54 protein-coding genes, 3 tRNA genes and 1 pseudogene (1 of these 58 running past the window's edge) are annotated in these 56204 nt (G+C 62.7%); 40 read left to right on the forward strand and 18 right to left on the reverse strand.

The features are described 5' to 3' along the window. Positions 1-623 precede the first annotated feature (623 nt). Complete coding sequence (locus QRN22_RS07905) at positions 624-899, reverse strand: hypothetical protein (protein WP_052493768.1); 276 nt, start codon at positions 897-899, stop codon at positions 624-626. 570 nt (positions 900-1469) lie between these two features. On the opposite strand from QRN22_RS07905, the gene ruvC reads away from it, so the two are divergent. The 13 genes and pseudogenes from ruvC to QRN22_RS07970 all read left to right on the forward strand — a co-directional run bounded on the left by ruvC (position 1470) and on the right by QRN22_RS07970 (position 10786). Then, positions 1470-1994, forward strand: a complete 525-nt coding sequence (gene ruvC / locus QRN22_RS07910) for a crossover junction endodeoxyribonuclease RuvC (protein ID WP_042553179.1) — start codon at positions 1470-1472, stop codon at positions 1992-1994. 106 nt (positions 1995-2100) lie between these two features. Further along, the gene (gene ruvA / locus QRN22_RS07915) at positions 2101-2706 is read left to right on the forward strand and encodes a Holliday junction branch migration protein RuvA (protein ID WP_042553170.1); all 606 of its coding nucleotides are present in this window, start codon (positions 2101-2103) and stop codon (positions 2704-2706) included. After that, on the forward strand, positions 2707-3762 hold the full coding sequence (ruvB, locus tag QRN22_RS07920; RefSeq protein WP_042553169.1) for a Holliday junction branch migration DNA helicase RuvB: 1056 nt from the start codon (positions 2707-2709) through the stop codon (positions 3760-3762). It abuts the gene before it with no gap. A gap of 50 nt (positions 3763-3812) precedes the next feature. Next, positions 3813-4287 (forward strand): annotated as a pseudogene (gene ybgC, locus QRN22_RS07925) (tol-pal system-associated acyl-CoA thioesterase). Beyond that, positions 4268-4963 (forward strand): protein TolQ, encoded by a 696-nt coding sequence (tolQ, locus tag QRN22_RS07930; RefSeq protein WP_042553167.1) that lies wholly within the window; start codon positions 4268-4270, stop codon positions 4961-4963. Before ybgC ends, tolQ begins: the two are co-directional and overlap by 20 nt. Before the next feature lie 34 nt (positions 4964-4997). Beyond that, on the forward strand, positions 4998-5450 hold the full coding sequence (gene tolR, locus QRN22_RS07935) for a protein TolR (protein WP_042553166.1): 453 nt from the start codon (positions 4998-5000) through the stop codon (positions 5448-5450). Further along, positions 5447-6463 (forward strand): cell envelope integrity protein TolA, encoded by a 1017-nt coding sequence (gene tolA / locus QRN22_RS07940; RefSeq protein ID WP_156152679.1) that lies wholly within the window; start codon positions 5447-5449, stop codon positions 6461-6463. Before tolR ends, tolA begins: the two co-directional genes overlap by 4 nt. After that, complete coding sequence (tolB, locus tag QRN22_RS07945) at positions 6460-7758, forward strand: Tol-Pal system beta propeller repeat protein TolB (protein ID WP_042553164.1); 1299 nt, start codon at positions 6460-6462, stop codon at positions 7756-7758. The genes tolA and tolB overlap by 4 nt, the downstream gene beginning before the upstream one ends. A 58-nt stretch (positions 7759-7816) precedes the next feature. Next, on the forward strand, positions 7817-8314 hold the full coding sequence (gene pal, locus QRN22_RS07950; protein ID WP_042553163.1) for a peptidoglycan-associated lipoprotein Pal: 498 nt from the start codon (positions 7817-7819) through the stop codon (positions 8312-8314). Positions 8315-8320: 6 nt separating this feature from the next. Further along, positions 8321-9139 (forward strand): tol-pal system protein YbgF, encoded by an 819-nt coding sequence (gene ybgF, locus QRN22_RS07955; protein WP_042553162.1) that lies wholly within the window; start codon positions 8321-8323, stop codon positions 9137-9139. A gap of 187 nt (positions 9140-9326) precedes the next feature. Next, positions 9327-9974 (forward strand): 7-carboxy-7-deazaguanine synthase QueE, encoded by a 648-nt coding sequence (queE, locus tag QRN22_RS07960; RefSeq protein ID WP_042553178.1) that lies wholly within the window; start codon positions 9327-9329, stop codon positions 9972-9974. 1 nt (position 9975) lies between these two features. After that, complete coding sequence (queC, locus tag QRN22_RS07965; protein ID WP_042553161.1) at positions 9976-10650, forward strand: 7-cyano-7-deazaguanine synthase QueC; 675 nt, start codon at positions 9976-9978, stop codon at positions 10648-10650. A gap of 60 nt (positions 10651-10710) precedes the next feature. Beyond that, a tRNA-Lys gene (locus tag QRN22_RS07970) sits at positions 10711-10786 on the forward strand. A 122-nt stretch (positions 10787-10908) separates the two neighbouring features. Here QRN22_RS07970 and QRN22_RS07975 read toward each other — a convergent pair. Further along, a complete protein-coding gene (locus QRN22_RS07975; RefSeq protein WP_042553160.1) occupies positions 10909-11928 on the reverse strand; it encodes a branched-chain amino acid aminotransferase in 1020 nt (339 codons plus the stop codon). Positions 11929-12331: 403 nt separating this feature from the next. Here QRN22_RS07975 and nadA point away from each other — a divergent pair, with 403 nt between their 5' ends. Beyond that, complete coding sequence (nadA, locus tag QRN22_RS07980) at positions 12332-13390, forward strand: quinolinate synthase NadA (RefSeq protein ID WP_042553159.1); 1059 nt, start codon at positions 12332-12334, stop codon at positions 13388-13390. Between the two features lie 83 nt (positions 13391-13473). Here nadA and QRN22_RS07985 read toward each other — a convergent pair whose 3' ends face one another. Further along, positions 13474-14907: a M48 family metalloprotease gene (locus QRN22_RS07985; RefSeq protein ID WP_042553158.1), complete on the reverse strand. Its 1434-nt coding sequence runs from the start codon at positions 14905-14907 to the stop codon at positions 13474-13476. Positions 14908-15016: 109 nt separating this feature from the next. On the opposite strand from QRN22_RS07985, the gene QRN22_RS07990 reads away from it, so the two are divergent. Beyond that, positions 15017-15268 (forward strand): sulfurtransferase TusA family protein, encoded by a 252-nt coding sequence (locus QRN22_RS07990; RefSeq protein ID WP_042553157.1) that lies wholly within the window; start codon positions 15017-15019, stop codon positions 15266-15268. A gap of 60 nt (positions 15269-15328) precedes the next feature. Here QRN22_RS07990 and QRN22_RS07995 read toward each other — a convergent pair whose 3' ends face one another. Both QRN22_RS07995 and QRN22_RS08000 read right to left on the reverse strand, forming a co-directional pair. Continuing rightward, positions 15329-15799 (reverse strand): peroxiredoxin, encoded by a 471-nt coding sequence (locus QRN22_RS07995; RefSeq protein WP_042553156.1) that lies wholly within the window; start codon positions 15797-15799, stop codon positions 15329-15331. Positions 15800-15809: 10 nt separating this feature from the next. Then, positions 15810-16367, reverse strand: coding sequence for a glycine cleavage system transcriptional repressor (locus tag QRN22_RS08000; RefSeq protein WP_042553155.1), 558 nt, complete (start codon positions 16365-16367; stop codon positions 15810-15812). Between the two features lie 226 nt (positions 16368-16593). On the opposite strand from QRN22_RS08000, the gene dapA reads away from it, so the two are divergent. The 4 genes from dapA to QRN22_RS08020 all read left to right on the forward strand — a co-directional run bounded on the left by dapA (position 16594) and on the right by QRN22_RS08020 (position 20787). Continuing rightward, the gene (gene dapA, locus QRN22_RS08005; protein ID WP_042553154.1) at positions 16594-17472 is read left to right on the forward strand and encodes a 4-hydroxy-tetrahydrodipicolinate synthase; all 879 of its coding nucleotides are present in this window, start codon (positions 16594-16596) and stop codon (positions 17470-17472) included. Positions 17473-17489: 17 nt separating this feature from the next. Further along, positions 17490-18608, forward strand: coding sequence for an NlpB/DapX family lipoprotein (gene bamC, locus QRN22_RS08010; protein WP_042553153.1), 1119 nt, complete (start codon positions 17490-17492; stop codon positions 18606-18608). A 301-nt stretch (positions 18609-18909) separates the two neighbouring features. Then, positions 18910-19776, forward strand: a complete 867-nt coding sequence (locus QRN22_RS08015) for a phosphoribosylaminoimidazolesuccinocarboxamide synthase (RefSeq protein WP_042553152.1) — start codon at positions 18910-18912, stop codon at positions 19774-19776. Positions 19777-20169: 393 nt separating this feature from the next. Further along, positions 20170-20787: a recombinase family protein gene (locus tag QRN22_RS08020; protein ID WP_042553151.1), complete on the forward strand. Its 618-nt coding sequence runs from the start codon at positions 20170-20172 to the stop codon at positions 20785-20787. A 43-nt stretch (positions 20788-20830) separates the two neighbouring features. Here the strand turns inward: QRN22_RS08020 and QRN22_RS08025 are convergent, their stop codons facing one another. Continuing rightward, a complete protein-coding gene (locus QRN22_RS08025) occupies positions 20831-21556 on the reverse strand; it encodes a leucine-rich repeat domain-containing protein (RefSeq protein WP_042553150.1) in 726 nt (241 codons plus the stop codon). Between the two features lie 418 nt (positions 21557-21974). Between QRN22_RS08025 and putA the strand changes: the two genes are divergently transcribed. From putA to QRN22_RS08050, 5 genes are all read left to right on the forward strand, one after another. After that, positions 21975-25151 (forward strand): bifunctional proline dehydrogenase/L-glutamate gamma-semialdehyde dehydrogenase PutA, encoded by a 3177-nt coding sequence (gene putA, locus QRN22_RS08030; RefSeq protein ID WP_042553177.1) that lies wholly within the window; start codon positions 21975-21977, stop codon positions 25149-25151. A gap of 191 nt (positions 25152-25342) precedes the next feature. Continuing rightward, positions 25343-26833, forward strand: a complete 1491-nt coding sequence (gene putP / locus QRN22_RS08035) for a sodium/proline symporter PutP (RefSeq protein ID WP_042553149.1) — start codon at positions 25343-25345, stop codon at positions 26831-26833. Positions 26834-26934: 101 nt separating this feature from the next. Further along, positions 26935-27147: a VF530 family protein gene (locus QRN22_RS08040; RefSeq protein WP_042553148.1), complete on the forward strand. Its 213-nt coding sequence runs from the start codon at positions 26935-26937 to the stop codon at positions 27145-27147. 337 nt (positions 27148-27484) lie between these two features. Further along, positions 27485-28375 (forward strand): LysR family transcriptional regulator, encoded by an 891-nt coding sequence (locus QRN22_RS08045; RefSeq protein WP_042553147.1) that lies wholly within the window; start codon positions 27485-27487, stop codon positions 28373-28375. Between the two features lie 112 nt (positions 28376-28487). After that, a complete protein-coding gene (locus QRN22_RS08050; protein ID WP_042553146.1) occupies positions 28488-30362 on the forward strand; it encodes an MFS transporter in 1875 nt (624 codons plus the stop codon). A 56-nt stretch (positions 30363-30418) separates the two neighbouring features. On the opposite strand, the gene sugE is transcribed toward QRN22_RS08050, so the two are convergent. The 3 genes from sugE to rdgC form a co-directional block, all read right to left on the reverse strand. Beyond that, a complete protein-coding gene (gene sugE, locus QRN22_RS08055; protein ID WP_042553145.1) occupies positions 30419-30736 on the reverse strand; it encodes a quaternary ammonium compound efflux SMR transporter SugE in 318 nt (105 codons plus the stop codon). A 223-nt stretch (positions 30737-30959) separates the two neighbouring features. Then, entirely contained in the window at positions 30960-31898 is a 939-nt protein-coding gene (locus QRN22_RS08060; RefSeq protein WP_042553144.1) for a bile acid:sodium symporter family protein, read from the reverse strand. Positions 31899-32090: 192 nt separating this feature from the next. Then, the gene (gene rdgC, locus QRN22_RS08065; protein WP_042553143.1) at positions 32091-33011 is read right to left on the reverse strand and encodes a recombination-associated protein RdgC; all 921 of its coding nucleotides are present in this window, start codon (positions 33009-33011) and stop codon (positions 32091-32093) included. A 320-nt stretch (positions 33012-33331) separates the two neighbouring features. Between rdgC and QRN22_RS08070 the strand changes: the two genes are divergently transcribed. After that, positions 33332-33407 (forward strand) — tRNA-Val (locus tag QRN22_RS08070). 12 nt (positions 33408-33419) lie between these two features. Beyond that, positions 33420-33496: transfer RNA gene (locus tag QRN22_RS08075), tRNA-Asp, on the forward strand. Between the two features lie 144 nt (positions 33497-33640). Here the strand turns inward: QRN22_RS08075 and QRN22_RS08080 are convergent. The 5 genes from QRN22_RS08080 to QRN22_RS08100 are packed head-to-tail and all read right to left on the reverse strand — an operon-like array spanning position 33641 to position 35753. Beyond that, on the reverse strand, positions 33641-34291 hold the full coding sequence (locus QRN22_RS08080) for a DUF3618 domain-containing protein (protein ID WP_052493767.1): 651 nt from the start codon (positions 34289-34291) through the stop codon (positions 33641-33643). Then, positions 34288-34692: a phage holin family protein gene (locus tag QRN22_RS08085; protein ID WP_042553142.1), complete on the reverse strand. Its 405-nt coding sequence runs from the start codon at positions 34690-34692 to the stop codon at positions 34288-34290. The genes QRN22_RS08080 and QRN22_RS08085 overlap by 4 nt, the downstream gene beginning before the upstream one ends. After that, complete coding sequence (locus QRN22_RS08090) at positions 34689-35102, reverse strand: transcriptional regulator (RefSeq protein ID WP_042553141.1); 414 nt, start codon at positions 35100-35102, stop codon at positions 34689-34691. Before QRN22_RS08090 ends, QRN22_RS08085 begins: the two co-directional genes overlap by 4 nt. A 42-nt stretch (positions 35103-35144) precedes the next feature. After that, the gene (locus QRN22_RS08095; protein ID WP_052493766.1) at positions 35145-35570 is read right to left on the reverse strand and encodes a YgaP-like transmembrane domain; all 426 of its coding nucleotides are present in this window, start codon (positions 35568-35570) and stop codon (positions 35145-35147) included. Between the two features lie 45 nt (positions 35571-35615). After that, the gene (locus QRN22_RS08100) at positions 35616-35753 is read right to left on the reverse strand and encodes a hypothetical protein (protein ID WP_156152678.1); all 138 of its coding nucleotides are present in this window, start codon (positions 35751-35753) and stop codon (positions 35616-35618) included. A gap of 285 nt (positions 35754-36038) precedes the next feature. On the opposite strand from QRN22_RS08100, the gene QRN22_RS08105 reads away from it, so the two are divergent. The 3 genes from QRN22_RS08105 to QRN22_RS08115 all read left to right on the forward strand — a co-directional run bounded on the left by QRN22_RS08105 (position 36039) and on the right by QRN22_RS08115 (position 40694). Next, positions 36039-37832, forward strand: a complete 1794-nt coding sequence (locus tag QRN22_RS08105; RefSeq protein ID WP_042553140.1) for a thiamine pyrophosphate-requiring protein — start codon at positions 36039-36041, stop codon at positions 37830-37832. 257 nt (positions 37833-38089) lie between these two features. Beyond that, complete coding sequence (locus tag QRN22_RS08110; protein WP_042553139.1) at positions 38090-38890, forward strand: glucose 1-dehydrogenase; 801 nt, start codon at positions 38090-38092, stop codon at positions 38888-38890. Continuing rightward, positions 38883-40694 (forward strand): glycoside hydrolase family 15 protein, encoded by a 1812-nt coding sequence (locus tag QRN22_RS08115; protein WP_042553138.1) that lies wholly within the window; start codon positions 38883-38885, stop codon positions 40692-40694. The genes QRN22_RS08110 and QRN22_RS08115 overlap by 8 nt, the downstream gene beginning before the upstream one ends. A gap of 15 nt (positions 40695-40709) precedes the next feature. Here QRN22_RS08115 and QRN22_RS08120 read toward each other — a convergent pair whose 3' ends face one another. Further along, the gene (locus tag QRN22_RS08120; protein ID WP_156152677.1) at positions 40710-40949 is read right to left on the reverse strand and encodes a hypothetical protein; all 240 of its coding nucleotides are present in this window, start codon (positions 40947-40949) and stop codon (positions 40710-40712) included. Positions 40950-41300: 351 nt separating this feature from the next. Continuing rightward, positions 41301-42155, reverse strand: a complete 855-nt coding sequence (locus QRN22_RS08125) for a DMT family transporter (RefSeq protein ID WP_042553136.1) — start codon at positions 42153-42155, stop codon at positions 41301-41303. A gap of 110 nt (positions 42156-42265) precedes the next feature. On the opposite strand from QRN22_RS08125, the gene QRN22_RS08130 reads away from it, so the two are divergent. Continuing rightward, positions 42266-43132 carry a LysR family transcriptional regulator gene (locus QRN22_RS08130; RefSeq protein ID WP_042553135.1) on the forward strand — a complete coding sequence of 289 codons (867 nt, stop codon included), beginning with the start codon at positions 42266-42268 and terminating at the stop codon, positions 43130-43132. Between the two features lie 50 nt (positions 43133-43182). Beyond that, positions 43183-44238, forward strand: coding sequence for an NAD(P)H-dependent flavin oxidoreductase (locus QRN22_RS08135; protein WP_042553134.1), 1056 nt, complete (start codon positions 43183-43185; stop codon positions 44236-44238). A 6-nt stretch (positions 44239-44244) separates the two neighbouring features. Here the strand turns inward: QRN22_RS08135 and QRN22_RS08140 are convergent, their stop codons facing one another. Beyond that, positions 44245-44607 carry a VOC family protein gene (locus QRN22_RS08140; protein WP_042553133.1) on the reverse strand — a complete coding sequence of 121 codons (363 nt, stop codon included), beginning with the start codon at positions 44605-44607 and terminating at the stop codon, positions 44245-44247. A gap of 135 nt (positions 44608-44742) precedes the next feature. Then, positions 44743-45012, reverse strand: coding sequence for a PlzR type 4 pili assembly inhibitor (plzR, locus tag QRN22_RS08145; RefSeq protein ID WP_042553132.1), 270 nt, complete (start codon positions 45010-45012; stop codon positions 44743-44745). 479 nt (positions 45013-45491) lie between these two features. Between plzR and QRN22_RS08150 the strand changes: the two genes are divergently transcribed. The 9 genes from QRN22_RS08150 to alaS all read left to right on the forward strand — a co-directional run. Continuing rightward, positions 45492-46715: an aspartate aminotransferase family protein gene (locus tag QRN22_RS08150; RefSeq protein WP_042553131.1), complete on the forward strand. Its 1224-nt coding sequence runs from the start codon at positions 45492-45494 to the stop codon at positions 46713-46715. 126 nt (positions 46716-46841) lie between these two features. Continuing rightward, entirely contained in the window at positions 46842-47858 is a 1017-nt protein-coding gene (gene aruF, locus QRN22_RS08155; protein WP_042553130.1) for an arginine/ornithine succinyltransferase subunit alpha, read from the forward strand. A gap of 52 nt (positions 47859-47910) precedes the next feature. Further along, positions 47911-48927: an arginine N-succinyltransferase gene (gene astA, locus QRN22_RS08160; RefSeq protein WP_042553129.1), complete on the forward strand. Its 1017-nt coding sequence runs from the start codon at positions 47911-47913 to the stop codon at positions 48925-48927. A 139-nt stretch (positions 48928-49066) separates the two neighbouring features. Further along, positions 49067-50521, forward strand: a complete 1455-nt coding sequence (astD, locus tag QRN22_RS08165) for a succinylglutamate-semialdehyde dehydrogenase (protein WP_042553128.1) — start codon at positions 49067-49069, stop codon at positions 50519-50521. Continuing rightward, the gene (gene astB / locus QRN22_RS08170; protein ID WP_042553127.1) at positions 50518-51879 is read left to right on the forward strand and encodes an N-succinylarginine dihydrolase; all 1362 of its coding nucleotides are present in this window, start codon (positions 50518-50520) and stop codon (positions 51877-51879) included. Before astD ends, astB begins: the two co-directional genes overlap by 4 nt. A gap of 41 nt (positions 51880-51920) precedes the next feature. After that, positions 51921-52205, forward strand: a complete 285-nt coding sequence (locus QRN22_RS08175) for a hypothetical protein (protein ID WP_042553126.1) — start codon at positions 51921-51923, stop codon at positions 52203-52205. A gap of 9 nt (positions 52206-52214) precedes the next feature. Next, positions 52215-53225 (forward strand): succinylglutamate desuccinylase, encoded by a 1011-nt coding sequence (gene astE / locus QRN22_RS08180; RefSeq protein ID WP_042553125.1) that lies wholly within the window; start codon positions 52215-52217, stop codon positions 53223-53225. Between the two features lie 43 nt (positions 53226-53268). Next, positions 53269-54270, forward strand: coding sequence for a low-specificity L-threonine aldolase (ltaE, locus tag QRN22_RS08185; RefSeq protein WP_042553124.1), 1002 nt, complete (start codon positions 53269-53271; stop codon positions 54268-54270). Between the two features lie 222 nt (positions 54271-54492). Beyond that, positions 54493-56204 carry the 5' portion of an alanine--tRNA ligase gene (gene alaS, locus QRN22_RS08190; protein ID WP_042553123.1) on the forward strand. Its footprint extends 913 nt past the window's final position, so only the first 1712 of its 2625 coding nucleotides appear in the window; its start codon is at positions 54493-54495; its stop codon lies off the right edge, out of view.

Below are 56204 nucleotides of genomic sequence, written 5' to 3' on the forward strand. Positions count from 1 at the left end.
GCTTGCCAGCGAATTGATCTCGGCCGCTACATACCTGCGTGAATGTCGTAACCGCGATCGCCCGCAAGCGGGCTCCTACGACAGGTGTCTACCCAATCCATCTGCCGCGCAAAGCCAAAAATTGTAGGCGCTGGCTTGCCAGCGAATTGATCTCGGCCGCTACATACCTGCGTGAATGTCGTAACCGCAATCGCCCGCAAGCGGGCTCCTACGACAGGAATCTACCCAATCCATCTGCCGCGCAAAGCCAAAAATTGTAGGCGCTGGCTTGCCAGCGAATTGATCTCGGCCGCTACATACCTGCGTGAATGTCGTAACCGCAATCGCCCGCAAGCGGGCTCCTACGACAGGAATCTACCCAATCCATCTGCCACGCAAAGGCTCAGAATTGTAGGAGCTGGCTTGCCAGCGAATCGATCTCGGCCGCGATACATCTGTGTGCATTTCGTAACGGCAATCGCCCGCAAGCGGGCTCCTACGACAGGTGTCTACCCAATCTATCTGCCACGCAAAGGCTCAGAATTGTAGGAGCTGGCTTGCCAGCGAATCGATCTCGGCCGCGACGCGAAGGTTCCAGGTGAAAGGCGCAGCCCGAGGTGGGCAGGGTCGATGGTGCCTGATGCCTAGCGCTGACTCGCTTCGCGCAGCGCGGCATGGTGAGCGGCTTTGGCCAGGTCGTAGGCATCCTCGGTAAGCAGGTACGCGGCTTCGCTCAGATAGCGCAGGTCATTGGCGTCTGCCAGTGTGATGTTCATCAGCGCCAGGCTCTGCAACAGGCCGCGCACCGCGCTGAGGCGTTGCTCCGCGCTTTCCTGCAGGTCGATATAGGAGCGGCTGGTATCGATCAGCAGCACGGGTGCGCTGCCTGGATTGCTGGACAGTGGCATGAGGTCAGTCATGGTGCCGGCCTCCTTTCTCATCACTGGAAAGATTCAAGGCGTGCGAATGCTTCATTGGGCAAGGCTCCATTCGGTATATAGGAGCTGCCACGAACCGTCGCCAAACGATATGGGTGGCAGCCGTGCGCAGGTTGGCGAACCGGCCCGAATGGACGCCGGCAGACCCGAAGGTCTCCCACGCACGGCCACCATAGAGCGACAAAGCGGGCATAAAAAATGCGCCAGCAATGGTCATGGGGCGCACATGCGCCATTCGGTAGATCGGGTCGCCAAACCCGTTCGCTGATTTTGCAGCGACGTGGGAAGGGTAGCGTGGCGAATGGTCAACGGCAAGCCGGCTGCGAGTGGCACGCGCGGGGTGCTGAGGCCTCGGGTTCGCGGTGCGGGCGCGATCACCGGCATACGAATCGGTGATCGCTCCCCGCGAGCGAGCTGGCAAAACGGTGCTTTCAGGCATTTATGTCCGACGGGCTGTGGATCCTGTGGATGACGGCAAGCTATCGACGACCCTATACTCGCGCCTGGATAAATAGACAGTGTGGCAGCCGATGCCACTGGTGGATGAAAGGCATGACGCTGATTCTGGGAATCGACCCCGGTTCCCGCATTACCGGTTACGGCGTGATACGCGATACGGGGCGCACTTGCGAATACGTAGCGTCAGGCTGCATTCGAACGGGCAACGGACCGCTGCCCGAGCGCCTGCAGATCGTCTTTCGCGGCGTCAGCGAGGTGATTCGCACCTTCGGGCCGGTGACCATGGGGATCGAGCAGGTATTCATGGCGCGCAATGCGGATTCTGCACTGAAGCTTGGCCAGGCCCGTGGCGCCGCCATCGTCGCCGCCATGGAAGCCGGCTTGGAAATCAGCGAGTACACCGCGACCCAGGTCAAGCAGGCAGTGGTAGGAACGGGCGCCGCCGACAAGCAACAGGTGCAGATGATGGTCATGCACCTGCTCAAACTGGTGCAGAAGCCGCAGATCGATGCCTCGGACGCCTTGGGCATCGCCCTGTGTCATGCTCATCATCGGCAGAGTCTCATTCCCCATGGGTTGGCCAGCGCCAAGCGGCGCGGCGGTCGTCTTCGTTTATAGGTGCCTGGTCAATATGTGCCGTGTGTCGGTGCTGCTGCATCAAAAGCAAGCTGGTGCACGGGACATCAACAGGGCCCACGTTTTCTAAATTGAAAGGAATGCGCCGGTGATCGGACGTTTACGCGGCACTCTGGCGGAAAAGCAGCCGCCACATTTGATTCTGGATGTGAATGGTCTGGGCTATGAGCTGGAAGTCCCCATGACCACGTTGTACCGTTTGCCCTCGGTGGGTGAGCCGCTGACGCTGCACACCCACCTGGTGGTGCGCGAAGATGCGCACCTGCTGTACGGCTTTTTCGAGAAGCGTGAGCGCGAGCTGTTTCGTGAGCTGATCCGCCTCAATGGTGTCGGCCCGAAGCTGGCCCTGGCCTTGATGTCCGGCCTCGAAGTGGATGAGTTGGTGCGCTGCGTGCAGGCTCAGGATACGGCCGCGCTGGTGAAGATTCCCGGCGTCGGCAAGAAAACCGCCGAGCGCCTGCTGGTCGAGCTCAAGGATCGCTTCAAGGCCTGGGAGACCGTGCCCGGCATGGCCAACCTAGTGGTTGAACCTCGTGCGGGTAGCGCAGTCACAAGCGCGGAGAATGATGCGGTCAGTGCGCTTATTTCCCTGGGCTACAAACCGCAGGAAGCCAGTCGCGCCGTTTCGGCGGTCAAAGAAGATGGGTTGAGTAGTGAAGACATGATTCGTCGTGCGCTGAAGGGAATGCTGTAGATGCTCGAAGCAGACAGGCTGGTCACGGCAGGTGGTCGCGACCGCGAAGAGCAGGTCGATCGTGCCATTCGTCCGCTCAAGTTGGCCGAATACATCGGTCAGCCTGTGGTGCGCGAGCAGATGGAGCTGTTCATCCAGGCGGCCCGCGGCCGCAAGGAGTCCCTCGATCACACGCTGATCTTCGGTCCGCCGGGGCTGGGCAAGACCACCCTGGCGAATATCATCGCTCAGGAAATGAACGTCTCCATCAAGAGCACCTCGGGCCCCGTGCTCGAACGCCCGGGCGACCTGGCTGCGCTGCTGACCAACCTCGAACCCGGCGATGTGCTGTTCATCGACGAGATTCACCGTCTTTCGCCCATCGTCGAAGAAGTGCTGTACCCGGCGATGGAGGATTTCCAGCTCGACATCATGATCGGCGAAGGGCCTGCCGCTCGTTCGATCAAGCTCGATTTGCCGCCTTTCACACTGGTCGGCGCGACCACTCGGGCGGGCATGTTGACCAACCCGCTACGTGACCGCTTCGGTATCGTGCAGCGTCTCGAGTTCTATAACACCGAGGACCTGGCGACCATCATCATGCGCGCGGCGGGCATTCTCGAATTGCCGATCGAGCCCGAGGGGGCCTTCGAGATCGCCCGCCGGGCTCGTGGCACGCCGCGTATCGCCAACCGTCTGTTGCGCCGCGTGCGGGATTTCGCGGAAGTGCGCGGGCAGGGCGAGATCACCCGGCAGATCGCCGATCTGGCCTTGAACCTGTTGGATGTGGACGAGCGCGGCTTCGATCATCAGGACCGTCGCCTGCTGCTGACCATGATCGAGAAGTTCGACGGTGGGCCGGTCGGGGTCGACAGTCTGGCAGCGGCGATCAGTGAAGAGCGCCACACCATCGAGGATGTGCTGGAGCCGTATCTGATCCAGCAGGGTTACATCATGCGTACGCCGAGAGGGCGAGTGGTCACGCGACATGCTTATTTGCACTTTGGCCTGAATACGCCGAAACGCATGGATGAGCGACCGACACCTGACCTGTTCAGCGATGGAGATGGGCAATGAAAAAAATACTTGTCGGGCCGATTGGCAAGACTCGAGGCTGGCACTAGAGTATGCGCGCGCAATACGCTGGTCAGCCGTTCGCCCATCGCTGTCGTGTTTACTACGAAGACACCGATGCCGGTGGTGTCGTCTATTACGTCAACTACCTCAAATTCATGGAGCGGGCTCGAACCGAGCGGCTGCGCGAACTGGGTTTTGCCCAGTCGACGCTGGCGGGAGAGGGCCTGTTGTTCGTCGTGCACTCCAGCGAGGCGCGCTATCACGCGCCGGCGCGGCTGGACGACGAAGTGCTGGTGAGTGCCGAAGTAACCGAATTGAACCGTGCCAGCCTGCGCTTTCGTCAGCAGGTGAGGCGAGTGACGGATAACGCGCTGCTCTGCGAAGGGCAGTTTTTGGTGGCCTGTGTGGGCGCCGACAATTTCAAACCCCGGGCCATGCCTCCGTCTCTGCGAACAGCCTTCGCCGAGCAGGTCGGTACCGGTACATCTACTGCAGGAGAGTAAGCGTGGAAGCCAACGCCGTTGACCACATGTCTATGTGGAGTCTGATCAGCAACGCCAGCCTGGTGGTGCAGTTGGTGATGTTGATCCTGGTGGCCGCCTCGGTCACTTCGTGGGTCATGATTTTCCAGCGCAGCAACTTGCTGCGTGGCGCCAAGCGTGCACTGGACAATTTCGAGGAGCGCTTCTGGTCCGGTATCGACCTGTCCAAGCTGTATCGTCAGGCAGGCAGCAACCCGGATCCGGATTCGGGCCTGGAGCAGATCTTCCGTGCCGGTTTCAAGGAATTCTCCCGCCTGCGTCAGCAGCCCGGCATGGACCCGGATGCAGTCATGGATGGCGTTGCCCGCTCCATGCGCGTTGCCATCTCCCGCGAGGAAGAGAAGCTCGAGCAGAGCCTGCCGTTCCTCGCCACCGTCGGCTCCACCAGCCCGTACATCGGTCTGTTCGGTACCGTCTGGGGGATCATGAACTCCTTCCGTGGCCTGGCTCAGGTGCAGCAGGCCACCCTGGCGACCGTAGCGCCCGGCATCGCCGAGGCGCTGATCGCCACGGCGATCGGCCTGTTCGCTGCGATTCCCGCCGTTATTGCCTACAACCGCTTCGCTGCCCGCGGTGAAATGCTGATCTCGCGCTACTACACCTTCGCCGATGAGTTCCAGGCGATCCTGCACCGCAAAGTGCACAGTAGTGAAGACTAAGCCTCAGGCGATCAATAGATAGGTTTTCAGAGCCATGGCCAGAATTCGCAACAGACGCAAGCCCGTCGCCGAGATGAACGTAGTGCCCTACATCGATGTGATGTTGGTGCTGCTGGTCATCTTCATGGTGACGGCGCCGATGCTCAACCAGGGGGTCAAGGTCGACCTGCCGCAGGTCAGCAGTGAAGTGTTGCCTCAGGACAACGATTCACAGGTGCTGACCATCTCCATCAAGTCCGACAAGTCCTACTACTGGAACATGGGCACTGAGGTGGATACCGATACCGTGCAGGATCGCGCCCTGACCCTCGACGAGATGACCCGTGCCGTCACGGCGATCATCAATCAGACTCGTAGCCAGGGTAAGAAGGTGCAGGTGTTCGTGCGTGGCGACAAGTCGGTCGATTACGGCACCGTGATGTCCGCCATGGGTGGCTTGCAGCAGGCTGGCGTGGGTAACGTCGGTCTGATTACCGAGGCGCCCTGATGCAGCAGCGTGAACGCTCACCTTCGGAAAGCCTTTTCTGGCCGGTGATCCTGGCCGTAGGCCTGCATGTGCTGATGTTCGGCATGCTGTTCGTCAGTTTTGCCTTCGCGCCCGATCTGCCACCAGCGAAACCGATCGTGCAGGCTACCCTGTATCAATTGAAGTCGCAGAGCCAGGCCACTACCCAGACCAATCAGAAGATTGCGGGTGAGGCGAAGAAGACCGCCGCGCCGCAGTTCGAGACCGAACAGCTCGAGCAGAAGAAAGCCGAGCAGGAAAAGCAGGCGCAGGCCGAAGAGCAGAAACAGCAGGCAGCGAAAGCAGCGGAACAAAAGAAAGTCGAGGAAACTCGAAAGGCCGATGCGGCGAAAAAGGCTGAGGCCGATGCTTCCGCGGCGAAAGCCGCCGAGCAGAAGAAGCTGGCCGACGTCGCCAAGGCGAAAGCTGCGCTGGAGGCCGACAAGAAGAAGGCCGCTGAAGCGGAAGCCAAGAAGAAAGCCGCTGAGGATGCCAAGAAAAAGGCAGCCGAAGAGGCCAAGAAGAAAGCGGCAGCCGATGCCGCGAAGAAGAAAGCTGCCGAAGATGCCAAGAAAAAGGCCAATGCCCAGGCAGCCGAGCGCAAGGCCGTCGAGGACAAGAAAGCGGCGGCTCTGGCCGAGTTGCTGTCCGAAGACACCGAGCGGCAGCAAGCGCTGGCTGAGACACAGGGCGATCAGGTTGCGGGTAGCCTCGATGATCTGATCGTCAAGCTGGTGAGCGAGCAGTGGCGGCGTCCGCCGTCGGCGCGTAATGGCATGAGTGTTGAAGTGCTGATCGAGATGTTGCCCGATGGCACCATCACCAATGCCAGTGTCAGCCGTTCCAGCGGCGACTCGCCGTTCGACAGCTCAGCAGTACAGGCAGTGCGCAACGTAGGTCGCATTGTAGAGATGCAGCAACTGGATCGGGCTACGTTCGACCAGCGTTACCGGCAGCGACGTGCCGTCTTCAAACCGGAGGATTTAGGTCTGTGAATACCCTGATGCGAATCGTTGTACTGGGGCTGGCCATGCTGGTCGGTTCCGTGCAGGCGGCTGATCCACTGGTGATCAGCACCGGCACCGATCGGGCCACCCCGATCGCCGTGGTGCCTTTCGGCTGGCAAGGCGGCAACGTCCTGCCCGAAGACATCGCCACCATCGTCGGTAACGACCTGCGCAACTCCGGTGTGTTCGAGCCGATCCCGCGGCAGAACATGATCAGCCTGCCGACCCAGGGCAGCGAAGTCATCTACCGTGACTGGAAAGCGCTGGGCGCCCAATACGTGCTGGTTGGCAACATCGTGCCCAACGGTGCACGTCTGCAGATTCAATTCGCCCTGTTCAACGTGGCCACCGAGCAGCAGGTGCTGACCGGCAACGTGGGGGGGAGCACCGATCAACTGCGCGACATGGCTCACCATATCGCCGACCAGTCGTTCGAGAAGCTCACCGGCGTCAAGGGTGCATTCTCCACCCGCATGCTGTACGTCACTGCAGAGCGTTTCGGTGTCAACAACACCCGTTACACCCTGCAGCGTTCGGACTATGACGGTGCTCGTGCAGTGACCCTGCTGCAATCCCGTGAGCCGATCCTGTCACCGTCGTTCGCGTCGGATGGCAAGCGTATCGCTTACGTCTCCTTCGAGCAGAAGCGCCCGCGCATCTTCGTGCAGCACATCGATACCGGTCGTCGCGAGCAGGTCACCAACTTCGAAGGCCTCAACGGCGCCCCTGCCTGGTCGCCGGATGGCAGCAAGCTGGCGTTCACCCTGTCGAAAGACGGCAACCCTGAAATCTATGTCATGGACATTGGTTCGAAGAACCTGCGCCGTGTCACCAATCATTACGCCATCGATACCGAGCCCTTCTGGGGCAAGGACGGTCAGACCATCTATTTCACCTCCGACCGTTCCGGCAAACCACAGATTTACAAGACCAACATCAATACTGGTGCGGTCGACCGAGTGACCTTCGTCGGCAACTACAATGCCAACCCTAAATTGTCTGCCGACGAGAAAACCCTGGTAATGATTCATCGCCAGGATGGTTACACCGTGTTCAAGGTAGCGGCACAGGACCTCGAGCGTGGCAATCTGCGCATTCTTTCAGATACAAGTTTGGATGAGTCGCCTACTGTTGCGCCCAATGGCACCATGCTAATCTACGCTACCCGCCAGCAGGGGCGGGGAGTCCTGATGTTAGCGTCCGTTAACGGTCGCGTTAGGCTCCCTCTACCTACCGCTCAAGGCGAAGTTCGAGAGCCATCCTGGTCCCCCTTCCTGAACTGATGCGCGGTGCTTCACCTGTTTGTATGCTTAACACACTGGGGTTCATTAGGAGTTACACATGGAAATGCTGAAATTTGGCAAATTTGCTGCACTGAGCCTGGCTCTCGCCGTGGCTGTTGGCTGTTCCTCCAAAGGCGGTGACACCGCTGGCGAAGGCGCTGTAGACCCGAACGCTGGCTACGGTGCAAACACCGGCGCCGTCGACGGCAGCCTGAGTGAAGAAGCCGCTCTGCGCGCTATCACCACTTTCTACTTCGAATACGACAGCTCTGACCTGAAGCCGGAAGCCATGCGCGCTCTGGACGTTCATGCCAAAGACCTGAAAGGCAATGGCGCTCGCGTCGTCCTGGAAGGCCACGCTGACGAGCGCGGTACCCGCGAATACAACATGGCTCTGGGCGAGCGTCGTGCCAAGGCCGTTCAGCGTTACCTGGTACTGCAAGGCGTTTCCCCAGCTCAGCTGGAACTGGTTTCCTACGGTGAAGAGCGTCCTGTTGCCACCGGCAACGACGAGCAATCCTGGGCTCAGAACCGTCGCGTCGAACTGCGTAAGTAATTCGATATGCGAATGTGCCGACGTGTAGTAACCGTAATGGCGCTGAGCCTGCCGCTTGCGGCCTGGGCTCAGATTCCCGTACAGGATGGCAGTACCGGTAACGGTGGTGGTAATCCGAATGCCGGTTACGGCACGTCTGGCGCCTACGCCGGAGGTGGGGTGGAAACCCCGTCTTCGGCGCAGGGCATGCTGTTCAATCAGCTCCAGCAGATGCAGCAGGAAATCGCGCAACTGCGTGGCATGCTCGAAGAGCAGCAGAACGATATTCAGCGTATGAAGCAGGAAGGCCTGGAGCGATACCAGGATCTTGATAAGCGTCTGAGTAGTGGTGCCGCAGCCGGTGCTGCAGCCACACAGAATTCTCCAGCCACGGGTGCCAGCAATGGTGCCGGTGGTGCTTCCGCGGGTGATGCAGGGCAGGCACAAGCCTCCGGCGAGCCGGCAGACCCGGCCAAGGAAAAGCTGTTCTACGATGCAGCTTTCGACCTGATCAAGGCCAAGGATTTCGACAAGGCCAGCCAGGCCTTCGCAGCATTCCTGCGTCGTTATCCGAACAGTCAATACGCGGGCAATGCCCAGTACTGGCTTGGTGAGGTGAACCTCGCCAAGGGCGACCTGCAGGGTGCGGGTCAGGCCTTCGCCAAGGTCAGTCAGGCCTATCCGCAGCACTCCAAGGTGCCGGATTCGCTGTTCAAGCTGGCCGATGTGGAAATCCGCATGGGCAACAACGACAAGGCCAAGGGCATTCTGCAGCAGGTCATCGCGCAGTACCCGGGCACGTCGGCTGCCCAGCTGGCCCAGCGTGATCTGCAGCGCATTCAGTGAGCCTCGGCTTGTGAAAGAAACCCGTGCCTGTCGCGGGTTTTTTTTGCCTGCAAACCGGGCACTTGACCTGCAGGCCGTCGCCAGCAGACGTCAAAAATGGCTGCCAGCCATGCTTTTCGTTTAGAATCGCCGTCCTTTTTCGCAACGGAGGCGGATGGCCTGTTTCGCCGTCACGCCCGTGGCCCTTATGAAAGATACCCTGCGCATTACCGAGATCTTTTTCTCGTTGCAGGGGGAAACGCGTACTGCCGGCTTGCCGACGGTATTCGTGCGCCTGACCGGCTGCCCCCTGCGCTGTCAATACTGCGATACCGCCTACGCCTTCAGTGGCGGGGAAATCCTCTCGCTGGACGCCATCCTCGAGCAGGTGGCGAGTTACCGTCCGCGCTATGTGTGCGTTACCGGTGGCGAACCGCTCGCGCAGCCCAACTGCATTCCCTTGCTCCAGCGTTTGTGTGACGCCGGTTACGACGTGTCTCTGGAAACCAGTGGCGCGCTGGATGTTTCCGCTGTCGATATTCGGGTCAGCAAGGTCATCGACCTGAAAACGCCGGGTTCGGCCGAGGTGGCCCGCAACCGCTACGAGAACATCGAGTACCTGCAGCCGCGGGATCAGGTCAAGTTCGTGATCTGTTCGCGTGAGGACTACGACTGGTCGGTGAGCAAGATCATCCAGTACGGCCTGGCCGAGCGTGCCGGCGAGCTGCTGTTTTCGCCGAGCCACCAGCAGGTGAGTGGGCGTGAGCTGGCCGAATGGGTGATCGCCGACAATCTGCCAGTGCGCATGCAACTGCAGCTGCACAAGATTCTTTGGAACGATGAGCCGGGGCACTGACATGAGTGAAAAGAAAGCGGTCATCCTGCTATCCGGTGGCCTCGACTCCGCGACCGTGGTGGCGATGGCCAGGGAGCAGGGCTACAGCTGCTACAGCATGAGCTTCGACTACGGTCAGCGGCACCGTTCCGAGCTCCAGGCAGCCGAGCGGGTCGCCCGGCAGTTGGGTGTGGTCGAACACAAGGTGATCGGCATGAACCTCGGCGGTATTGGCGGCTCGGCGTTGACCGACTCGAGCATCGATGTACCGCAGAGCCCGACCACGGGGATTCCGGTCACCTATGTGCCTGCACGCAATACCGTTTTTCTGGCCCTGGCACTGGGCTGGGCCGAGGTGCTGGAAGCCCAGGACATCTTCATCGGCGTCAATGCGGTGGACTACTCCGGTTATCCCGATTGCCGGCCTGAGTTCGTCGAGGCCTTCGAGCGGGTGGCCAACCTGGCGACCCGGATGGGCGTGGAAGGGCAGAGCATTCGTATCCAGGCGCCGTTGCAGATGATGAGCAAGGCTGAAATCGTCCAGGAGGGTTCGCGTCTGGGGGTGGATTACGGTCTGACCGTTTCCTGCTATCTGGCCGACGATGACGGCCGTGCCTGTGGGAAATGCGACAGCTGCCGTTTGCGCTCGGCCGGCTTCGCCGCCGCCGCTGTGCCCGATCCCACCCGTTACCAGTAAATTATTTTTCGGTGGGTGTTGAATTCCTGAATTAAATCAGTATCATACCGCTCGCACCACGGGTCGTTAGCTCAGTTGGTAGAGCAGTTGGCTTTTAACCAATTGGTCGTAGGTTCGAATCCTACACGACCCACCATCTCAAGCCTTCCAAGTGAAGGCGCAGAAAAAAGCCCGGATCTCTTGAAAAGATCCGGGCTTTTTTCGTTTCCGGCAGTCAGTCTGTGCTGGCGAGCCGTCAAGGCCCGCCAGCGCGTCGCATCAGACTTTGACGATCCAGCCTTGCGGTGCTTCGACATCACCGGACTGCACGCCGGTCAGCTCGCTGTACAGGCGGCTGATGGTCGGGCCGACTTCGGTCTCGCTGTGGAACACGTGCAGCTTGCCCTGATACTCGATGCCGCCGATCGGGGTGATAACGGCAGCGGTGCCGCAAGCGCCCGCTTCCTTGAAGTCGCCCAGGCGGTCGATGAATACGTCGCCTTCGATGACCTTCAGGCCGAGGCGGCTCTGGGCCAGTTCGATCAGCGACAGGCGGGTGATGCCTGGCAGTACCGATGGCGATTTCGGGGTGACGAATTCATCGTTGTGAGTGATTGCGAAGAAGTTCGCCGAGCCCACTTCCTCGATCTTGGTGTGGGTCTGCGGATCGAGGTAGATGCAGTCGGCGAAGTTGTTCTTCTTGGCCTGCGAGCCTGGCATCAGGCTGGCGGCGTAGTTGCCGCCGACCTTGGCAGCGCCAGTGCCCTGGGGGGCGGCGCGGTCATAGCCGGAGATCACGAAGTTGTTCGGCTTCATGCCGCCCTTGAAGTAAGGGCCGACCGGGATGCAGAACACCGAGAAGATGAACTCCGGCGCGGTGCGTACGCCGATGTTGTCGCCAACGCCGATCACGAACGGGCGCAGATACAGCGCGCCACCGGAACCGTATGGCGGGATGAAGCGCTCGTTGGCGCGTACCACCTGCTTGCAGGCCTCGATGAATTGCTCGTTCGACGGTGCCGGCATCAGCAGGCGCGCGCAGCTGCGCTGCATGCGCAGGGCGTTCTGGTCAGGGCGGAACAGGTTGATCGAGCCATCCTTGCAGCGGTAGGCCTTGAGGCCTTCGAAGCACTGCTGACCATAATGCAGGGCCGTGGAGCCCTCGCTGATGTGCAGTACGTTGTCTTCGGTCAGGTTGCCCTGATCCCATTCACCGTCGCGCCAGTGCGACAGGTAGCGCTGGTCGGTCTTGATGTAGTCGAAACCCAGCTTGTCCCATTCGATGCTTTCGTAAGCCATGACATCCTCAATCGCTGAACGACCACTGCGGGGCGCGCGCGTGGTCGATGTTTTCCAAAATGGTGATAACGGTGCTTCTTGCAGAAGTCGCATTCGGCCTCTGCGCGACTGAACCTGGTTGGCCACCTGCGGCCCTGCTGCCTGGCGGCTGTCGCTCGGCCAAGTCGTTGTCCTGATGCTGATGATGCGGCGGATTATCCTGGCGATCAACCGGTGGATCGATGCGAGGTCGTCCGGGCGATTGAAAATCGTCCGACAAAGCCCTTAACATGCGCGCCCGCGCAAGGTTCGCAGCCCGCGGCTGTGCAATCTGCGACGCCCCTCTGCCTGTTCCGGCCAGCCCGGTGCGTCTGGCGGTATACTCAACGTTCCGTGCTCATAGACCTCGATAGGGCCTGACGACATGACGCAGATTGCCGAACGACTTCTTGTCCAAGCTCATCTCGATGCCAAACAGCCAGAGACGCTGACGGCGGAGCAGGAAGCGTTCTACCGTGATGAAATTGGCAAAGAACTGAAGCGCCAGAATGCCGTTCTGGTCGCCCACTACTACTGCGACCCGGTGCTGCAGGCGCTTGCCGAAGAAACCGGTGGCTGCGTGTCCGACTCGCTGGAGATGGCCCGCTTCGGCAATCAGCATTCGGCGCAGACCGTGCTGGTCGCCGGCGTCAAGTTCATGGGCGAGACGGCGAAAATCCTCAACCCTGAAAAGCGCGTGCTGATGCCGACGCTGGAAGCCACCTGTTCTCTGGATCTGGGTTGCCCGGTCGACGAATTCGCCGCGTTCTGCGATCAGCATCCGCAGCGCACCGTGGTGGTTTACGCCAATACCTCGGCAGCGGTGAAGGCGCGGGCCGACTGGGTGGTGACGTCCAGCTGCGCCGTGGAGATCGTCGAGCACCTGATGGACAACGGCGAGAGCATCATCTGGGCGCCGGATCAGCATCTGGGGCGTTTCATCCAGAACAAGACCGGTGCCGACATGCTGCTCTGGGACGGTGCCTGCATCGTCCACGAAGAGTTCAAGGCCCGCCAACTGGAGGAAATGAAGGCGCTGTATCCGCAGGCGGCCGTGCTGGTGCACCCCGAGTCGCCGACCGCGGTGATCGACCTGGCCGATGCGGTTGGCTCGACCAGCCAACTGATCGCTGCCGCGCAGCGGATGCCGAACAAGACCTTCATCGTCGCCACCGATCGCGGCATCTTCTACAAGATGCAGCAGCTGTGTCCCGACAAGGAGTTCGTCGCGGCGCCGACAGCTGGCAATGGCGCCGCCTGCCGCAGTTGTGCCAACTGCCCGTGGATGGCGATGAACACCCTGCAGCGCACCTTGCAGTGCCTGCGTGAGGGCAGTAACGAGGTGTTCGTCGACCCGGCGCTGATTCCCAGAGCGATCAAGCCGCTCAAGCGTATGCTCGACTTCACCCAGGCGGCACGCCTGAAGCTCGCTGGCAATGCCTGACAGCAGCGGCACTCTGCAAGGGCAAAGCGCCAAGCGAGAGACGGCTGCAGGAGGCTACCAGGCCCTGACTTGGCGCTCGTTCATCAGCGCAGCATCTCTTCGGTCATGCGCTTCTCTTCGATCAGCTCTTTCTGGCGGGCGTCGATGCGTGAAGCCAGCTGGAAGTTGTTGCTGGCGCGGCGCTTGGCGAAGTCGAGCTGCTCGATGGCCTGGTTGAAATCCCCCACCAGCGCGAAGAACTCTGCCCGGGCCTGATGCAGGCCGATGGTGTTGCCGCTGAGGCCGCGCACTTCCGCAACCTGATACCAGACGTCCGGATCCTTCACGCGGCGCTTGAGCAGATCGTTCAGGGCCTGCTCGGCCTCGGGAATTTTGCGTTGCTTGAGCAGCAGGTCGATGCGCGCCTGGTTCAGCGGGTAGTTGCCAGGGTACAGGTCGAGCAGACGCTTGATGCGCTGATCGGCGGCGGCGAGGCGGTTGGCTGCACTGTCCAGGCTGATCTGCGCCAGGTTGTAGGTGACGTCGTCCGGTGCCTTCTGCAGCAGGGGCGCCAGGGTGTCGCGTGCCTCGTCGAACTGGCTGCCCTTGATCAGGGCGATGGTCAGGCCATAGCGGGCGGCGTCCATGTTCGGGTTTTCATCGAGCTGGGCACGGAAGCGTTTGGCAGCGATGCCCGGGGTTTCTTCATAGGTCAGCTGCACCCGGGCACGCATCAGCTGGTAGCGCAGGCTGTCTTCGGTGCCGCCGGCCTGGTACTGCTCGGCGCGGTTGCGGGTATCGGCGATACGCGATTCGGAGACCGGGTGGGTCAGCAGGAATTCGGGTGGCATGCGGTCGTAGCGGTACTGACGCATCAAGCGTTCGAACATGCTCGGCATCGAGCGGGGGTCGTAGCCGGCCTTTTCCAGGTTGACCAGACCAATGCGGTCGGCCTCCTGTTCGTTCTGCCGGGAGAAGCGCCGCTGTTCCTGAATCGCTGCTGCCTGGGTCGAGGCGATGGCGGCGATGCCGGCATCGCCGGCACCCGCTGCCGCTGCGACGATACCAGCGAGCATCGCGGCCATGACCGGCAACTGCATGCGTTGCTGGGCCTCCAGGCCGCGGGCGAAGTGGCGCTGCGACAAGTGGGCCAGTTCGTGGGCCAGTACCGAGGCGTATTCGCCTTCGGTCTGCGCGTAGAGGAACAGCCCGCCGTTGACGCCGATGATCCCGCCTGGCGCTGCAAAGGCGTTGATCTGCGGGCTGTTGAGCAGGACGAACTCGAGGCGCCGGTCCTGAACCTGGCTGGTTTCCGCCAGGCGGTAGACGCTGCTTTCGACGAAGTCCTTGAGCTGCGGATCCGACAGCTGGCTGACCTGGCCGCGGACGATGCTCAGCCAGGCCCGGCCCAGTTGATACTCCTGTTGCGGAGAAACCATCGACGAACTGGCATCGCCAAGTGATGGCAGGTCGTTGGCCATCGTCGGTTGTGCCAGCAGGCAGGCGAGCGTCAGCAGGGTAGGGCGCAAAACATTCATGCATGGAGCTCTTGTCGGATCAGTGCCGTACTGTAGCCGGGAGGCACTTGCCTGACCAGCGTCGGCGGGCCTTGGGTTATGCTGTCGGCCTGGAAAAACGGAGGGCGTTATGGGGGATGTAGCGGTGTGGCGGGGCGAGCATCAGGCCGAGCTGGATGCGTGTGGCTTGAATTGCCCGCTGCCTTTGCTCAAGGCCAAGATGGCGCTCAATGGCCTGGCCAGTGGCGAGGTGCTCAAGGTGTTGGCCACGGATGCCGGGTCGCAGCGCGATTTCCGGGCCTTCGCCCGGCTGGCTGGCCATGAGCTGCTGCGTGAGGAAACCGAGGGTGACGTGTTACGTTACTGGCTGCGCAAGGCGTGATGCCAGGGTGAAGAGGTCGCCATGAAAAATGCCGCTCGAGAGCGGCATTTTTCATATGTATCAGGCTTTGTTGAGGGCCTGGGCTGCGGCCAGTACCTCATCGACATGGCCGGGCACCTTGACCCCTCGCCATTCCTGGCGCAGTACGCCGTTCTTGTCGATCAGGAAGGTGCTGCGGTCGACGCCCAGGTACTCCTTGCCGTAGAGCTTCTTCAGCTTGATCACGTCGAACAGCTGGCAGACGCTTTCGTCCTTGTCCGAAATCAGTTCGAAGGCGAAGCCCTGCTTGGCCTTGAAGTTCTCATGGGTCTTCAGGCTGTCGCGCGACACGCCGACGACGACCGTGTTGGCCGCAGCGAAGGCCGCGTGGCCATCCCGAAAGCCCTGGCCCTGGGTGGTGCAGCCCGGAGTATTGTCCTTCGGGTAGAAGTAGATCACCAACTGCTTGCCCTTGTAGGCGGCCAGGTTGAACTCGCCGCCCGTCGCGGGGGCGCTGAAGTCGGGGACAGGGGCGTCGATAGCGATGGCCATGAAGGGCTCCTTATGGGTTCTGTGGGCGCCAGGGTTCGATCAGCGCATCCAGATTCAGCGCGTCGGCGAAATCCAGGAACTGGTCGCGCAGCCAACTGATCTGGGTGCCGGCTGGCAGGGTGACGGTCAGCGTGGCGTTGAGCATGGTGCCGCCGGTCTGCGGCGCCTGATAGGTGTCGCAGGTCAGGGCCTCCAGTTCGACGCGGTGATCGATGAAGAACTGGCACAGCTCGTTGAGGATGTCCGGGCGGTACACCGAGCTGACGTAGGCCACGTAGGGCAGCGCCTGGGGGCGGACCTCCGACGCTGCGCTACGGATCACGTTGGCGGTGAACTCATGCTTCTTGGAGAGTGCCGGCAGGCCCGTTTCCAGGCGCGCCAGGGCATCCCAGTTGCCAGACACCTGCAGCACCAGCGCGCTGAACTCGCCGTGGCGACTCAGGCGCGTGCTGACGACCGCGCAGCGGTTTTCATGGCTGGCTCGGCACAGTACGTTGGTCAGCTCCATGGCGTTGGTGCCGAGTGCACTGATGACGAGGAATTGTTCGCGAACTGGGGGGGTGGACATGCAGCCTTCCTAAACGTTGAACGCTCGGCTCTATAGACAGTGCCAAACAAACTCGCAGGGTAGCGAAAAGCGCCCGCCAGGGGAATGACCAGATACCGCTATCGGCAAGCGAAGCGCGGCGCCAGAGGCATGCAATGACGGTCGTTCACGCCACCTGCTACTTAGCTTGTGCAAGGCTGGTGGCGCCAGTACCATTACGGCTCTCTTTTTCAGCAGGAGCGGTTGCATGATTGCGGGCAGTATGGTGGCACTGGCCACGCCCATGGATGCACAGGGTAATCTCGATTGGGATGCCTTGAGCAAGCTGGTGGATTTCCACCTGCAAGAGGGCACCAACGCCATCGTCGCGGTCGGCACCACGGGTGAGTCGGCGACCCTCGATGTCAACGAGCACATCGAAGTCATCCGCCGCGTGGTCGATCAGGTCGCCGGGCGCATCCCGGTGATCGCCGGCACGGGTGCCAACTCCACCCGCGAAGCGGTCGAGCTGACCCAGAACGCCAAGACCGCCGGCGCCGATGCCTGCCTGCTGGTCACGCCGTACTACAACAAGCCGACCCAAGAAGGCCTGTACCTGCACTTCCGCCACATTGCCGAAGCCGTGGCCATTCCGCAGATTCTCTACAACGTGCCGGGGCGTACCGCCTGCGACATGCTGCCGGAAACCGTCGAGCGCCTGTCCGCCGTCGACAACATCATCGGCATCAAGGAAGCCACCGGCGACCTGCAGCGTGCCCGTGACATCCTCGACCGTGTCAGCTCGAACTTCCTGCTCTATTCCGGCGACGACGCCACGGCGGTCGAGCTGATGCTGCTGGGCGGCAAGGGCAACATTTCCGTGACCGCCAACGTGGCCCCGCGGGCGATGAGCGACATGTGTTCGGCGGCCATGCGCGGTGAAGCGGCGATCGCACGGGCGATCAACGACCGCCTGATGCCCCTGCACAAGAACCTGTTCATCGAAGCCAACCCGATTCCGGTGAAATGGGCGCTGAACGAAATGGGCATGATGGCCGACGGCATTCGCTTGCCGCTGACCTGGCTGAGCCCCCGTTGTCACGAACCGCTGCGTCAGGCCCTGCGCCAGTCCGGTGTATTGGTCTAATCGAGGAATTACGACGCATGAAGCGACTGGCCGGACTTTCCGCACTTGCTCTGATCATCACCAGCACCAGTGGCTGTGGCTGGATCTGGGGCGAAAATGGCTACTTCCGCGATCGCGGTAGCGATTACCTGACCGCGCGGCAGACCGCACCGATGCAACTGCCTGCCGATGTCGAGGCCAAGCGTCTCGACCCGCTGCTGCCGGTGCCGAATCAGATCCGCAACAGCGACGTGGAGGGCGAGTACGAAGTGCCGCGCCCGCAAGCACTCGCCGTTAGCGAGAGCGTCAGCGAGTTCAGCCTGCAGAACAGCGGCGACTCCAGCTGGCTGGTCGCTCAGCGCGTTCCCGCTGAAGTCTGGCCGGGTGCCCGCCAGTACTTCGAGGACGGCGGCTTCCGCATCGTCGACGAGCGTCCACAGACCGGCGAATTCAGCACCGACTGGCAGCGCTTCGATGCGCTGTCCAGCAGCATGCAGAGCCGCCTGGGCGGCCGTGTCGCCGGCCTCGACAGCAACACCGAGACCCGTGTGCACGTGCGCCTCGAGCCAGGCGTACAGCGCAACACCAGCGAAATCTTCGTGGTCACCGCTCAGCGTCCGGCCGGCAGCACCAGCGACGTGCCGTTCACCGAGCGTAGCGTCAACAAGGCATTGGATGCCGCGCTGCTCGACGACCTGCAGGCCAGCCTGACGCGCAGCGTCGAGCAGGGCGGTTCGGTATCGCTGCTGGCCGGTCGTGACTACGACGCACCGAGCCGCGTGAGCCTCTCCGCCGATGGCAATGGCAACCCGGTGCTGAACCTGAGCACCGACTTCGACCGTGCCTGGTCCGGCGTTGGCCGCTCCCTGCGCATGGCTGACCTGCGCGTCGACGACATCAACCGTACCCTGGGCGTCTATTACGTCAACCTGGCCGAAGGCCCGCAGCGTGCCAACGAGAAGCCTGGCTTCTTCAGCCGTCTGTTCGGCGGCTCGGAGAACAAGGACGACATCGAAGCTCGCGCCGAGCGCTATCAGGTCCGCCTGACCGCCGTTGGCGATACCGTGCAGGTGACGGTCGAGAAAGACCTCAACACCATCGCACCGGCCGATGTCGCACGCCGCGTGCTGGACATGATTCAGGAAAACCTCGGCTAAGGATTCTTGGCGAGTGGTTGGCGATAGGCGAAACCTCCAGGGGTTTCGCCTTTTGTTTTCACAGGCAGGCCAACTGGGGCCTCTAAAAACCTAGGCGAGGCAGTCGGCGCAAGGCGAGAACAGGCGAAAAGCGCAGTTCACGAGTTGTAAATGAGCATCTCGAGCCTGTTTTCAACGCAGCGATGACAACGCAGGTAGTTTTTAGAGGTGCCCTCCGGCGCTGTTGCTACTTACCCGGCCGTCGGTCGTCAGCTTTGACGAAGAGCGGCGCGACTTTCACGCGACAAGGCGGAATCTCGATATGACCACACCTTCCCTGAGCCTGAAAAAGATCTATTCGGGCAAAGTCCGCGATCTCTACGAGATCGACGACAAGCGCATGCTGATGGTCGCAACCGATCGCCTGTCGGCTTTCGACGTGATCCTCGAGCAGCCAATTCCGGAGAAGGGCAAGATCCTTACCGCCATCTCCAACTTCTGGTTCGACAAGCTGGCCCATGTGGTGCCCAACCACTTCACCGGTGATCGCGTCGAAGACGTGGTGCCGGCCGCCGAGCTGTCGCTGGTCGAGGGCCGCGCCGTGGTTGCCAAGCGCCTCAAGCCGGTTGCCGTGGAGGCCATCGTGCGCGGTTACATCGTCGGCTCGGGCTGGAAGGAATATCAGAAGAGCGGCACCGTATGCGGTATCCAGCTCCCCGCCGGTCTGAAGGAAGCCGCCAAGCTGCCACAGCCGATCTTCACCCCGTCGACCAAGGCCGCCGTGGGCGACCATGACGAGAACATCAGCTTCGAGCAGTGCGAAGCGATCATCGGTGCCGAGCTGGCCGCCAAGGTGCGCGACACCTCCATCGCGCTGTACGTCGCGGCAGTCGAGTACGCAGCCACCCGCGGCATCATCATCGCCGACACCAAGTTCGAATTCGGCCTCGACGAAAACGGCACCCTGACCCTGATGGACGAAGTACTGACCCCCGACTCCAGCCGCTTCTGGCCAGCCGACAGCTACGCCGAAGGCACCAACCCGCCGAGCTTCGACAAGCAGTTCGTGCGCAACTGGCTGGAATCCACCGGCTGGAACAAGGAGCCGCCAGCGCCGGCAGTACCGGCCGACGTCGCGCAGAAGACCGCCGACAAGTACCGTGAGGCGCTGACCCGTCTGACTGCCTGATTGCGCAATGCCAGACCGTGCGCCGCCGTTACCGTAAAGGGCGGCGGCGTTCTCGTTGAGGGTCAGGGGTTTTGCCTGGCAGCGGTTCGGCGCTTGGTGACATCTTCAGCGGGGTACAGGGCGCTGCGTTCGCTTGCGAGCGCTACGCCCCAGGGTTTCCACGCTGCAGAGCTTGGTGTAGGTTATTTCACGGGTGCCACCGCAATCGCGGCAAGGCAGGTTCAGTTTCGCGCAGGTCGGGCCGCCAGCGCAGAGTAAATGCAGCATGATTCCAGCCTTTTCTTGCCAATCCTTCCTTCGATACCTTCCCTCATCGCCGCCACACAAATCTATCAGCGTCATCTCGGCAGCCGCGATGCGGTGCAATGTGGCCTTGCCCGGAGTTACCCGCCGATGAGCGTTGCGCCGGAATCAGAGTCGCTCCAGGAAACGGGGCCCCGTTACCTCGGTTATGCGAGAGCCAGTGAAACGCCAAACCTGCTCAGCCAGCTGTTCGGGCTGGAGCTGGCGGGATGCACCCGGCTCGTTTCGGAGCAGACCAAGAACAACTGGCGCAACCGCCCCGAGCTGACCCGCTTGCTCGCCGAGCTGGGCCCAGGTGACGTGCTCACCGTGACCAAGCTCGATCGCCTGGCACGCAGCACGCGAGAGTTGTTGGAGATCGCCGAGCGGATTCACGTCAGTGGCGCGGGGCTTCGCAGCCTGTCCGAGCCCTGGGCTGACACCACTACGGAAAACGGTCTGGCGGTTCTGGCGGTTTTCGCCGGTATCGTCGAGTTCGAGCGCTCGCTGATTCTCGAACGAACCAAGGACGGGCGCGACGCTGCCAAAGCCCGCGGCGTGAAATTCGGCGCAAAACCCACGCTGTCCAGTGAGCAGATCGACGAGGCGCGCCGCTTGATCAACGAGGACGGGCAGTCCGTCGATCAGGCCGCCAAGGTACTCAAGGTTCACCGCTCCACGCTCTACCGGGCGTTGCGGCGGGTGGAGAAACAACAATCTAGTGACTGATGCGCGATTTTTATCAGCTATCGCCATGTTTAAATATATGTAGTTATGAGTTGAGCGCCATCTGCTTAAACTCACGGGTCAGCTTTTCAAAACGCGCTGTATCACAGAGTCGGCAAAGAAATGGCATTCTCCGCCCCGTGAACATTGATTTCAGGCCATTGCATTTTTCGCAGTTTATGTGGGTGTCAGTGTAAGCGGTCAGAGGTTCAATGAGTTGCTCGTTCAGCCGGCTGGCAAGAAATGCGACTTGGCTTCGCTCAAACTGATTCGACAGCCGTAGGTTGCGAAGCTGAGAGCAGCGAGCAAGGGATGTGATGTCATTGGTTTCAAGTTTTATATTAAGCAAAGAAAGCTTGGTGAGTTTAGGAAGTTGCGAGACAGGCTCAATGGAACTGAGGCGAAGAGGGGAGGAACCGCCCCCAAGGTTGCCAGACAGGTTCAATTCGACCAGCTCATGCAACTCGTGGATACCATCAATATTCCGTAATTTTGGAAAATCTGATACGGAGAGATGTGTCAGATTCTGGAGTTTAAAAACAGGCATTAAGCTTTCAATTTTCGTTGCCCATTCCAATGCAAGTTCTCGAGTGTTGATGAGTGAATCAATCCCTTCAAGCGAGCTTAGTTTCAGGTGATAGAGGCGTAGATTTGTAGCAGTGCACTTGGATAGCAACGTTGGCCAGACTTTAATCGATATGTTGCGAAGATCGAGTTCAGCACTGCCTTCAAGTTGCTGCTCAGAAAATGCGCTATCCAGTAGTAAAATCATTGTCTTTCTATACCTGCCGTGTTGTGGTGCCTGCGGTTTTCTTGGCTCATAGGGGGAAGGTATCCTGTGTCTTTTTAGTGATTCGTGGCTCCAGCAGCTTCTGTTGGGCCCGCTTGGTATATAGCGGATTTCGCTGTTCTCGTGCTGTCCTCTATTGCCCATTTAGGTGATAGCAGTCTGGCTACCGACGATGCGCCCCCATCGACGCATCCTGTCTGCCATGCATACCCAGAGATCTCACCAACTCTTCGGAGTTTTCTGCAAAAACTCCAGAGGTTTTCGCAAGAAGCCGTCACCAATCTGCCTCTACATTCCGCCATCCACTTCTGCGTCGTGCGATCGCCAGATACCCGTATCTGAGCTAGACCCAAAGCAGGGGTATCCCACAGATAATCTCCATAACAAGAGGATGGGCGTGATGTTCAAAGCCAGTCACGTCTTGCACCAGGAGTTCCTTGACCGGATCTCCGCTGCCAAGGCCGCCGATTTTTTCCCTGTCATCAGCGCCAACTACAACGTTGACGAGGCAGCCTATCTCGGCGAACTGCTGCAGTTGGCCGATCCCGGTGCTGCCGGTATCGAGGCCGTTCGCCAGCAGGCGCGCAGCCTGATTCAGGACGTGCGTGGTCGCGACAACGCGGTCGACACCCTCGATGCGCTGCTGCGTCAGTACAGCCTGGATACCCAGGAAGGCCTGATGCTGATGTGCCTGGCCGAAGCCCTGCTGCGGGTGCCGGATGCCGCCACTGCCGATGCCTTGATCCGCGACAAGCTCAGCGCCGCCGAGTGGGAGCGTCACCTCGGCAAGAGCGACAGCGTGCTGGTCAATTTCGCCGCCTGGGGGCTGGTGATGACCGGCAAGGTGGTCGATCCGCAGACCCGCGATGGCCGTCCGAAGAACGTACTCGGTCGTCTGATCCAGCGTTCCGGCGAGCCGGTGATCCGCGCGGCCATGAACCAGGCCATGAAGCTCATGGGCAAGCAGTTCGTGCTCGGCCGTACCATCAGCGAAGCGCTGAAGAACGGCCGCCCGGAGCGTGAAAAGGGCTACACCTATTCCTTCGACATGCTCGGTGAAGCGGCGCTGACCGCCGAAGACGCCGAGAAGTACATGGCCGACTACCGCAAGGCCATCGACACTGTCGGCGCCGAGCCGCAGGTCGGCCCGGGCCCGAAGCCGTCGATCTCGATCAAGCTCTCGGCACTGCACCCCCGTTACGAAGTGGCCCAGCGCGAGCGCGTGCTGAGCGAGCTGTTCGCCAACGTGCGCGAGTTGGTGATCTGCGCGCGCAAGCTGAACGTCGGGATTTCCGTGGACGCGGAGGAGGCGGATCGCCTCGAGCTGTCCCTGGAACTCTACGAGAAGCTGCTGCGTGATCCCGCCGTCGCCGGCTGGGGCGAGTTCGGTCTGGTGATCCAGGCCTATTCCAAGCGCTGCCTGCCGGTGCTGGTCTGGCTGACCCTGCTGGGCAGGGAACTCGGCGAGAGGATGCCGCTGCGCCTGGTCAAGGGGGCCTACTGGGACAGCGAGATCAAGCAGTGCCAGGTCTGGGGCCTCGACGGCTACCCGGTGTTCACCCGCAAGGAAGGCACCGATACCTCCTACCTGGCTTGCGCCCGCTACCTGCTCAGCGAGTTCACCCGTGGCGTCATCTACCCGCAGTTCGCCAGCCACAACGCGCACACCGTCAGCTGCATCCTGGCCATGGCCGCCGAGCAGACGTCACCGCGCGAGTTCGAGTTCCAGCGCCTGCACGGCATGGGCGATGCGCTGTACGACACGGTGCTGGAGACGCATCGCAAGACCGTGCGCATCTATGCGCCAGTGGGGGCTCACAAGGATCTGCTGCCTTACCTGGTGCGCCGCCTGCTGGAGAACGGTGCCAACTCGTCGTTCGTTCACCAACTGGTCGACCCGAGCGTGCCGGTCGAATCGCTGATCGATCACCCGGTCACCCAGCTGAGCAGATTCGCCAGCCTCGGTAATAACAAAATCCCGCTGCCACCTGCGCTGTACGGGGCTACACGAAAAAACTCCCAGGGCATCAACATGAATATCCAGAATTCTTTGACCGAGCTCGAAAACGCCTACAAGCCGCAACTCGACCGTCAATGGCAGGCTGCCCCTGTGATAAACGGCCAGACCCTGAGCGGCACCGCCCAGCAAGTGCGCTGCCCCTTCGACCTGGACAAGGTGGTCGGCACTGCCCAGTTCGCCACCGCCGCCCAGGCCGCCCAAGCGCTGGATGGCCTGAGTGCCGCCTGGCCGCGTTGGAATGCGGTCGCTATCGATGAGCGGGCAAGCATTCTCGAGCGCCTCGCTGACCTGCTGGAGCGCAACCGTGCCGAGCTGATGGCGCTGTGCACCGTGGAAGCCGGCAAGTCCATGCAGGACGGCATCGACGAAGTCCGCGAAGCCGTGGATTTCTGCCGCTACTACGCGCAGCAGGCGCGCCTCAAGCTGGGCCGCGAAGAGCTCAAGGGCCCGACCGGCGAGCGCAACGAACTGTTCCATGAAGGCCGTGGCATTTTCGTCTGCGTCAGCCCGTGGAACTTCCCGCTGGCCATTTACCTCGGCCAGATCAGCGCCGCGCTGGTGGCCGGCAACGTGGTGCTGGCCAAACCGGCCGAGCAGACCAGCCTGATCGCCGCACGCGCCCTGGAACTGATGTTCGAAGCCGGCCTGCCAGAGGATGTGATCGCCTTCCTGCCAGGCGACGGTGCCACCCTGGGTGGCGTGTTCTGCCGCGACCCGCGCGTTGCCGGCGTGTGCTTCACCGGTTCCACCGACACGGCGCGCATCATCAACCGTCAGTTGGCCGAAAAGGACGGCATGATCGCCACCCTGATCGCCGAGACCGGCGGCCAGAACGCCATGATCGTCGACTCTACCGCGCTGCCCGAGCAGGTGGTCAAGGATGCCGTCGGTTCGGCCTTCACCAGTGCGGGCCAGCGCTGCTCGGCACTGCGCGTGCTGTACGTGCAGCGCGATATCGCCGAGCGGGTGATCGACCTGCTCAAGGGGGCCATGGCCGAGCTGAAGATCGGCCCGACCCATCTGCGCGAGAACGATATCGGCCCGGTGATCGACGCCGAAGCCCGTGAAGGCTTGCTGGCGCACATCAACCAGCTCAAGGGCGAAGGCAAGCTGATTGCCGAGGCCTCGCTGCGTGCCGATCTGAACGGCCACTTCATCGCACCGGTGGCGTTCGAGATTGGTGGCATTGACGAACTGAAGAAGGAGCAATTCGGTCCGGTTCTGCACGTGGTGCGCTTCGACGCCAGCGATCTGGAGAAGGTTGTCGCGGCGATCAACGCCACCGGGTACGGATTGACCCTTGGCATCCACAGCCGAAACGAGGAAACTGCCGCCCGCATCGAAGCCCTGGCGCGGGTCGGCAACCTGTACGTGAACCGCAACCAGATCGGTGCGGTGGTCGGCGTACAGCCGTTCGGCGGCTGCGGCCTGTCCGGTACCGGCCCGAAAGCCGGTGGCCCGAGCTACCTGTTGCGCTTCGTCAACGAGCGCACCACGTCTGTGAATACCACGGCGGTGGGCGGAAACGCCTCACTGCTGTCGCTGGGCGACGAGTGATACCAACGGGCAGAAATCATCAGGTTTCTGCCCGTTTTGCTATTGGGGGCGTATGCCCCGAATCGGTAACGCCATCTGCGGTTAGAAGAATGGCTTATCTGGAGCACGACCGTGACCGATGGTCGTGATGTGCCAACTGGACCGGGTAATCCCCGGTTCGAATAAAAACAAACGAGAGGGGCATTCCCCAAATGACTGCAAGTACTCCCATGCTGGTCACCTTCGTGGTCTATATCCTGGCCATGGTGCTGATTGGCTTCGTTGCCTACCGCGCGACCAAGAACTTCTCCGACTACATCCTCGGTGGGCGCAGCCTCGGCAGCTTCGTTACCGCTCTGTCGGCTGGCGCCTCGGACATGAGTGGCTGGTTGCTGATGGGCTTACCAGGCGCGATCTTCATCGCCGGTATCTCGGAAAGCTGGATCGCCATCGGCCTGATCCTCGGCGCCTGGTTGAACTGGCTGTTCGTTGCCGGTCGCCTGCGTGTGCATACCGAGCACAACAACAATGCGTTGACCCTGCCAGACTTCTTCACCCACCGCTTCGAAGACACCAGCAAGGTGCTGCGAATTTTCTCGGCAGTGATCATCCTGGTGTTCTTCACCATCTACTGCGCCTCGGGCGTGGTGGCCGGCGCCCGCCTGTTCGAATCGACCTTTGGCATGAGCTACGACACCGCCCTGTGGGTCGGCGCAGCAGCCACCATCGTCTACGTGTTCGTTGGCGGCTTCCTGGCAGTGAGCTGGACCGATACGGTGCAGGCCACCATGATGATCTTCGCGTTGTTGATCACCCCGGTGTTCGTGATTCTCGCCCTGGGTGATTTCGACGCGGCCATGGCTACCATCGAACAGGCCAACCCGGCCAACTTCGACATGTTCCGCGGCCTGTCCTTCGTCGCCATCGTTTCCCTACTGGGCTGGGGCCTGGGCTATTTCGGCCAGCCGCACATTCTGGTGCGCTTCATGGCGGCCGATTCGGTCAAGTCGATTCCGGCCGCACGCCGTATCGGCATGATCTGGATGATCCTGTGCCTGGGCGGCGCTGTGGCAGTCGGCTTTTTCGGCATCGCCTACTTCGCCAACAACCCGGCGCTGGCCGGCCCGGTCACCGATAACAGCGAGCGTGTGTTCATCGAACTGACCAAGATCCTCTTCAACCCATGGATTGCCGGCCTGGTGCTGTCTGCCATTCTGGCTGCGGTGATGAGTACCCTGAGCTGTCAGTTGCTGGTGTGCTCCAGTGCCCTGACCGAAGACTTCTACAAAGCCTTCCTGCGCAAGGGCGCTAGCGAGAAGGAACTGGTATGGGTCGGTCGTGGCATGGTGCTGCTGATCGCCATCGTCGCGATCATTATCGCCTCCAATCCCGACAGCAAGGTGCTGGGCCTGGTGTCCTACGCCTGGGCTGGTTTCGGTGCCGCCTTCGGCCCTGTGGTGATCCTCTCCTTGGTGTGGAAAGGCATGACCCGTAACGGCGCGTTGGCCGGTATGGTGGTCGGTGCATTGACCGTGGTGCTGTGGAAGAACTTCGTCGGGCTGGGTCTGTACGAGATCATCCCGGGCTTCATCCTCGCCACCCTGGCCATCGTCATTTTCAGCAAGATCGGTCGCCCGGCAACGCCAGCGATGGTCAAGCGCTTCGACGAGGCCGAGAAGGAGTATCAGGACGCGCACATCTGATCGCGCTTCCGTAACTCGATTGACCAGAGGCCCGGACATTGTCCGGGCCTTTTCGTTGCGGCCTGCTGGTAAGCTGACGGGCCAGGAATCAGGAGCCCGATATGAGTACGTCCAAAGATCCGCTGCACGGCATCACATTGCAGGCCATTCTTGCCGAACTGGTCGAGCAGTTGGGTTGGGACGGCCTGGCACAGCGCATCGATATCCGCTGTTTCAAGAGCGACCCGAGCATCAAGTCGAGCCTCACCTTCCTGCGCAAGACGCCCTGGGCGCGGGAAAAGGTCGAAGCGCTGTACCTGAAGCTCAAGCGCTGATTGATACCCTCGCAGGATGGTGTCGAGCACAGCGATACCCATCGAACCCAGGCATGACCCCTGATGCGGAGCACAGGAGCAGAAGGTGAATGGCGTTTGAGAAATGGCAGCGTCCATGACCTGGCCGACCCCGTCCCGTAGGGTGGGCTTCAGCCCACCCTTGTATCTACGGTTGCGAGCAGGCTCTGTAGACGCGTCGATGCACTACCTGTGGGAACGGGCCATGCCCGTGATTTCGCGCGCGTGGCGCGCTTCCACAATACTCGCCTATATACGGCATACTGCTCCGCTGCGCTTGGTGCGTAGTCAACGCTGAAACCAGAGGAATGGCAGGCAGATGGATCGTTGGCAGGCGATGCGGGTATTTGTGAAGGTCGCGGAAACCGGCAGCTTCGCCAGTACCGCGCGGCAGATGCACATGAGTGCGCCAGCGGTAACGCGCATCGTCGCGGGCCTCGAGGATCTGATCGGCGCCCGGCTACTGGTGCGCACCACGCGCTCGGTGAAAACCACCGATGCAGGCAACCGTTATCTGCAGGATTGCCGGCGGATTCTCGGCGATATCGCCGAAGCGGAACTGGCCGCCGCTGGCCATTACGCCGAGCCCTCCGGCAGCCTGGCCGTCACCGCGGCGTCGATGTTCGGCCACCTGCACGTGCTGCCGCTGGTGCTGGATTACCTGGATGCCTACCCGGGCATGCATGCGCGTACCTTCTTCGTCGACCGGCCGGTGAACATCGTCGACGAGGGCATCGATGTGGCGGTGCGTATCGGTCATCTGGCCGACTCCGGCTTCACCGCCATTCAGGTCGGGTCGGTGCGGCGGGTGATCTGTGCGGCACCGTGCTATCTGCAGAAATATGGCCTGCCATCCACGCCCGCCGATCTCAAACATCACCGTATCGTCGTGTCGCAAAGTGCCTGGGCCTCGCCGGAATGGCGCTTCGCCGAGGGGCAGCGGGTGGTTGTCGACCCGGTTCTGCACTGCAACACCAACGAGTCGGCGATCGCCACCGCGAGCGCCGGGTGGGGGCTGACCCGCGTACTGAGTTATCAGGTTGGCCCGGCCCTGCAGGAAGGCGCGCTGCAGATCGTGCTCGACGCCTTCGAGGAGCCGCCGTTGCCGATTCACGTGCTGTATCCCGAGGGGCGCCAAGCGCCCGCCAAGGTGCGCGCGTTCGTCGATCTGGCCGTGGCGCGGCTGCGCGGTAATCCCTTGTTCAATTGAGCGCACCACGACGTGGAAGTGGCCTTTCACGGAAACAAAAGTGCCGGGGCTGTGGCTTTGCTCGGGCAGTTGCAGTCCAATGTTCAGCGAATCACCAATAGGGAAGGTATCGATGAGCCAGCAATCTCAATTCGCCCTGCTCAAGAGCAGGCGCTTCCTGCCGTTCTTCATCACCCAGTTGCTTGGCGCATTCAACGACAACATCTTCAAGCAGTCGTTGATCCTGGCGATCCTCTTCAAGCTCAGCCTCGACACGGACAGGGACCTGATGGTCAACGTGGCGGCGATGCTGTTCATCCTGCCGTTTTTCCTGTTCTCCGCACTCGGTGGGCAGTTCGGCGAGAAGTTCGCCAAGGACTGGCTGATTCGCCGGCTCAAGTTCTTCGAGATATTCATCATGCTGATCGGGGCGGCCGGTGTGCTGCTCGGTAACCTCGCGCTGATGCTCGCGGTGCTGTTCGCCATGGGCCTGCAGTCGGCGCTGTTCGGCCCGGTCAAGTATTCGATCCTGCCCCAGGCGTTGAAGCCCGAGGAGCTGGTCGGTGGCAACGCGCTGGTGGAAATGGGCACCTTTCTGGCGATTCTGGCTGGCACCATCGGCGCCGGCATTATGCTCACCAGTGCCCATTACGGGGTGATCGTCGCCGTCTCGGTGGTGCTGGTGGCGGTGATCGGTTACCTGACCAGCCGCGCCATTCCGCGTGCAGACGCCGCGTTGCCGAATCTTGCCCTGGACTGGAACATCCTGCGCCAGACCTGGCTGACCCTGCGAATGGGCCTGACCCAGCCCAAGGCGGTCTCCCGCTCGCTGGTCGGCAACTCCTGGTTCTGGTTTCTCGGCGCGGTGTACCTGACGCAGATTCCGGCCTATTCGAAGGAGTGGCTGCACGGTGACGAGAGCGTGGTCACGCTGATTCTCACCGTGTTTTCGGTGGGCATCGCCCTGGGGTCGATGCTCTGTGAGCGGATGAGCGGGCACAAGGTGGAGATCGGCCTGGTGCCGTTCGGCTCCATCGGCCTGTCGGTGTTCGGCATTCTGCTGTGGTGGGGTTCGGGTGGTGTGCCGGAGGCGGCACAGCCGCACAACTGGCTGGCGCTGCTCGGCTATGGCCATGCCTGGTGGGTGCTGGGCTCGATCCTCGGCATCGGGGTGTTCGGCGGTTTCTACATCGTGCCGCTGTACGCCCTGATCCAGTCGCGTACCGCCGAGAACGAGCGGGCCCGGGTGATTGCCGCCAACAACATTCTCAATGCGTTGTTCATGGTGGTATCGGCGCTGGTGTCGATCCTCTTTCTCAGCGTTGCGGGCCTGTCGATCCCGCAGCTGTTCCTGGTCATTTCGCTGATGAACGTGGCGGTCAACAGCTACATCTTCAAGATCGTCCCCGAGTTCACCATGCGCTTCCTCATCTGGCTGCTCGGCCATTCGATGTACCGCGTGTCGCACAAGGGGCTGGATGCCATTCCGGACGAGGGGCCGGCGGTGCTGGTTTGCAACCACGTGTCGTTCGTTGATGCACTGCTGATCGGCGGCGCGGTACGCCGGCCGATACGCTTCGTCATGTACTACAAGATCTACAACCTGCCAGTGCTCAACTTCATTTTCCGCACCGCGGGTACCGTGCCGATCGCCGGGCGCAGCGAGGATCTGCTGGTCTTCGATGCGGCGTTCAAGCGCATTGGCGAGTACCTGCGTGACGGCGAGGTGGTATGCATCTTTCCCGAAGGCAAGCTGACCGCTGACGGCGAGATCGACGAGTTCAAGGCAGGTGTGGAGCGCATTCTGCAGGACAACCCGGTGCCGGTGATTCCCATGGCGCTGGGCGGGTTGTGGGGCAGCTTCTTCAGTCGTGATCCGCAGAAGCGCCTGTTCCGCCGCTTCTGGTCGCGGGTCGATCTGGTCGCCGGTACGCCAATCGAGGCAACCGCGGCCACACGCCAGGTGTTGCAGGCAGAGGTTGCCGCGTTGCGTGGCGACAGGCGCTGAGCTGCGATTTCTCTGCCACTGAACGAAGAGCCCGCCAATCGGCGGGCTCTTTCATTTCAACCGTGGCTCATCTTCAGTCCGACCAGGCCGCAGATGATCAGTGCCACGCTGGCCAGGCGGATCAGCGCCATGGACTCGCCAAACAGGATGATGCCGGCGATCACCGTGCCCACCGCGCCGACGCCGGTCCAGATGGCGTAGGCGGTGCCCAGGGGCAGCTCCTTCATGGCCAGACCGAGCAGGCCCAGGCTGACGACCATCGCCGCAACGGTGAGGAGAGTGGGCAGGGGGCGAGTGAAGCCGTCCGTGTATTTCAGGCCGACGGCCCAGCCGACCTCGAACAGGCCAGCGAAGAACAGAATGATCCAGGACATAAAGCGACTCCCGTGTGGTGGGGTCGTCCCCGGCAGTAAGGCACTCGAACCCAGGGTCGTCCCCGGCGTGCCCCACTATTGTGCATGAAGTGTCTGGCGGGGCAAAACGCAGAGGGGGTCCGATCGCCTCCTATGCCGCGTGGGCAATGCCGTTAGGAACTGGGCATGCGAATTTGGTGGGCCGAAGCGGATCGCCGCCCGGCCCACCCTGCAGGTGCGTCGGTCACTTGTCCCGGTCGTCCTTCATGCGGCGCAGGAAGGTCGCCAGCAGTGCACCGGAGAGGTTGTGCCACACGCTGAACAACGCGCTGGGAACCGCCGCCAACGGCGAGAAGTGGGCGCTTGCCAGGGCAGCGCCGAGCCCGGAGTTCTGCATGCCGACTTCGATGGACAGCGTCTTGCGCTGCGCCAGCGGCATGCCGGTCAGTACGCCAGCCAGGTAGCCCAGGCCCAGGCCCAGGCTGTTGTGCAGGACCACGACGGCCATGATCAGCAGGCCGGATTCGGCGATTTTCGCCTGACTGGCGGCGACAACAGCAGCGACGATGGCGACGATGGACAGCACCGAAACCAGCGGCAGAATATCCACCGCAACCTTGACCCGATCACCCAGCACGCGCTGTACCACCAGACCAATGATGATTGGCAACAGTACTACCTGGAGGATCGACACGAACATCGCCCAGAAAGACACCGGCAGCCATTCCGAAGCCAGCAGCCAGATCAGTGCCGGTGTCACCACGGGTGCCATCAGCGTGGTCACCGAGGTGATCGATACCGACAGGGCGACGTCACCACGGGCGAACCAGGTGATCACGTTGGACGCCGTACCACCAGGGCAGCAGCCGACCAGAATCACGCCCACGGCGATTTCCGCAGGCAAGGCGAACAGTTTGCACAGCAGCCAGGCCAGGCCCGGCATGATGATGAACTGGGCCAGCACGCCGACCAGCACGCGCCCCGGTCGCCGGGCCACTTCACGAAAATCTTCGGCCTTGAGGGTCAGGCCCATGCCGAACATGATCAGCCCGAGCAGTGGCACGATCCACGAGGTCAGCGGCAGAAACGCACTGGGGATCACGAACGCCAGAACGGCGAAGAGCAGGACCCAAATGGCGAAGGTGTTACCGACGAAGCGGCTCAGAGCGATCAGCGCAGACATGGCGGAGATTCCGTAATGACGTGTAGCGGGCTCCGCGGCCGGAAGAGCGTGCGGAGCTGGTTATTGTTGGATGCTGGCGCGGGTGTCAGAGGTGACGGCAGCGCAGTGACGCGGGGCGCTTTTGACGTGCGCCATGTGAGCGTAGCGCGGTGGACGGACAAGGCGCCGTCCACCTGACTGATTGGCGCTATCTCAGAGGCCTTGCGGGGTGTCTTCGCCGCCCAGGGCTTCGAACAGCGCTGGCAGGAACTCGATCAGGGTCAGCATCATCAGCGTGAAGCTGGCGTCCTGCTGGCTCAGGTCATCATCGCCGCCATCCTGCTCGGCCTGTTCCTGCAGCAGGTCTTCGAACTTCAGGCGCTTGACCACCAGCTTGTCGTCGATCACGAAGGACAGCTTGTCCTGCCAGGCCAGCGACAGTTGCGTGACCTGCTTGCCCGAGCTCATGTGCAGCTGGACTTCTTCGCCGGTCAGATCCTGACGCTTGCAGCGCACGATGCCGCCGTCTTCGTGGGTGTCGCGCAGCTCGCACTCGTCCAGCACGTGGAAGTCGGCGGCTGCCTGCTGGGCCTTGACCCAGTCGGTCAGGGTTGCGCTTGGGGCGATCTTCACGGTCAGCGGGCGAACTGGCAAAGAACCGATGGCTTCACGCAGGGTGGAGAGCAGGTCTTCGGCGCGCTTCGGGCTGGAGGCGTTGACGATGATCAGGCCCTGAGCTGGCGCGATGGCGGCGAAGGTGGCCGACTTGCGAATGAAGGCGCGCGGCAGGAAGGCCTGGACGATTTCGTCCTTGATCTGCTCGCGCTCCTTCTTGTAGACCTTGCGCATCTGCTCGCTTTCGATCTCGTCGACCTTTTCCTTCACGGCGTCCTTGACCACGCTACCCGGCAGAATGCGTTCTTCCTTGCGTGCGGAAATCAGCAGGAAGCCCTGGCTCTCGTGCACCAGCGGCGCATCGGCGCCCTTGCCGAATGGGGCGACGAAACCATAGGTCGCCAGTTCCTGGCTGGCGCAGGGGCGGGCAGGCTTGGCGGACAGGGCTTTTTCAAGTGCTTCGGTTTCGAAGGAAACGTCTTGGGTGAGGCGGTAGACCAGCAGGTTGCGAAACCACATGAGCGGTGTGTCTCCAGTTTGCGGGCGCGCGCTTGGCGCGCAAAAAATCATGAGTCCGTGCGCAAGGCTTCTGCATCGGTGCAGAGCGTGGGCAGTCTGGCGGCAGATGTTCGATACGCCGCGCGACGATCAGACCAGCGCGAGGGCGCATTATTCCTTCCAGCGGCGGATTAGGCCAACCCTGTATCGAGGCAGCCTCAGGTTTGTGCGCTGAAACCGTGATGATTCCTAAGCCTTTGGAACGCCAATAAATTTTTTTCACAAAGGGGGTTGCCAAGGTGCGGGTCGCTCTCTAGAATGCGCCCCACTTCGAGAGTGAAGGGTGATTAGCTCAGCCGGGAGAGCATCTGCCTTACAAGCAGAGGGTCGGCGGTTCGATCCCGTCATCACCCACCAATCGAGGTATGCGCAGCGGTAGTTCAGTCGGTTAGAATACCGGCCTGTCACGCCGGGGGTCGCGGGTTCGAGTCCCGTCCGCTGCGCCATATATAGCTTCCAGGGCCCACTGAACACCCGGAAGCAACGCGAAAAGCGCCCTAGGGCGCTTTTTTCGTTTCTGCGTTGTGTATCGATGCATTCCTGCTCTTGGGACGCCAGGCTTTCACCTGGGCCGCAAGAGACCGTAGCGGTCAGATCGCGCCAGGGCGAAAGGGCGGTTCGTCGTCCAGATCGTCGAAGCCGTCGATGATGTCCGGCACGTCGTAGCGCTCGACTTCAATTTCCACTTCTTTCTTGCGGCTCGTGCCGAGAAGGCCGACCACCGCGCCCAGGGCCAAACCGGCCGCGGCGAATTTCCATGGGTGGCGATGCAACGCCACGTTCAATGTGTCGGCACCCTGTTTCACCTGATTCTTAACCGCCTCGGCGCTGTCCGCGAGGTCGTGCAGCTTCTGCCTGGCTGCGTGAGTGCCCTGGTCCAGGGACTGCCGGGCTTCGCGCAGTGCGTCGGCAAGTGACTCGTGGTCGGCCGGTTCGGCGAATCGCTCAGCTGGCTGCGGGCGACCGCGGGTCTGTTCCACGGCCAGCCAGGCCAGGCCGATGGCGGTCATGGCCACTGGAACTGGGTTGGCCTTGAGGGTCTGCCCCAGCCGTTCGGCCATTTCCAGCCCACCGCTTTCACGGCCGTAGGCGAGCGCCTGATCGATCAGGCGCTGGGGCGTCAGGCGTGCTTCCACATTATCGATCAATGCGTCGATGCGGCTGCGCTGCTGATCGATTTCCTGCTCGAGCACTTCCGGAGACTTGAGCGATTCGGCTGCGATGGTGCTGTGGGTACTCATGACATTTGCCTCTGCACGGCTTCCTTGTCTTTCTGCAAGGAGTCCAGGGTGCGTTCGGGGGTGAGTTGAGAGGGCGTGAATTTTTGCTGGCCGACCTTGAGCATGACCAGGCCGATAATGATGACCACCACCCCGACGATCAGCGCAGCCAGCCAGGGCGCCACCACGGTGCTCAATCCGTACACGGCCGAAAGCAGCAGCATCAGCACGCCACAGAGCAGCACGATGGCACCGCCAGCCACGGCAGCGATGCCGGTCTTGGTGGCTTGCAGGGAGGCATTGAGCTCGACCTTGGCCAGCGCCAGTTCCTTGGTGAAGAGCGTCTGCACTTCACGGGTCAGCTGGCGCAGCAGGCCGAGCAGGGAAGGCTCTACCGGAGGTTGCCGCGGGTCTTCGGTCATTGCAGAACTCCTTTTCCTACGTGACGTTCCAGCCGACGCTCGCGCTTGAGCAGCACGCGGCTGGCCAGGAAACCTGCGGCCAGACCGGCAGCTGCCAGCCAGAACGGGTGGGTATGGGCGAAGCGGTCGACGGTGTGTACGGCGTGCCCACTGGCGTTGTTCAGGGCATCGCGCAGGGCGGCGAGCTGCCGTGCCGCCTCTTGCAGGCGGTCGGCAGATGGCGCTGCATCGAGATTTTCCAGGTCGGCGATGGTCGAGCGGGCGACCTGGGCCAGTGCTTCGAGTTCGTCGGTGTGCGACTGATCGGCCTGGATGCGTGCGCGCAGCTGCTCCTGAGCATCCTGTTGCCAGTGCCCGGAAATGATCTTGCCTGGGCGCTTGTGAGGCCGTTCTTTGCTGTCGTTATCCATGTGGCTACACCTGTTCGTGCTTGAAAGGGCTGTACGTCGTCGTTATCGGCTGTGCTCGCGACCGGCGAGTTCGTCTGCAAGGGGCGTATCGATATTCACGGGCGCGGGCGTGACTGGCGTAACCGGTGCAGGGGACACTGGTGTCACCGCGGGTGAGCGCGTTCGGTCTGCCAGCTCTTCGGCCATCAGTACCAGCTCCTGCAGACGCTGGACCCGGGCACGCAGGTAGCGGATTTCTTCGAGGGGATCTCGCGCTGCACTCTTCACGCTGCAATGACCGCTCAGACCACGCAGCAACAGCAGGCCGCCGGCACTCAATTGGCGATTACCCTGCTGGCCCTGCTTGCTGGCGCCCAGGGCAGCCAGCAACAGACCGCCACCGATCGACAGCAAGCGCTCCCAGCCTCTCACGTTCTGGCGTGCCGGGCCCTCTCGGGTGGGTTGCGACTGCGGTTCGAAGGCGACCATGGGTTCACTCCTGCCTGGTAGTTGATGGAAGCTGGATCAGCGCGCTCAAACCGGATCGGGCTGAGGCTTGTCCGGCAGTACATCGTTGTCCGGTTCCTGGGGATGGCCGAGGGGAGGCTGCTCGCCTGGCGTGTCCAGTGTGCCTGGGGCCTGGGTAGGGTCCTCTGGTAGTCGCTGGGTCATTACCTTCCCTCCGCTCTCGATGCTCTTGGTGGTTTGAGGGTCGCACGCGCTGCATGTTCGATCTTTTTGCCAAGAGACATGCGCATGCCGCCATCGCCAGGCCCCAGCCTGGCACAGGCGCAGCGGCCTCCGGCAGAAACCTTAAACCTCTGCGCTGCGGGCCCGGTCAAGATCCCTGCGCCCGGCAGTGAAGCTGTCCGGGCGATCCGTCGCGCAAGCTGAACGCCGCGTGGCAACTCCATCCATGTCGGCCCTTTATGGGCCTGAACTTCGAGCGAGTTTTCCATGAGCATGACAGTCGCAGATTTCATCGTCGAACGCCTCCATGAGTGGGGCGTGCGACGTATTTACGGTTACCCGGGTGACGGCATCAACGGTGTGTTCGGCGCCCTGGCCAGAGCCGACGGCAAGATCCGTTTCATCCAGGCCCTCCACGAAGAGATGGCCGCTTTCATGGCCTCGGCCGATGCCAAGTTCTCTGGCGACCTGGGCGTGTGCATCGCCACCTCCGGCCCGGGTGCCACCCACCTGCTCACCGGTCTGTACGACGCGCGCATGGACCATATGCCGGTACTGGCCATCGTCGGCCAGCAGGCCCGCAATGCGTTGGGTGGGCATTACCAGCAGGAAGTCGATCTGCTGTCGATGTTCAAGGACGTGGCCGGCGCCTTCGTGCAGCAGGCCAGCTCGCCGGCGCAGGTCCGTCATCTGGTGGACCGCAGCATCCGCACGGCGCTGGGCGATCGCCGGGTAACCGCTATCATCCTGCCCAACGACCTGCAAACGCTGCCCTACGAGGAGCCGGCTCGCGAGCATGGCACCCTGCATTCCGGGGTTGGCTACAGCCGTCCACGGGTGGTGCCTTACGACGCTGACTTGCAGCGTGCCGCCGAGGTGCTCAACGCGGGCAAGAAAGTGGCCATTCTGGTCGGTGCTGGCGCGTTGGGGGCGAGCAGGGAAGTGGCGCAGATCGCTGAATTGCTCGGTGCCGGTGTCGCCAAGGCGCTGCTGGGCAAGGCGGTGCTGCCCGATGAACTGCCCTGGGTGACTGGCTCCATCGGCCTGCTGGGCACCAAGCCCAGCTACCAGATGATGAACGAGTGCGACACCCTGCTGATGATCGGCTCCGGCTTTCCCTACGCCGAGTTCCTGCCCAAGGAAGGCCAGGCCCGAGGGGTGCAGATCGATATTCAGGCGGACATGCTCGGCTTGCGTTACCCCATGGAGGTCAACCTGCAGGGGGATTCAGCCGATACCCTACGGGCTCTGTTGCCGTTACTCGAACGCAAGAAACTGCGCACCTGGCGCAAGCGCATCGAGCGCTGGACGGCGCAGTGGGAAACCACCCTGCAGCGCCGCGCCATGGCTTCTGCATCGCCGATCAACCCGCAGCGGGTCGCCTACGAGTTGTCGCCGCGCCTGCCGGATCGCGCGGTGGTCACCTGCGACTCGGGCTCCTGTGCCAACTGGTTCGCCCGTGACGTGAAGATCCGCGAAGACATGCTCTGCTCCCTGTCCGGCGGCCTGGCGTCGATGGGGGCGGCGGTGCCCTATGCGATCGCCGCCAAGTTCGCCCACCCGGATCGACCGGCTGTCGCGCTGGTGGGAGACGGCGCGATGCAGATGAACAACATGGCCGAGCTGATCACCGTCGCCAAGTATTGGCAGCAGTGGCAGGACAAACGCTGGATCTGCGCGGTTTTCAACAATGAAGACCTCAACCAGGTGACCTGGGAGCAGCGGGCGATGGAGGGGGATGCGAAGTTTTCAGCGTCTCAGGACATTCCCAACGTGCCCTATCACCAGTTCGCCGAATCCATCGGCCTGAAAGGTATCTACGTCGACCGCGAAGAGGATGTCGCCCAGGCCTGGGAGCAAGCCTTCGCTTCGGACCGGCCGGTGCTGATCGAATTCAAGACCGATCCAGACGTACCGCCGCTGCCGCCGCACATCACCCTGGCTCAGGCCAAGGCGTTCGCTTCCGCGCTGTGGCAAGGCGACCCGAATCAGGGCGGGATCATTCGGCAGGCCACCAAGCAGGTGCTGGGTTCGATCCTGCCGGGCAAGGCGCGCCGCTAACGGCTGGCTTCGGCCAGCAGTTGCGCGTGCCAGTGCGGCAGGAGTCGGCAGTGGTCAGCTACAGCCGCTGACGCGTCAGCTGATCAGGCAGCGATTCGATGTCGCCCAATGGTGGTTTTGCGTGGTTTCACCTTGCCGGCATTCGCTACGCGAGGGGACGGCCAGGTGCTGGTGATCGGATCGACGGCGCCGGGCTTTTCCCTGAACTCTGCCGCTTGCCGGTCAGTCAGGTGTTACAGGTTCAGGAGTGAAAACCCATGCTCATTTCTCTGCACAAGCAGGTCGCACTGGTTACCGGTGGCAGTTCAGGCATTGGCGCGGCATCGGCGAAAGCGCTGGCGCAGGCCGGTGCCGCGGTGGTGGTGAATTATCGATCCGGGCGCGAGGCGGCGCAGCGACTGGTCGAGGAGATACGTAGCGCCGGCGGCGAGGCGATTGCCGTGGGTGCGGACGTGTCCAGTGAGAAGGAGGTCGAGGCGTTGTTCGCCGAGACCGTCTCGGCCTTTGGGCGGCTGGACATTCTGCTGGCCAACTCGGGCATGCAGCGTGATGCGCCAACGGTGGACATGAGCCTGGAGGACTGGAACCAGGTGCTGCAGGTCAACCTCACCGGTCAGTTTCTCTGCGTGCGTGCGGCCCTGCGGCAGTTCCGTCAGCAGGAGATTCGCGAGGCGGTGTCGCGGGCGGCCGGCAAGATCATTCAGATGAGTTCGGTGCATCAACTGATCCCGTGGGCAGGGCGCGCCAACTACGCGGCCTCCAAGGGTGGCCTCGATCTGTTGATGCGCAGCGTGGCTCAGGAGGTGGGCGAGCAGCGCATTCGCGTCAATGCCATCGCGCCTGGGGCGATCCGCACCGCGATCAACCGCGAGGCCACCGAAGGCGAAGCCGCCAAGTCGTTGCTCGAGCTGATTCCCTACGGCCGTATCGGCGATGCCGAAGATATCGCCAATGCGGTGGTCTGGCTGGCTTCCGATGCGGCCGATTATGTCCACGGCACGACCCTGTTCATCGACGGTGGTATGAGCCTTTACCCGGAGTTTCGCGACAATGGTTGAGATTCAGGGGCGTCAGATGCCCATCGAAGCCCACGGCATCATTGGTGACATGCGCAGTGCAGCACTGGTCGCTGACAGCGGTTGCGTGGACTTTTTCTGCTGGCCGGATTTCGACAGCCCGTCGATCTTCAGCGCCTTGCTCGACAGCCCCGAGGCTGGGGTTTTTCAGCTGGCGCCGGATCTGCCCGGCGCGCGTCGGCAGCAGCTTTATCTGCCCGACACCAACGTGCTGCAGACACGCTGGCTGGCCGAGTCTGCCGTGGTCGAGTGCACCGATGTCATGCCGATCAATGCCGATGTGGACGACCATCCGCGGCTGATTCGCCGGATTCAGGTGGTTTCCGGCCATGCACGAATCCGCATGCGCTGCCGTGTTCGTCACGATTACAGCCGCGCTGACACGGTCGCGGAGATGGCGGGCGACGATGTGCTCTTCCACGCACCCGGTCAGCCGAGCCTGCGCCTCTCCGCCAGCCAGTCACTGAAGATCGATCGCCATTGTGGGGTTGCCGAGTTCGAGTTGCAGGAAGGCGAACATGCCGAGTTCGTGCTGGGTGCGCCAGACGATCCGCTGGTCGCTGCCGGTGCCTGCGAGCATTGCCTGGAGGCCACCGTTGCCTACTGGCGGCGCTGGATCAAGCAGTCCAACTACCGCGGGCGTTGGCGCGAGATGGTGCACCGCTCGGCCCTGGCACTGAAGCTGCTGACCTCACGCAAGCACGGTGGCATTCTCGCTGCGGCCACCTACGGACTGCCCGAGGCAGCGGGGGGCGAGCGCAACTGGGATTACCGCTACACCTGGATTCGCGATGCCTCGTTCACCGTCTACGCATTCATGCGCCTGGGCTTTACCGAAGAGGCCAATGCCTTCATGCGCTGGGTGCGCGAGCGCGTCGACGACTGCTCGGAAACCCCGGCTCACCTGCGTATCCTCTACAGCCTTCGTGGCCAGTATGAATTGCCGGAGACCTCTCTCGATCATCTTTCCGGGCATGGTGGGGCGCAGCCGGTACGGATCGGCAACGAGGCCCATGATCAGGTTCAGCTGGATATCTTCGGCGAGTTGCTGGACGCGGTGTACCTCGCCAACAAGTACGGTGAGGCGATCTCCCACGACGGCTGGCACCATGTGGTGGGCATCGTCGATCAGGTCTGCGACAGCTGGCAGCAGAAGGACGTCGGCATCTGGGAGATACGCGGCGAGGAGCAGCACTTTCTGCATTCGCGGCTGATGTGCTGGGTAGCGCTGGATCGAGCCATCCGTCTGGCGGAGAAGCGCTCGCTGCCGGCGCCTTTCGCGCGCTGGAACGACCAGCGTCAGGCCATTCATGACGACATCTGGAGCAACTTCTGGGATGAGGACTGCGGGCACTTCATTCAGCGCATCGGCTGTCAGGACGTCGACGGTTCGATGCTGTTGATGCCGCTCATGCGTTTCGTCGGCGCCAGCGACCCACGCTGGCTGGCGACGCTGGAAGCCATCGAGCAGCAACTGGTGCGCGACGGCATGGTCTATCGCTACCGCACCGACGACGGCCTGAAAGGCGAGGAGGGCTCGTTCGTCGCCTGCTCGTTCTGGTACGTGGAGTGTCTGGCACGCGCCGGGCGTGTCGATCAGGCGCATCTGGAGTTCGAGCAGCTGCTGCGCTACGCCAACCCGGTGGGGCTGTACGCCGAGGAGCTCGATCGGCGAGCCCATCACCTGGGCAATACGCCGCAGGCGCTGAGTCATCTGGCGCTGATCAGTGCTGCCAGCTTTCTCGACCACAAGCTCAGTGGCGAACGTACCACCTGGCAGCCCTGAGCGACGTGCGCCGGGTCACGCTCGTTTCTCATCCGGCGGCACGGATTTGCGCACCGGCAGCACGTCGATGATCTCGATGCCTAGCTGCCGAATCAGCTCTCGCACCGAGCCGCTCGCCTGGTTCGCACCTTGCGAGAGATGGCCGGCAGGCAGCTCGGCGCTGAGTACGGTGAATTCCACCGCTTTCATGTTGGGTATGAAGCGGGTGGTGAGGGTCTGGAATCGCCTTTCGCCGTCGCGCGAATAGATGATCAAACAATCCATGGTCACAATGCCCTGAAGTCCGTTGATATGCAGTGCAGGCTATGTGGCTGCCCCAGAAGGCAAGGCGGGCACCGGTCATGGCCGTCGTGTCGATGATCCTTCGATCAGGCCGGATGCCGGTTTCACTGCGCTGGGCAGTGAATGTTGTTGCGCGCGGGAATGCAGGTCTGCGCGGTACGGGTCTGATGCCCGAAGCCGCAGCATAGGCGATAAAACTCCTGGGCGAAAGCTAGCGTGAGGGCATGAGCTCGACTCGGCGAACGACGAATGGCTCGACCGATGCCCAGGCCCTGCCTGGGTTTCGTATGACCCGTTGCAGGCGCGCAGATGTTGTCCGGTAAGTCAGATTTTGCTCTTCAGCCCCGCCCAGGCGACTGCGCCGAGAATCAGCAGGCCGCCCAGCACCATGCCGACGCTCGGGACCGAGCCGAAGAGCAGCCAGGCCCCGGCGATGGCGTAGATCGGCTCCATGGCGATCACCACCGCTGCGGTATGCGTATGGACATGGCGCAGCGAGGCGATGAACAGGCTGTAGGCCAGCGCCGTGCAGAGCACGCCCAGGGCCGCCAGTTGCCACCAGTCGTGGCGGCCGATCGCGGGGAGCTCCCACAAGCACCAGGGCAGCAGCGCCACGCTGATGGCCAGGCATTGCCACCAGCACGACGACAAACCATCGACCTTGCTGGAAACGTGTTTGTTGGCGACCGCGATGGCAGCATAGCTGGCGCCGGACAGCACGCCCCAGAGCAGGCCCTCGGTAGCACCATCGCGCAGGTCGAAGGAGGGTGTGACCAGAACCAGGCCTGCCGATACCAGCAACAGAATCAGCCGGTCGCTACGTCCCAGGCGCTGACCGAACAGCAGGCGCTCGAGCAGTGCTGTAAAGGCCGGAAACGACGCGAAGCCCAGGGTGGCCACCGCCACGCCGCTGGTCTTTACCGCCAGGAAAAACAGAATCCAGTGGCCACCCAGCGCCACCCCGGTGGTCAGCAGTCTGGCGATGGTGCCACCGCTGATGCCGCGCCAGGGTCGCAGATTCAAGCACAGGCAGAGCATGCTCAAGGCCAGCAGGGCGAACGCGGCACGGCCGAGCACGATCATGCTCGCGCTGACGTTCAGCGATTCGCCGAACAGCGCGGATACGCCCACCAGCAGGGCGGCGCAATGCAATTGAAGGTGGGCGATGCGCTGACTCATGGTGTGCCTTGCAGGTCTGTTTGTCGGATAGCGAGCAGGGTGCCAAGAGCGGGTGATCCCGTAAAACGGATTATAGTGTGGCTTGTTATTCGATAATCGAATGGTAAGCCATGGCCAGACAGGATTTGCAGATCGATTGGTTGCAGGCATTCGTCGCGGTGGTCGGCAGTGGTTCGCTGACGGCCGCGGCCGCGGGGCTGGCACGTTCGCAGTCGGCGGTAAGCATGCAGATCAAGAAACTCGAAGCAGCGGTGGGGCGTCCCTTGCTACTGCGTGGGCCACGGCACCTGAGCCTGACGCCGGCAGGCGAAGAGTTGCTCGGGTATGCCCGCAAGCTGCTGCGGGTGCACCGTGAAGCGCTGCTGGCCTTGGGTGGCGTGCGGCTGGAGGGCAGTATCTCGCTTGGTATCCCCGATGACTACGCGCTGGGTTATCTGACCCCGTTGCTCAACGACTTCGCCAGCGCTCAGCCCGCTGTGCAGGTGAATCTGGTGTGTGAGCCTTCCACGCAGCTGATTCCCAAGGTCGAAAGCGGCGAGATGGATGTGGCCATCGTCACGCGTGACAAGCCGCAGCGCGGCGAGCTGCTGTTTCGCGAGGAGCTGGTGTGGGTCGGCAATGCGCGGCAGGAAACCTGGCGGCTAACCCCGCTGCCCATTGCCGTGTACGAGTTGGGCAGCCAGGCGCGCAGCCGCGTGCTCAAGAGCCTCGAGGTGCTGGGGCGCGATTACCGTGTGGTCTACAACAGCCCCAGCGTGGCCGGGCAACTGGCGGTGGCGCAAAGCGGCGCAGCGCTCGGTGTATTGACCCGGTGTTGCGTACCGTCCAGCTTGCAGGTGCTTGGCGCTGCCCAGGGGCTGCCGGGCCTGCCATTGCTCGATGTGGTGGTGATACGCAGCCGTGCGCCTGCACTGCCGGCACTGGTCGATGCTCTGCATGAGCAGGTGCTGCAGACCCTGCGTCGGGATTTCGAATGATCAGTGGGCTATAGTCGCAGGCCCCTGCAACGGACATCACCGAGGACCGTATGAACTGTGCAGCACTGGGTATCGAGTATCCGATCATTCAGGCGCCGATGGCTGGCACCGCCACACCGGCATTGGCCGCAGCGGTCAGCAATGCCGGTGGCCTGGGTTCCATCTCCATCGCTGCGGTAAAGGCCGACGCCGGGCGGCAGATGATCATCGAGACCCGTGCCGGCACCCGCAGGCCGTTCAACGTCAACGTCTTCTGTCATCGCCCCAGCGTTGTCGATCGGGCCGCGGAGCAAGCCTGGCTGGATCACCTGCAGCCTTACTTCGCCGAGTTCGATGTGCCGACTCCACGAGCCATCGGTGACATCTACAGCAGCTTTCAGAACGATGACGGTCAGCTCGAGGTACTGCTGGAAGAGCGCCCGCCGATCGTCAGCTTTCACCTTGGGCTACCTGCCCAGGATCGTATCGATGCGTTGAAGAAGGCCGGCATCACGCTGCTGGCGTCGGCGACCACGCTGGAGGAGGGGTACCAGCTGGAAGAGGCCGGTATCGATGTGATCGTCGCCCAGGGTATCGAGGCGGGTGGCCACCGTGGCGTCTTCGACCCGCTGCGTGGCGATCAGGGGATCGGCACCCTGGCGCTGGTGCGTGTGCTGGTGCGCCATCTGTCGCGACCGGTGATCGCCGCAGGCGGCATCATGGACGGCGCCGGTATCGCCGCTGCCATGACCCTGGGCGCCTGCGCGGCCCAGTTGGGTACGGCATTCATACTCTGTCCGGAGTCGGCGGCCAACGATGCTTACCGAGCCATGCTGGGCAGCGTGCGCGCGCAGGTCACGCAGGTGACCACGGTGATCTCCGGGCGTCCGGCGCGCGGCATTCTCAACCGCTTCATGGCCGAGGTGGGCGCGGCCGGGCATCCGCCGGTGCCGGGTTTCGGTATCGCCTACGATGCCGGCAAGCAGCTCATCGCCGCAGCGGCGAAAGCCGGTAATGCCGAGTTCGCTGCTCATTGGGCGGGGCAGGGTGCCGCCCTGGTACGGGCCATGCCGGCAGCCGAGCTGGTGGCGGTCCTGCAGCGTGAGTACCTGGCTGCGCGTACCTGAGGCAGGTTAACGCGAGCGGAACGCCCGGCTGGAGATGCTCACGCCATTGCCATCCGGGTCCTTGCTGTTGGCGAAGCCGTAGCCCTCGCCCTGGTGGATCGGGCCGAACTCCAGGCCATTGCTCAGCGCGCGACCGCGGAAGGCCTCCAGGTTCTCCACGTCGAACACCAGCTTGACGCGGGCCTGGTTGCCTTTCAGCGATACCGCGGCGCGGTGTATCAGCAGAATGAGGCCGCCACGAGGGTGGTGCAGCTCGATCACGCCCTGATCTTGCGCGCTGCTCACGAAGCCGAAATGGCGCTCGTAAAAGGCGCAGGTCCTGCCCGGATCACTGGCATACAACATGACTCGGGTGCTGGGGGCGCTCATCGGCGGTGTTCCTGTAACGGGGTGGGCAGACGCAGCCGCGATGACCTGCATACGGCGCACATGAGCGCTGAGTATGGGCCAAGACGCTTACGGGCCGACAGTGCCAAGCGGTCGGCCAGGGCGAAGCGGCCTGATTCAGGCGGTATGCAGCTGGACTTCTTCGATGGTGTCGTGTCGGTCAGGGGCTTCCACGCCGGTCAGTTCACTGATCAGCGCCCATTGCTGATCGAGTTCCTGGCTGACCGCACCAAGGCGGGTGATCATCTTCGAGGCGGCGGAGCGAACACCGCTGTCATCGCTGCGCAGCAGATCGAACGACAACGCGGTCATCGCGGCTGTCATGTGAGTGATCGTGCGTGAAGTGAGGGTGAGCAGTTCGGTGAGTTGTTGTTCTTTAGCGGTCATCTCGCGCTTCCTTGACTGGACGAGTCGATGCATTGCGTTGGGTTGAACTGCACTTGGCTGTCATATCCTTGATCAGCACATTGCAGGACGCCGTTCACGAACGAGCGTCGTGATGCGAGCAAAATGATATCACCGTCACACCTGGCGCTGGCAATATGCTGCAGAGGGTTGGATGCAAATAATTTTCATATGTGCGTTTTAAACCCGGACCGCTTTTTTCATGCGCTCTGACGCAACTGGCAGTGGCCGTTCGCAGCCCTTGAAAGGTTAAATAGCTGCCACCCCGTGCGTCTGGATAGCGGCAGCGTTTAAACTGCGCCTCACCGACGCGTCGTGCGGCTCTTGTCGCGAGCGTCTGGAGCCTGGGTTGGCGCTGTAAGAAGTTGTCGCATGCCGGCAATGCTGCCCCTCGAGCACCCCCTACAATCTTTCGCATCGCTGGCCCGTCGGGGCTTGCGTGTCTCGTCAGGAGAGTTCCGATGTCCGTTCAGCACGACCCGGTGCAACGCGCCGATTTCGACCAGGTGATGGTGCCCAGCTACGCGCCCGCGGCCTTCGTGCCGGTGCGTGGTGCCGGTTCGCGCGTCTGGGATCAGAGTGGTCGTGAACTGATCGACTTCTCCGGCGGCATCGCCGTCAACGTCCTCGGCCATGCGCACCCGGCGCTGGTCAAGGCGCTGACCGAGCAGGCCAACACCCTGTGGCACGTGTCCAACGTATTCACCAACGAGCCGGCGCTGCGCCTGGCCAAGAAGCTGGTCGATGCCACCTTCGCCGAGCGCGTGTTCCTCTGCAACTCGGGCGCGGAAGCCAACGAGGCGGCCTTCAAGCTGGCGCGTCGTGTGGCCCATGACCGGTTTGGCGCTGACAAGTACGAAATCATCGCCGCCACCAACAGCTTTCACGGGCGCACCCTGTTCACCGTGAGCGTGGGTGGCCAGCCGAAGTACTCCGATGGCTTCGGACCGAAGATCCAGGGCATCACCCATGTGCCGTACAACGATCTTGACGCGCTCAAGGCGGCGATCAGCGACAAGACCTGCGCCGTAGTGCTGGAGCCCATTCAGGGCGAGGGCGGCGTACTGCCAGCCGATCAGGCTTACCTGCAGGGCGCCCGCGAGCTGTGCGATCAGCACAATGCGCTGCTGGTGTTCGACGAGGTACAGAGTGGCCTGGGCCGCAGCGGTCATCTGTTCGCCTACCAGCACTACGGCGTGACGCCAGACGTGCTGTCCAGCGCCAAGAGCCTGGGCGGCGGCTTCCCGATCGCCGCGATGCTGACCACCGAGGCGCTCGCCAGCCATCTGGCGGTCGGCACCCACGGCACCACCTATGGCGGCAACCCGCTCGGTTGTGCGGTGGCCGGCGCGGTCCTCGACGTGATCAATACCCCCGAGGTGCTGGACGGCGTGAAAGCCAAGCACCAGCGCTTCAAGGCGCGCCTCGAGCAGATCGGCGAGCAGTACGGCGTGTTCTCCGGTGTGCGCGGCATGGGCCTGTTGATTGGTGCTGTGTTGTCCGAGGCCTGGAAGGGCAAGGCGCGCGCGTTCTTCGACGCCGCGGCCGAAGAGAATCTGATGATCCTTCAGGCCGGGCCGGACGTGGTGCGTTTCGCACCGAGCCTGGTGGTCGAGGACGCCGATATCGACGAAGGTCTGCAGCGCTTCGAGCGCGCGGTGGCCAAGGTGGTTGCCGCTGCCTGATTTGCCTGGCGGCCCGAGTGCCGCCAGTGCTCTTGCCCGTCCGCCCGGATGTTCCGGCCGGCCCCATGGATGATGGTTCTCGCTACCGGGACTGCTGTGCCCGGGCTCTGCTTAAGGAGTGACACCATGCTGGTTATGCGCCCCGCGCGAATGACCGACCTCGCTGAAGTGCAGCGCCTGGCTGCCGACAGCCCGGTAGGGGTCACCTCGCTGCCGGACAACGCCGAGCGGCTGCGCGACAAGATCGCTGCCTCCGAGGCCTCGTTCGCGGCCGAAGTGAGCTTCAATGGCGAGGAACGCTATTTCTTCGTGCTGGAGGACAGCGAGTCCGGGCGCCTGGTCGGCTGCTCCGGCATCGTCGCCTCGGCAGGCTATTCCGAGCCGTTCTACAGCTTTCGCAACGAGACCTTCGTTCACAACTCCCGTGAGCTGAAGATCCACAACAAGATTCACGTGCTTTCGCTGTGCCACGATCTGACCGGCAACAGCCTGCTGACCAGTTTCTACGTCGAGCGCTCGCTGGTCGACAGTGTCTGGTCCGAGCTCAACTCCCGTGCTCGTCTGTTGTTCGCGGCCTGCCACCCGGAGCGGTTCGCCGATGCCATGGTGGTGGAGATCGTCGGCGAGAGCGACGACGCGGGCGAGTCGCCGTTCTGGGATGCGGTGGGGCGGCATTTCTTCGGCATGAGCTATGGCGAGGCCGAGCGACTGTGCGGTCTGCGCAGCCGGGCCTACCTCGCCGAGCTGATGCCCCACTACCCGATCTACGTGCCACTGCTGCCGGATACCGCGCAGGAGTCCATGGGCCTGGTGCATCCGCGTGCGCAGGTGTCCTTCGACATTCTCATGCGTGACGGTTTCGAGACCGATCACTACATCGATATCTTCGATGGCGGGCCGACCCTGCATGCGCGGACCTCGGGCATTCGCTCCATCGCCCAGAGCGTGGTGGCGCCTGTGGTGTTCGGCGAAGCCGACGGCAGCGGCCGCCCCTATCTGGTCAGCAACGAGCAGTTGCAGGGCTTTCGTGCGGTGATCGCCGAGATGAACTGGGCGCCCGGCCAGCCCGCTGTGCTCGACCCGCTCACCGCGCAGACGCTTGGTGTCGTCGAAGGCGGTCAGGTAAGGCTGGTGGCGGTATGAAGGTGTCAGCAATGAATGCCACCTGGCTGGCTCGCAGTTTTTCGGAGGCATCATGATCGTTCGCTCCGTACGTGCCGGTGACCTGCCGGCGCTGATTGACCTGGCGCGCAGTACCGGCACCGGGTTGACTACCCTGCCGGCCAACGAGGCACGCCTGGCCTACCGGGTCGGTCGTGCCGAGAAGACCTTTCGCGGTGAAGCCGAGCGCGGCGATTGCGATTACATGTTCGTGCTCGAGGACGACGACGGCCGCGTGCTGGGTATTTCCGCGATCGCGGGTGGCGTCGGCTTGCGGGAGTCCTGGTACAACTACCGGGTCGGCCTCACGGTCTGCGCCTCTCAGGAACTGAATATCCACCGCCAGGTGCCGACCCTGTTTCTGGCCAATGACCTGACCGGTCATTCGGAGCTGTGCTCGCTGTTCCTGCACGCCGATCACCGCAACGGCCTGAATGGGCGCCTGCTGTCCAAGGCGCGCCTGCTGTTCATCGCCGAGTTTCGCGAGCAGTTCGGCGAAAAGATCATCGCCGAGATGCGCGGCGTGTCCGATGAGCAGGGCCGTTCACCGTTCTGGGAATGCCTCGGCCGGCACTTCTTCCGCATGGAGTTCTCCCAGGCGGACTACCTCACCGGCGTCGGCAACAAGGCGTTCATCGCCGAGCTGATGCCCAGGTTCCCGCTGTACACCTGCTTCCTGTCCGAGGCCGCACGGGACGTGATCGGCCGCGTGCACCCGGACACCGAGCCGGCCCTGGCGATGCTCAAATCGGAAGGGTTCAGCTATCAGGGGTACGTCGACATCTTCGATGCCGGCCCGGCCATAGAGGCGGAGACCGCGAAGATACGCGCGATTCGCGACAGCCAGTTGCTGGTTCTCGCCATCGGTACGCCAGGGGACGATGCGCCGGTGTATCTGGTGCACAACCGCAAGCGCGAGGATTGCCGAATTACCGCGGCAAGGGCGCGCATGGCCGCTGGCACTCTGGTGGTCGACCCGCTGACCGCCAGGCGCCTGCGCCTGAGCGTGGGGGATCAGGTGCGCGCAGTGATGTTGGCCGCGCAGGCCTGACGCCGTGTTTTCGATGTGATCGGGGGCGACGTACCGTCTGCTCCGACCGGTGATGCCGCCATGAGAGCGGCAGCCGTTACAGGTACAAGGCCATCGCCTGCGGTGGCCTGTCGAACCGTGAAGCCTGGAGTGATAGACCATGAGCACGCATTACATTGCAGGTCTCTGGCAGATAGGACAGGGCAATACCCTGGAATCCCTCGACCCGGTCAGCCAGCAGGTGCTCTGGGTCGGCCGTGAAGCTGATGCCGAGCAGGTCGAGGCTGCTGTGCAGGCCGCTCGCGATGCATTTCCTGAATGGGCCCGTGTGCCATCGAACGAGCGAATCGCGCTGCTCGAGCGTTTTGCTGCGGTCCTCAAGGCCCGGCAGGATGAGCTTGCGCAGGCTATCGGCGAAGAGACCGGCAAACCGTTGTGGGAGGCTGCTACCGAAGTCGCCAGCATGATCGGCAAAGTGGCCATTTCGGTTCAGAGCCACGCAGAGCGCACGGGGCACAAACAAGGCGTGCAGGGCAGCGTGCTGCGCCACAAGCCACACGGCGTGATCGCCGTGTTCGGCCCCTACAATTTTCCAGGCCACCTGCCCAATGGGCATATCGTGCCGGCCTTGCTCGCTGGTAACTGCGTGGTATTCAAACCCAGCGAGCAGACGCCGAAAGTGGCCGAGTTGACGCTCGAGTGCTGGATCGAGGCGGGCTTGCCAGCGGGCGTGCTGAATCTGCTGCAAGGGGCGCGGGAAACCGGCGCCGCGCTGGCGGCTCATCCGGGTATCGATGGGCTGTTCTTCACCGGCTCCAGCCGCACCGGCAATCTGTTGCACGCTCAGTTCGGCGGCCACCCGGAGACCATCCTGGCGCTGGAGATGGGCGGCAACAATCCGTTGATCGTAGAAGAGGTCGCCGACATCGACGCGGCGGTTTACTGCATCATCCAGTCCGCTTTCCTCTCCGCCGGTCAGCGCTGTACCTGCGCCAGGCGCCTGCTGGTCCCGGAAGGGGCCTGGGGCGACGCGCTGTTGGCGCGTCTGGTCAGCGTGGCGGCAAGCCTCAAGGTCGGTGCGTTCAACGCCCAGCCGGCGCCGTTCATGGGGGCGGTGATCTCCCTCGATGCGGCTCAACACCTGCTCAAGGTGCAGATGCGTCTGGTCGACAAGGGCGCGCGACCGCTGCTGGACATGAGCCAGCCGCTGGAAGGCGCCGCCCTGCTGACGCCCGGGATCATCGACGTGACCGCCGTGCAGCCGCGCAGCGACGAGGAGATTTTCGGGCCGCTGCTGCAGGTGATTCGCTATGCCGACTTCGATTCCGCCATCGAGGAGGCCAATGCCACCCGTTTCGGTCTCGCGGCCGGTTTGTTATCCGATTCCCGCGAACGTTACGAGCAGTTCTGGCTGCGCAGCCGCGCCGGCATCGTCAACTGGAACAAGCCGCTGACCGGCGCCGCCAGCAGCGCGCCGTTCGGCGGCATCGGCGCTTCGGGTAACCACCGCCCCAGCGCCTACTATGCGGCGGACTACTGCGCCTACCCGGTCGCCTCGCTGGAAAGCGAGCGTCTGGTGCTGCCCGACAGCCTGGCGCCGGGAGTCAGCCTATGAGTCGTTCAAGCGCTTCGGCCTGCGAGCTGAACATCGACGGGCTGGTTGGCCCCACGCACAACTATGGTGGCCTGTCCTACGGCAACGTCGCCTCGCAGAACAACGGCCAGGTCGCCTCCAACCCTCGGGAGGCCGCCCGTCAGGGGCTGGCCAAGATGAAGGCGCTGATGGACATGGGCTTTGCCCAGGCCGTGCTGGCGCCTCAGGAACGGCCCGATGTGCAGGCGCTGAGGCGCTGCGGTTTCAGTGGCAGCGACGCTCAGGTGATCGAGAGGGCGGCACGCGAGGCCATGCCGCTGCTGGTCGCCAGTTGCTCGGCGTCGAGCATGTGGACGGCCAACGCCGCCACCGTCAGCCCGGGTGCCGATACCGCCGACGGGCGCGTGCATTTCACCGCGGCCAATCTCAACTGCAAGTTCCATCGCTCCATCGAACACCCGACCACCAGCCGTGTGCTGGCGGCGATGTTCGCCGACGAGCGCTACTTCGCCCACCATGCCGCCTTGCCTGCGGTCAGCCAGTTCGGCGATGAGGGAGCGGCCAATCACACCCGTTTCTGCCGTGACTACGGCGAGCCGGGGGTGGAGTTCTTCGTCTTCGGCCGCAGTGCCTTCGACCTGCGCCTGCCGGCACCGCAGCGCTATCCGGCGCGACAGACGCTGGAAGCTTCCCAGGCGGTGGCGCGTCTGCATGGTCTGCGTGACGCTGCAGTAGTGTTCGCTCAGCAGAACCCTGCGGTGGTCGATCAGGGCGTGTTCCACAACGATGTGATTGCGGTGGGTAATGGCGAGGTGCTGTTCCACCATGAAGATGCCTTCCTCGACAGTGAACGGGTCATCGGCGAACTCGGTGACAAGCTCGCGCGTCAGGGCGGCCGATTGCAGACGGTTTGCGTGCCGCGCCATGCGGTGGGCGTCGAGGATGCGGTGCGCTCCTATCTGTTCAACAGCCAGCTGTTGACCCGCGCCGACGGGCGTATGCTGCTGGTCGTGCCGGAAGAATGCCGCGGCAACCAGCGGGTCTGGGCCTATCTGCAGACGCTGCTGGGCAGCGATGGGCCGATTGCCGAAGTGCGCGCCTTCGACCTCAAACAGAGCATGCAGAACGGTGGCGGTCCGGCGTGTTTGCGCTTGCGGGTGGCATTGACCGCTCGGGAGCAGGCGGCGATGAACCCCGGCGTGATGCTCACCTCGGTGCTGTACGAACGGCTTTTGCAGTGGGTCGATCACCATTACCGGGATCGCCTGAGCGAAAGTGATCTGGCCGATCCACAGCTGCTGAACGAATGCCGAACCGCGCTGGACGAGTTGACCCGAATTCTTGGACTCGGCGCCGTATATCCCTTTCAATTGAATTGAGTCGGCTCGCATCATGAGCCGCCATTGACCCTGGAGTACCTATGAGCGACGCCCTGCAACTGATTCTCGAAGACAGCGACGGCACCCAGCTGGAAACGTCGTGCACCCGTTTCGCCGTGCTCTGGCAGGGCAAGGAAGTGTGGATTCAGCAGGTCGGCAACGGCCAGTTGATGATTGGCGTGGATGTCGCCGAGGGTGATACCGAATACGCCAACCTGCTGCTGCGCCCGCTGGCGACCAACCTGGTGAGCCTGGAGTTGGAGATGGAGCCGGCCGATGACGGCGCCGATGACGATCATGTCCATGGTCCGGATTGCAATCACTGAGGAACGCCCATGCTCGCCCTCGGCAAACTGCTCGAACTGACCCTGGCCGGCCACGAGCCGGCCTCGAAGATCCAGCTGACGCCGGAGGGTACGCGCCTGCGATGGCTGGCCGAGGGGGCACTCGAAGTGACACCGGCTGGTGGTCGCGACAATGGCATGGACCTGCTGCTCTCGGCGGGTATCCATGGCAACGAGACGGCGCCGATCGAGCTGCTCGACAGGTTGCTGCGGCGCATCGCCCGTAACGAGCTGCAGCCGCACGCGCGTTTGCTGCTGCTGTTCGGCAACCCACCGGCGATGCGCCGTGGTGAACGCTTCATCGAGCAGGACATCAATCGCCTGTTCAGTGGTCGGCATGAGCTGAGCAGTGGTGCCGAGGCGATGCGCGCCTGTGAGCTGGAGCACCTGGCGGCTTCGTTCTTCGCCGATGCCGGACGTACCCGTCTGCATTACGACTTGCATACGGCCATCCGCGCGTCGCGGATCGAGCAGTTCGCCCTGTATCCCTGGGTCGAGGGGCGTCGTCAGTCGCGGCACGAGTGTGCACGCCTGCAGGCTGCCGGCATCGACGCGGTGCTCCTGCAAAGTCAGCCATCGACCACCTTCAGTGCCTACACCTACGCCGGGCTGGGGGCCGAAGCATTCACCCTCGAGCTGGGCAAGGCCAGACCGTTCGGGCACAACGAACTGGTCAATCTGGACCGCCTGGAGCTCCGTCTGCAAGCGCTCATCGAAGGCTGCGAACCACCGGTGGACGAGGCCGCTACCGAGCACCTTCAACTGTTCGCCTTCGCCCGTGAGGTGATCAAGCACAGCGACGCCTTTACCTTGCACCTGCCCGCCGACGTGGAGAATTTCACCGAACTGGCGCCCGGCTATCTGCTGGCGGAAGACCTGGCCAGCAGCCGCTGGGTGGTCGAGGAGCAGGGCGCACGCATCATTTTCCCCAACCCCAAAGTGCATAATGGCCAGCGCGCCGGCATCCTCATCGTCCCGGCCGACGCCTCTCTACTGGGGTGATGGCATTGCCATCCTCCGTTCACCTGCTCGCACAGGAGTGCCCATGCCTATCATCGATCTGCGTAGCGACACCGTCACCCAGCCCACTGCCGGCATGCGAGAAGCGATGCTGGCCGCCGAGCTGGGCGACGACGTGTATGGCGAGGATCCGACCGTCAACCGCCTGGAAGAGCGCCTGGCGCAGCAACTGGGGTTCGCCGCGGCGCTGTTCGTACCGACCGGCACCATGAGCAACCTGCTGGGCCTGATGGCCCACTGCGAGCGCGGCGACGAATACATCGTCGGCCAGCAGGCGCATACCTACAAGTACGAGGGCGGCGGCGCTGCCGTGCTCGGCTCGATTCAGCCCCAACCGCTGGACATGGAGCTCGATGGCTCGCTGGATCTGGCCCGTGTCGAGGCGGCGATCAAGCAGGACGACTTTCATTTCGCCCGCACCCGTCTGCTGGCGCTGGAGAACACCATGCAGGGCAAAGTACTGCCGCTGGAGTATCTGGCTGCCGCCCGCGCCTTTACCCGCGACAGGGGCCTGGCGCTGCACCTCGACGGTGCTCGCCTGTTCAATGCGGCCGTCAGGCAGAATGTCGAGGCGAGTGAAATCACTCGGCATTTCGACTCCGTTTCCGTGTGCCTGTCCAAGGGCCTGGGGGCGCCGGTAGGGTCCGTGCTGTGCGGCAGTGAGGCGCTGATCGGCAAGGCCCGGCGCCTGCGCAAGATGGTCGGTGGCGGCATGCGTCAGGCTGGCGTGCTGGCGGCCGCTGGGCTGTACGCGCTGGATCATCAGGTCGAGCGGCTGGTCGAGGATCACGCCAATGCCGATTGCCTGGCGGCAGGCCTGCGTGAGCTGGGTTACTCGGTCGAGCCGGTGCAGACCAACATGGTCTACGTGCAGATCGGTGAGCGTGCCGGCGAACTGAAAGCCTTCTGCGCCGAGCGCGGCATTCGCCTCAGCGCTGCACCACGTCTGCGTATGGTCACCCATCTGGATGTGGGGGCCGATGCTGTGGGGCAGGTGATCGAGGCCTTCGCCGCGTTTCGCGCCTGAGGCTGCCCCATGGGCCAGGCTCCTGCCATGCCGACCTGGCCTGCGGACCGTATCATGCAGCCCACTTCCGGTTTGCCGGCCAGTGGTGCAGGCCGCTGATTTCCGGCCATCGAGCCTGCGGGAAATAATTCAGGCTATGCCCTAGCCGCCACGGACAAGCCCGATATAATGCGGGCTTTTGCCGGCTTCGCCGTGGCCGCCTGTTTTCCTGGAAAATGCCCAATGAAAAGCGCAGAAATCCGTGAAGCTTTCCTGAGCTTCTTCGAAGAGAAGGGGCACACCCGTGTCGCTTCCAGCTCCCTGATTCCGAACAACGACCCGACGTTGCTGTTCACCAACGCAGGCATGAACCAGTTCAAGGACTGCTTCCTGGGCCTGGAAAAGCGCGCCTATACCCGCGCCGCGACCAGCCAGAAATGCGTGCGTGCCGGTGGCAAGCACAATGACCTGGAAAACGTCGGTTATACCGCGCGTCACCACACCTTCTTCGAAATGCTCGGCAATTTCAGCTTTGGCGACTATTTCAAGCGTGATGCCATCCACTTCGCCTGGGAATTCCTCACCGGTGAGAAGTGGCTGAACCTGCCCAAGGAAAAACTCTGGGTAACGGTCTACGCCACCGATGACGAGGCTTACGACATCTGGAACAAGGAAGTCGGTGTGCCGGCCGAGCGGATGATCCGCATCGGCGACAACAAGGGCGCGCCATACGCGTCCGACAACTTCTGGACCATGGGTGACACCGGCCCGTGCGGCCCGTGCACCGAGATCTTCTTCGACCACGGCGACCACATCTGGGGCGGCCCACCCGGCTCTGCGGAAGAAGACGGCGACCGTTACATCGAAATCTGGAACAACGTGTTCATGCAGTTCAACCGCACGGCTGACGGTGTTCTGCACCCGCTGCCGGCGCCGAGCGTGGACACCGGCATGGGCCTGGAGCGCGTCAGCGCCGTCCTGCAACATGTCAACTCGAACTACGAGATCGACCTGTTCCAGAGCCTGCTCGATGCCAGCGCCCAGGCTATCGGCTGCGCCAACAACGGCGACGCGTCGCTGAAAGTGGTGGCTGACCACATCCGCTCCTGCAGCTTCCTGATCGCCGACGGCGTCACCCCGTCCAACGAGGGCCGCGGCTACGTGCTGCGCCGCATAGTCCGCCGCGCCTGCCGTCACGGCAACAAGCTGGGCGCCAGGGGCAGTTTCTTCCACAAGATCGTCGCGGCACTGGCCAGCGAGATGGGCGAAGCCTTCCCGGAGCTCAAGCAGCAGCAGGCGCATATCGAGCGCGTGCTGAGAACCGAAGAAGAGCAGTTCGCCAAGACCCTGGAGCAAGGGCTGAAGATCCTCGAGCAGGACCTTGCCGAACTCAGCGGCACGGTGATTCCGGGCGAAGTGATCTTCAAACTGTACGATACCTACGGCTTCCCGATGGACCTGACCGGTGACATCGCCCGTGAGCGCGAGCTGACCCTCGACGAGGCCGGCTTCGAGCGCGAGATGGAAGCTCAGCGCGTGCGTGCGCGCTCCGCCAGTTCCTTCGGGGTGGACTACAACAGCCTGGTCAAGGTCGACGCCGATACCCGCTTCCTCGGTTACACCGCCACCGTTGCCAGTGGCGAGCTGCTGGTGCTGCTGCGCGACGGTCAATCCGTCGACACCCTGAGCGAAGGCGAGGAGGGCGTGGTGGTTCTCGACCAGACGCCGTTCTATGCCGAATCCGGTGGCCAGATCGGTGACTGTGGTTTCCTCGAAGGCCCGGGCGTGCGTTTCGACGTGCGCGACACCACCAAGGTAGGCGGTGCCTGGCTGCACCACGGCGTGGTCAGCAAGGGCAGCCTGAGCGTGGGCGCCACCATCAATGCCGAAGTGGATGCCTCGGTGCGTACTGCAACCGGGCTCAATCACTCGGCGACTCACCTGTTGCATGCCGC

The organism is Pseudomonas sp. MEJ086 (assembly GCF_030209025.1).
Classification (GTDB): Bacteria; Pseudomonadota; Gammaproteobacteria; order Pseudomonadales; family Pseudomonadaceae; genus Aquipseudomonas; species Aquipseudomonas fulva_A.

Bases quoted from the DNA above. Each gene is read 5' to 3' on its own strand.
- QRN22_RS07905 (WP_052493768.1), bottom strand. From the start codon at position 899: ATGACTGACCTCATGCCACTGTCCAGCAATCCAGGCAGCGCACCCGTG.
- ruvC (WP_042553179.1), top strand. From the start codon at position 1,470: ATGACGCTGATTCTGGGAATCGACCCCGGTTCCCGCATTACCGGTTAC.
- ruvB (WP_042553169.1), top strand. From the start codon at position 2,707: ATGCTCGAAGCAGACAGGCTGGTCACGGCAGGTGGTCGCGACCGCGAA.
- tolR (WP_042553166.1), top strand. From the start codon at position 4,998: ATGGCCAGAATTCGCAACAGACGCAAGCCCGTCGCCGAGATGAACGTA.
- pal (WP_042553163.1), top strand. From the start codon at position 7,817: ATGGAAATGCTGAAATTTGGCAAATTTGCTGCACTGAGCCTGGCTCTC.
- ybgF (WP_042553162.1), top strand. From the start codon at position 8,321: ATGCGAATGTGCCGACGTGTAGTAACCGTAATGGCGCTGAGCCTGCCG.
- queE (WP_042553178.1), top strand. From the start codon at position 9,327: ATGAAAGATACCCTGCGCATTACCGAGATCTTTTTCTCGTTGCAGGGG.
- queC (WP_042553161.1), top strand. From the start codon at position 9,976: ATGAGTGAAAAGAAAGCGGTCATCCTGCTATCCGGTGGCCTCGACTCC.
- QRN22_RS07975 (WP_042553160.1), bottom strand. From the start codon at position 11,928: ATGGCTTACGAAAGCATCGAATGGGACAAGCTGGGTTTCGACTACATC.
- nadA (WP_042553159.1), top strand. From the start codon at position 12,332: ATGACGCAGATTGCCGAACGACTTCTTGTCCAAGCTCATCTCGATGCC.
- QRN22_RS07985 (WP_042553158.1), bottom strand. From the start codon at position 14,907: ATGAATGTTTTGCGCCCTACCCTGCTGACGCTCGCCTGCCTGCTGGCA.
- QRN22_RS07990 (WP_042553157.1), top strand. From the start codon at position 15,017: ATGGGGGATGTAGCGGTGTGGCGGGGCGAGCATCAGGCCGAGCTGGAT.
- QRN22_RS07995 (WP_042553156.1), bottom strand. From the start codon at position 15,799: ATGGCCATCGCTATCGACGCCCCTGTCCCCGACTTCAGCGCCCCCGCG.
- QRN22_RS08000 (WP_042553155.1), bottom strand. From the start codon at position 16,367: ATGTCCACCCCCCCAGTTCGCGAACAATTCCTCGTCATCAGTGCACTC.
- dapA (WP_042553154.1), top strand. From the start codon at position 16,594: ATGATTGCGGGCAGTATGGTGGCACTGGCCACGCCCATGGATGCACAG.
- bamC (WP_042553153.1), top strand. From the start codon at position 17,490: ATGAAGCGACTGGCCGGACTTTCCGCACTTGCTCTGATCATCACCAGC.
- QRN22_RS08015 (WP_042553152.1), top strand. From the start codon at position 18,910: ATGACCACACCTTCCCTGAGCCTGAAAAAGATCTATTCGGGCAAAGTC.
- QRN22_RS08020 (WP_042553151.1), top strand. From the start codon at position 20,170: ATGAGCGTTGCGCCGGAATCAGAGTCGCTCCAGGAAACGGGGCCCCGT.
- QRN22_RS08025 (WP_042553150.1), bottom strand. From the start codon at position 21,556: ATGATTTTACTACTGGATAGCGCATTTTCTGAGCAGCAACTTGAAGGC.
- putA (WP_042553177.1), top strand. From the start codon at position 21,975: ATGTTCAAAGCCAGTCACGTCTTGCACCAGGAGTTCCTTGACCGGATC.
- putP (WP_042553149.1), top strand. From the start codon at position 25,343: ATGACTGCAAGTACTCCCATGCTGGTCACCTTCGTGGTCTATATCCTG.
- QRN22_RS08040 (WP_042553148.1), top strand. From the start codon at position 26,935: ATGAGTACGTCCAAAGATCCGCTGCACGGCATCACATTGCAGGCCATT.
- QRN22_RS08045 (WP_042553147.1), top strand. From the start codon at position 27,485: ATGGATCGTTGGCAGGCGATGCGGGTATTTGTGAAGGTCGCGGAAACC.
- QRN22_RS08050 (WP_042553146.1), top strand. From the start codon at position 28,488: ATGAGCCAGCAATCTCAATTCGCCCTGCTCAAGAGCAGGCGCTTCCTG.
- sugE (WP_042553145.1), bottom strand. From the start codon at position 30,736: ATGTCCTGGATCATTCTGTTCTTCGCTGGCCTGTTCGAGGTCGGCTGG.
- QRN22_RS08060 (WP_042553144.1), bottom strand. From the start codon at position 31,898: ATGTCTGCGCTGATCGCTCTGAGCCGCTTCGTCGGTAACACCTTCGCC.
- rdgC (WP_042553143.1), bottom strand. From the start codon at position 33,011: ATGTGGTTTCGCAACCTGCTGGTCTACCGCCTCACCCAAGACGTTTCC.
- QRN22_RS08080 (WP_052493767.1), bottom strand. From the start codon at position 34,291: ATGAGTACCCACAGCACCATCGCAGCCGAATCGCTCAAGTCTCCGGAA.
- QRN22_RS08085 (WP_042553142.1), bottom strand. From the start codon at position 34,692: ATGACCGAAGACCCGCGGCAACCTCCGGTAGAGCCTTCCCTGCTCGGC.
- QRN22_RS08090 (WP_042553141.1), bottom strand. From the start codon at position 35,102: ATGGATAACGACAGCAAAGAACGGCCTCACAAGCGCCCAGGCAAGATC.
- QRN22_RS08095 (WP_052493766.1), bottom strand. From the start codon at position 35,570: ATGGTCGCCTTCGAACCGCAGTCGCAACCCACCCGAGAGGGCCCGGCA.
- QRN22_RS08100 (WP_156152678.1), bottom strand. From the start codon at position 35,753: ATGACCCAGCGACTACCAGAGGACCCTACCCAGGCCCCAGGCACACTG.
- QRN22_RS08105 (WP_042553140.1), top strand. From the start codon at position 36,039: ATGAGCATGACAGTCGCAGATTTCATCGTCGAACGCCTCCATGAGTGG.
- QRN22_RS08110 (WP_042553139.1), top strand. From the start codon at position 38,090: ATGCTCATTTCTCTGCACAAGCAGGTCGCACTGGTTACCGGTGGCAGT.
- QRN22_RS08115 (WP_042553138.1), top strand. From the start codon at position 38,883: ATGGTTGAGATTCAGGGGCGTCAGATGCCCATCGAAGCCCACGGCATC.
- QRN22_RS08125 (WP_042553136.1), bottom strand. From the start codon at position 42,155: ATGAGTCAGCGCATCGCCCACCTTCAATTGCATTGCGCCGCCCTGCTG.
- QRN22_RS08130 (WP_042553135.1), top strand. From the start codon at position 42,266: ATGGCCAGACAGGATTTGCAGATCGATTGGTTGCAGGCATTCGTCGCG.
- QRN22_RS08135 (WP_042553134.1), top strand. From the start codon at position 43,183: ATGAACTGTGCAGCACTGGGTATCGAGTATCCGATCATTCAGGCGCCG.
- QRN22_RS08140 (WP_042553133.1), bottom strand. From the start codon at position 44,607: ATGAGCGCCCCCAGCACCCGAGTCATGTTGTATGCCAGTGATCCGGGC.
- plzR (WP_042553132.1), bottom strand. From the start codon at position 45,012: ATGACCGCTAAAGAACAACAACTCACCGAACTGCTCACCCTCACTTCA.
- QRN22_RS08150 (WP_042553131.1), top strand. From the start codon at position 45,492: ATGTCCGTTCAGCACGACCCGGTGCAACGCGCCGATTTCGACCAGGTG.
- aruF (WP_042553130.1), top strand. From the start codon at position 46,842: ATGCTGGTTATGCGCCCCGCGCGAATGACCGACCTCGCTGAAGTGCAG.
- astA (WP_042553129.1), top strand. From the start codon at position 47,911: ATGATCGTTCGCTCCGTACGTGCCGGTGACCTGCCGGCGCTGATTGAC.
- astD (WP_042553128.1), top strand. From the start codon at position 49,067: ATGAGCACGCATTACATTGCAGGTCTCTGGCAGATAGGACAGGGCAAT.
- astB (WP_042553127.1), top strand. From the start codon at position 50,518: ATGAGTCGTTCAAGCGCTTCGGCCTGCGAGCTGAACATCGACGGGCTG.
- QRN22_RS08175 (WP_042553126.1), top strand. From the start codon at position 51,921: ATGAGCGACGCCCTGCAACTGATTCTCGAAGACAGCGACGGCACCCAG.
- astE (WP_042553125.1), top strand. From the start codon at position 52,215: ATGCTCGCCCTCGGCAAACTGCTCGAACTGACCCTGGCCGGCCACGAG.
- ltaE (WP_042553124.1), top strand. From the start codon at position 53,269: ATGCCTATCATCGATCTGCGTAGCGACACCGTCACCCAGCCCACTGCC.